The 55,048-nt window shown below is 59.9% G+C and carries 54 protein-coding genes, 1 tRNA gene and 2 pseudogenes (1 of these 57 cut by a window edge); 30 read left to right on the top strand and 27 right to left on the bottom strand.

The features are described from left to right. The 3 genes in view from G9X64_RS21905 to G9X64_RS21895 are tightly spaced (at most 24 nt apart) and all read left to right on the top strand, a layout consistent with a single transcriptional unit that may run on beyond the window. Positions 1-1,583, top strand: partial view of a GMC family oxidoreductase gene (locus tag G9X64_RS21905; protein ID WP_168310116.1) — the 3' portion only. 73 nt of this gene lie to the left of the window's left edge; only the last 1,583 of its 1,656 coding nucleotides appear in the window; its start codon lies beyond the left edge, outside the window; its stop codon occupies positions 1,581-1,583. Between the two features lie 24 nt (positions 1,584-1,607). Continuing rightward, positions 1,608-2,786 (top strand): Gfo/Idh/MocA family protein, encoded by a 1,179-nt coding sequence (locus G9X64_RS21900; protein ID WP_168310117.1) that lies wholly within the window; start codon positions 1,608-1,610, stop codon positions 2,784-2,786. Then, a complete protein-coding gene (locus G9X64_RS21895) occupies positions 2,783-4,867 on the top strand; it encodes an FAD-dependent oxidoreductase (protein ID WP_168310118.1) in 2,085 nt (694 codons plus the stop codon). The genes G9X64_RS21900 and G9X64_RS21895 overlap by 4 nt, the downstream gene beginning before the upstream one ends. Positions 4,868-4,898: 31 nt before the next feature. Here G9X64_RS21895 and G9X64_RS21890 read toward each other — a convergent pair whose 3' ends face one another. The 4 genes from G9X64_RS21890 to G9X64_RS21875 all read right to left on the bottom strand — a co-directional run bounded on the left by G9X64_RS21890 (position 4,899) and on the right by G9X64_RS21875 (position 6,905). Next, entirely contained in the window at positions 4,899-5,081 is a 183-nt protein-coding gene (locus G9X64_RS21890; protein WP_017963940.1) for a hypothetical protein, read from the bottom strand. Between the two features lie 83 nt (positions 5,082-5,164). After that, positions 5,165-5,959, bottom strand: a complete 795-nt coding sequence (xth, locus tag G9X64_RS21885; RefSeq protein ID WP_168310119.1) for an exodeoxyribonuclease III — start codon at positions 5,957-5,959, stop codon at positions 5,165-5,167. Positions 5,960-5,995: 36 nt separating this feature from the next. After that, positions 5,996-6,397 carry a GFA family protein gene (locus G9X64_RS21880; protein ID WP_168310120.1) on the bottom strand — a complete coding sequence of 134 codons (402 nt, stop codon included), beginning with the start codon at positions 6,395-6,397 and terminating at the stop codon, positions 5,996-5,998. Positions 6,398-6,407: 10 nt separating this feature from the next. Next, positions 6,408-6,905 (bottom strand): hypothetical protein, encoded by a 498-nt coding sequence (locus G9X64_RS21875; RefSeq protein WP_168310214.1) that lies wholly within the window; start codon positions 6,903-6,905, stop codon positions 6,408-6,410. Positions 6,906-7,196: 291 nt separating this feature from the next. Here G9X64_RS21875 and G9X64_RS21870 point away from each other — a divergent pair, with 291 nt between their 5' ends. Next, the gene (locus tag G9X64_RS21870; RefSeq protein WP_168310121.1) at positions 7,197-7,697 is read left to right on the top strand and encodes a hypothetical protein; all 501 of its coding nucleotides are present in this window, start codon (positions 7,197-7,199) and stop codon (positions 7,695-7,697) included. Between the two features lie 23 nt (positions 7,698-7,720). On the opposite strand, the gene G9X64_RS21865 is transcribed toward G9X64_RS21870, so the two are convergent. The 3 genes from G9X64_RS21865 to G9X64_RS21855 form a co-directional block, all read right to left on the bottom strand. Then, positions 7,721-8,344, bottom strand: a complete 624-nt coding sequence (locus G9X64_RS21865) for a response regulator (RefSeq protein ID WP_168310122.1) — start codon at positions 8,342-8,344, stop codon at positions 7,721-7,723. A gap of 2 nt (positions 8,345-8,346) precedes the next feature. Next, positions 8,347-9,735: a sensor histidine kinase gene (locus G9X64_RS21860; RefSeq protein ID WP_168310123.1), complete on the bottom strand. Its 1,389-nt coding sequence runs from the start codon at positions 9,733-9,735 to the stop codon at positions 8,347-8,349. A 62-nt stretch (positions 9,736-9,797) separates the two neighbouring features. After that, a complete protein-coding gene (locus G9X64_RS21855; RefSeq protein WP_168310124.1) occupies positions 9,798-9,974 on the bottom strand; it encodes a hypothetical protein in 177 nt (58 codons plus the stop codon). 162 nt (positions 9,975-10,136) lie between these two features. On the opposite strand from G9X64_RS21855, the gene G9X64_RS21850 reads away from it, so the two are divergent. After that, positions 10,137-10,976, top strand: a complete 840-nt coding sequence (locus tag G9X64_RS21850) for a class I SAM-dependent methyltransferase (protein WP_168310125.1) — start codon at positions 10,137-10,139, stop codon at positions 10,974-10,976. Between the two features lie 63 nt (positions 10,977-11,039). Here G9X64_RS21850 and G9X64_RS21845 read toward each other — a convergent pair whose 3' ends face one another. Then, positions 11,040-11,333 (bottom strand): hypothetical protein, encoded by a 294-nt coding sequence (locus tag G9X64_RS21845; protein WP_168310126.1) that lies wholly within the window; start codon positions 11,331-11,333, stop codon positions 11,040-11,042. A 198-nt stretch (positions 11,334-11,531) separates the two neighbouring features. On the opposite strand from G9X64_RS21845, the gene G9X64_RS21840 reads away from it, so the two are divergent. The 4 genes from G9X64_RS21840 (at position 11,532) to G9X64_RS21825 (ending at position 13,262) form a co-directional block, all read left to right on the top strand. Further along, complete coding sequence (locus G9X64_RS21840; protein WP_168310127.1) at positions 11,532-11,930, top strand: DUF1236 domain-containing protein; 399 nt, start codon at positions 11,532-11,534, stop codon at positions 11,928-11,930. Positions 11,931-12,091: 161 nt separating this feature from the next. Beyond that, positions 12,092-12,259 carry a hypothetical protein gene (locus tag G9X64_RS21835; protein WP_168310128.1) on the top strand — a complete coding sequence of 56 codons (168 nt, stop codon included), beginning with the start codon at positions 12,092-12,094 and terminating at the stop codon, positions 12,257-12,259. Further along, positions 12,256-12,837 carry a BA14K family protein gene (locus G9X64_RS21830; RefSeq protein WP_168310129.1) on the top strand — a complete coding sequence of 194 codons (582 nt, stop codon included), beginning with the start codon at positions 12,256-12,258 and terminating at the stop codon, positions 12,835-12,837. Before G9X64_RS21835 ends, G9X64_RS21830 begins: the two co-directional genes overlap by 4 nt. A 110-nt stretch (positions 12,838-12,947) precedes the next feature. Continuing rightward, entirely contained in the window at positions 12,948-13,262 is a 315-nt protein-coding gene (locus G9X64_RS21825) for a hypothetical protein (protein WP_168310130.1), read from the top strand. Positions 13,263-13,395: 133 nt separating this feature from the next. Here the strand turns inward: G9X64_RS21825 and G9X64_RS21820 are convergent, their stop codons facing one another. Then, positions 13,396-14,289: a LysR family transcriptional regulator gene (locus tag G9X64_RS21820; RefSeq protein WP_168310131.1), complete on the bottom strand. Its 894-nt coding sequence runs from the start codon at positions 14,287-14,289 to the stop codon at positions 13,396-13,398. A gap of 119 nt (positions 14,290-14,408) precedes the next feature. Here G9X64_RS21820 and G9X64_RS21815 point away from each other — a divergent pair, with 119 nt between their 5' ends. Next, entirely contained in the window at positions 14,409-15,410 is a 1,002-nt protein-coding gene (locus tag G9X64_RS21815; protein WP_171377375.1) for a L,D-transpeptidase family protein, read from the top strand. An 87-nt stretch (positions 15,411-15,497) separates the two neighbouring features. Here G9X64_RS21815 and G9X64_RS21810 read toward each other — a convergent pair whose 3' ends face one another. Together G9X64_RS21810 and G9X64_RS21805 are read right to left on the bottom strand one after the other, a co-directional pair. Continuing rightward, positions 15,498-15,728: a hypothetical protein gene (locus G9X64_RS21810; protein WP_168310133.1), complete on the bottom strand. Its 231-nt coding sequence runs from the start codon at positions 15,726-15,728 to the stop codon at positions 15,498-15,500. Next, a complete protein-coding gene (locus G9X64_RS21805) occupies positions 15,725-17,080 on the bottom strand; it encodes a S8 family peptidase (RefSeq protein WP_168310134.1) in 1,356 nt (451 codons plus the stop codon). Before G9X64_RS21805 ends, G9X64_RS21810 begins: the two co-directional genes overlap by 4 nt. A gap of 683 nt (positions 17,081-17,763) precedes the next feature. On the opposite strand from G9X64_RS21805, the gene G9X64_RS21800 reads away from it, so the two are divergent. After that, a complete protein-coding gene (locus G9X64_RS21800; protein WP_168310135.1) occupies positions 17,764-19,545 on the top strand; it encodes a peroxidase family protein in 1,782 nt (593 codons plus the stop codon). A gap of 110 nt (positions 19,546-19,655) precedes the next feature. Here the strand turns inward: G9X64_RS21800 and G9X64_RS21795 are convergent, their stop codons facing one another. Further along, a complete protein-coding gene (locus tag G9X64_RS21795; protein ID WP_168310136.1) occupies positions 19,656-20,447 on the bottom strand; it encodes a phenylalanine 4-monooxygenase in 792 nt (263 codons plus the stop codon). A 123-nt stretch (positions 20,448-20,570) separates the two neighbouring features. Here G9X64_RS21795 and G9X64_RS21790 point away from each other — a divergent pair, with 123 nt between their 5' ends. Next, complete coding sequence (locus tag G9X64_RS21790) at positions 20,571-21,032, top strand: Lrp/AsnC family transcriptional regulator (protein ID WP_168310137.1); 462 nt, start codon at positions 20,571-20,573, stop codon at positions 21,030-21,032. A 45-nt stretch (positions 21,033-21,077) separates the two neighbouring features. Here G9X64_RS21790 and G9X64_RS21785 read toward each other — a convergent pair whose 3' ends face one another. Continuing rightward, positions 21,078-21,557 carry an Lrp/AsnC family transcriptional regulator gene (locus G9X64_RS21785; RefSeq protein WP_168257898.1) on the bottom strand — a complete coding sequence of 160 codons (480 nt, stop codon included), beginning with the start codon at positions 21,555-21,557 and terminating at the stop codon, positions 21,078-21,080. A gap of 129 nt (positions 21,558-21,686) precedes the next feature. Here G9X64_RS21785 and hppD point away from each other — a divergent pair, with 129 nt between their 5' ends. From hppD to G9X64_RS21755, 6 genes and pseudogenes are all read left to right on the top strand, one after another. Further along, positions 21,687-22,796: a 4-hydroxyphenylpyruvate dioxygenase gene (hppD, locus tag G9X64_RS21780; protein ID WP_168310139.1), complete on the top strand. Its 1,110-nt coding sequence runs from the start codon at positions 21,687-21,689 to the stop codon at positions 22,794-22,796. 61 nt (positions 22,797-22,857) lie between these two features. Further along, a complete protein-coding gene (gene hmgA / locus G9X64_RS21775; protein ID WP_168310140.1) occupies positions 22,858-24,219 on the top strand; it encodes a homogentisate 1,2-dioxygenase in 1,362 nt (453 codons plus the stop codon). Positions 24,220-24,259: 40 nt separating this feature from the next. After that, entirely contained in the window at positions 24,260-25,285 is a 1,026-nt protein-coding gene (locus tag G9X64_RS21770) for a fumarylacetoacetate hydrolase family protein (protein WP_168310141.1), read from the top strand. Then, positions 25,282-25,914 (top strand): maleylacetoacetate isomerase, encoded by a 633-nt coding sequence (gene maiA / locus G9X64_RS21765; RefSeq protein WP_168310142.1) that lies wholly within the window; start codon positions 25,282-25,284, stop codon positions 25,912-25,914. Before G9X64_RS21770 ends, maiA begins: the two co-directional genes overlap by 4 nt. Before the next feature lie 369 nt (positions 25,915-26,283). Further along, positions 26,284-27,614 (top strand): annotated as a pseudogene (locus tag G9X64_RS21760) (COG3904 family protein). 83 nt (positions 27,615-27,697) lie between these two features. Then, positions 27,698-28,966, top strand: coding sequence for a patatin-like phospholipase family protein (locus G9X64_RS21755; RefSeq protein ID WP_168310144.1), 1,269 nt, complete (start codon positions 27,698-27,700; stop codon positions 28,964-28,966). A 205-nt stretch (positions 28,967-29,171) separates the two neighbouring features. Here the strand turns inward: G9X64_RS21755 and G9X64_RS21750 are convergent, their stop codons facing one another. Continuing rightward, positions 29,172-30,050, bottom strand: coding sequence for an NAD(P)-dependent oxidoreductase (locus tag G9X64_RS21750; protein WP_168310145.1), 879 nt, complete (start codon positions 30,048-30,050; stop codon positions 29,172-29,174). Between the two features lie 106 nt (positions 30,051-30,156). On the opposite strand from G9X64_RS21750, the gene G9X64_RS21745 reads away from it, so the two are divergent. Further along, positions 30,157-30,525: a winged helix-turn-helix transcriptional regulator gene (locus tag G9X64_RS21745; protein ID WP_171377374.1), complete on the top strand. Its 369-nt coding sequence runs from the start codon at positions 30,157-30,159 to the stop codon at positions 30,523-30,525. Here G9X64_RS21745 and G9X64_RS37305 read toward each other — a convergent pair. After that, positions 30,508-30,709 (bottom strand): annotated as a pseudogene (locus tag G9X64_RS37305) (hypothetical protein); the annotation flags it as partial. The gene G9X64_RS21745 and the pseudogene G9X64_RS37305 sit on opposite strands and share 18 nt — an antisense overlap. Before the next feature lie 16 nt (positions 30,710-30,725). Here G9X64_RS37305 and G9X64_RS37135 point away from each other — a divergent pair. Then, positions 30,726-31,364 (top strand): DUF2314 domain-containing protein, encoded by a 639-nt coding sequence (locus G9X64_RS37135; RefSeq protein ID WP_376766407.1) that lies wholly within the window; start codon positions 30,726-30,728, stop codon positions 31,362-31,364. Positions 31,365-31,662: 298 nt separating this feature from the next. Here G9X64_RS37135 and G9X64_RS21735 read toward each other — a convergent pair whose 3' ends face one another. The 5 genes from G9X64_RS21735 to G9X64_RS21715 form a co-directional block, all read right to left on the bottom strand. Next, complete coding sequence (locus G9X64_RS21735) at positions 31,663-35,478, bottom strand: vitamin B12-dependent ribonucleotide reductase (RefSeq protein WP_168310147.1); 3,816 nt, start codon at positions 35,476-35,478, stop codon at positions 31,663-31,665. 589 nt (positions 35,479-36,067) lie between these two features. Next, a complete protein-coding gene (locus G9X64_RS21730; RefSeq protein WP_168310148.1) occupies positions 36,068-36,658 on the bottom strand; it encodes a hypothetical protein in 591 nt (196 codons plus the stop codon). A 192-nt stretch (positions 36,659-36,850) separates the two neighbouring features. After that, the gene (gene gpt / locus G9X64_RS21725; RefSeq protein ID WP_168310149.1) at positions 36,851-37,345 is read right to left on the bottom strand and encodes a xanthine phosphoribosyltransferase; all 495 of its coding nucleotides are present in this window, start codon (positions 37,343-37,345) and stop codon (positions 36,851-36,853) included. A 181-nt stretch (positions 37,346-37,526) separates the two neighbouring features. Next, positions 37,527-38,369: a putative universal stress family protein gene (locus G9X64_RS21720; protein ID WP_168310150.1), complete on the bottom strand. Its 843-nt coding sequence runs from the start codon at positions 38,367-38,369 to the stop codon at positions 37,527-37,529. Positions 38,370-38,477: 108 nt separating this feature from the next. Then, the gene (locus G9X64_RS21715; protein WP_168310151.1) at positions 38,478-39,254 is read right to left on the bottom strand and encodes a competence/damage-inducible protein A; all 777 of its coding nucleotides are present in this window, start codon (positions 39,252-39,254) and stop codon (positions 38,478-38,480) included. Between the two features lie 285 nt (positions 39,255-39,539). On the opposite strand from G9X64_RS21715, the gene wrbA reads away from it, so the two are divergent. Continuing rightward, positions 39,540-40,136, top strand: a complete 597-nt coding sequence (gene wrbA, locus G9X64_RS21710; protein WP_003538774.1) for an NAD(P)H:quinone oxidoreductase type IV — start codon at positions 39,540-39,542, stop codon at positions 40,134-40,136. 211 nt (positions 40,137-40,347) lie between these two features. Continuing rightward, positions 40,348-40,432: transfer RNA gene (locus G9X64_RS21705), tRNA-Leu, on the top strand. Between the two features lie 386 nt (positions 40,433-40,818). Here the strand turns inward: G9X64_RS21705 and G9X64_RS21700 are convergent. Next, entirely contained in the window at positions 40,819-41,193 is a 375-nt protein-coding gene (locus G9X64_RS21700) for a VanZ family protein (protein ID WP_168310152.1), read from the bottom strand. Positions 41,194-41,376: 183 nt separating this feature from the next. Here G9X64_RS21700 and ilvA point away from each other — a divergent pair, with 183 nt between their 5' ends. The 3 genes from ilvA (at position 41,377) to G9X64_RS21685 (ending at position 44,497) form a co-directional block, all read left to right on the top strand. Then, entirely contained in the window at positions 41,377-42,627 is a 1,251-nt protein-coding gene (gene ilvA, locus G9X64_RS21695; RefSeq protein ID WP_168310153.1) for a threonine ammonia-lyase, read from the top strand. A gap of 37 nt (positions 42,628-42,664) precedes the next feature. Further along, positions 42,665-42,991 (top strand): HlyU family transcriptional regulator, encoded by a 327-nt coding sequence (locus G9X64_RS21690; RefSeq protein WP_003538786.1) that lies wholly within the window; start codon positions 42,665-42,667, stop codon positions 42,989-42,991. A gap of 234 nt (positions 42,992-43,225) precedes the next feature. Then, positions 43,226-44,497 (top strand): GGDEF domain-containing protein, encoded by a 1,272-nt coding sequence (locus G9X64_RS21685; RefSeq protein WP_168310154.1) that lies wholly within the window; start codon positions 43,226-43,228, stop codon positions 44,495-44,497. Between the two features lie 7 nt (positions 44,498-44,504). Here the strand turns inward: G9X64_RS21685 and G9X64_RS21680 are convergent, their stop codons facing one another. After that, complete coding sequence (locus G9X64_RS21680; protein ID WP_168310155.1) at positions 44,505-45,281, bottom strand: SDR family oxidoreductase; 777 nt, start codon at positions 45,279-45,281, stop codon at positions 44,505-44,507. 107 nt (positions 45,282-45,388) lie between these two features. On the opposite strand from G9X64_RS21680, the gene G9X64_RS21675 reads away from it, so the two are divergent. Beyond that, entirely contained in the window at positions 45,389-45,964 is a 576-nt protein-coding gene (locus tag G9X64_RS21675) for a TetR/AcrR family transcriptional regulator (protein ID WP_168310156.1), read from the top strand. Positions 45,965-46,013: 49 nt separating this feature from the next. On the opposite strand, the gene G9X64_RS21670 is transcribed toward G9X64_RS21675, so the two are convergent. Next, on the bottom strand, positions 46,014-46,628 hold the full coding sequence (locus tag G9X64_RS21670; protein WP_168310157.1) for an FMN-dependent NADH-azoreductase: 615 nt from the start codon (positions 46,626-46,628) through the stop codon (positions 46,014-46,016). Positions 46,629-46,766: 138 nt separating this feature from the next. Here G9X64_RS21670 and G9X64_RS21665 point away from each other — a divergent pair, with 138 nt between their 5' ends. Beyond that, positions 46,767-47,735 (top strand): LysR family transcriptional regulator, encoded by a 969-nt coding sequence (locus G9X64_RS21665; RefSeq protein ID WP_171377373.1) that lies wholly within the window; start codon positions 46,767-46,769, stop codon positions 47,733-47,735. A 39-nt stretch (positions 47,736-47,774) separates the two neighbouring features. On the opposite strand, the gene G9X64_RS21660 is transcribed toward G9X64_RS21665, so the two are convergent. After that, a complete protein-coding gene (locus tag G9X64_RS21660; RefSeq protein ID WP_168310159.1) occupies positions 47,775-49,763 on the bottom strand; it encodes a bifunctional 2',3'-cyclic-nucleotide 2'-phosphodiesterase/3'-nucleotidase in 1,989 nt (662 codons plus the stop codon). Positions 49,764-49,941: 178 nt separating this feature from the next. Here G9X64_RS21660 and G9X64_RS21655 point away from each other — a divergent pair, with 178 nt between their 5' ends. After that, entirely contained in the window at positions 49,942-50,664 is a 723-nt protein-coding gene (locus tag G9X64_RS21655) for a hypothetical protein (RefSeq protein WP_168310160.1), read from the top strand. Here G9X64_RS21655 and G9X64_RS21650 read toward each other — a convergent pair. The 3 genes from G9X64_RS21650 to G9X64_RS21640 form a co-directional block, all read right to left on the bottom strand. Then, positions 50,634-51,038: a PilZ domain-containing protein gene (locus tag G9X64_RS21650; protein ID WP_168310161.1), complete on the bottom strand. Its 405-nt coding sequence runs from the start codon at positions 51,036-51,038 to the stop codon at positions 50,634-50,636. The genes G9X64_RS21655 and G9X64_RS21650 overlap by 31 nt on opposite strands. A gap of 84 nt (positions 51,039-51,122) precedes the next feature. Then, positions 51,123-52,004 (bottom strand): DMT family transporter, encoded by an 882-nt coding sequence (locus G9X64_RS21645; RefSeq protein WP_168310162.1) that lies wholly within the window; start codon positions 52,002-52,004, stop codon positions 51,123-51,125. A gap of 73 nt (positions 52,005-52,077) precedes the next feature. Next, on the bottom strand, positions 52,078-52,539 hold the full coding sequence (locus tag G9X64_RS21640; RefSeq protein ID WP_003538804.1) for an Lrp/AsnC family transcriptional regulator: 462 nt from the start codon (positions 52,537-52,539) through the stop codon (positions 52,078-52,080). 155 nt (positions 52,540-52,694) lie between these two features. Between G9X64_RS21640 and ald the strand changes: the two genes are divergently transcribed. Then, entirely contained in the window at positions 52,695-53,813 is a 1,119-nt protein-coding gene (gene ald / locus G9X64_RS21635; protein WP_168310215.1) for an alanine dehydrogenase, read from the top strand. A 218-nt stretch (positions 53,814-54,031) separates the two neighbouring features. Continuing rightward, positions 54,032-54,961: a helix-turn-helix domain-containing protein gene (locus G9X64_RS21630; RefSeq protein WP_244956144.1), complete on the top strand. Its 930-nt coding sequence runs from the start codon at positions 54,032-54,034 to the stop codon at positions 54,959-54,961. Positions 54,962-55,048: the final 87 nt, after the last annotated feature.

The following is a 55,048-nucleotide window of genomic DNA, read 5'->3' as shown; positions in this document are numbered from 1 at the left end:
CCGATGTCAACGTGCTCCTGCTCGAGGCGGGTGGCGGTGATTGGAATCCGCTTTTTCATATGCCGGCCGGCTTCGCCAAGATGACCAAAGGTGTCGCCAGCTGGGGATGGGAAACCGTTCCCCAGAAGCACATGAAAGGCCGGGTGCTTCGTTATACGCAGGCAAAGGTCATCGGCGGCGGCTCGTCGATCAACGCTCAGCTCTATACCCGCGGAAACGCCGCGGATTATGACCTCTGGGCGCGAGAAGACGGTTGCGAGGGCTGGGACTACCGTTCGATCCTACCCTATTTCAAACGCGCCGAGGACAATCAACGCTTCGCCGATGACTACCATTCCTATGGCGGTCCGCTAGGTGTCTCGATGCCGGCGGCAGCGCTGCCGATCTGCGACGCCTATATCCGTGCAGGGCAAGAGCTCGGCATTCCCTATAATCACGACTTCAACGGACGCCAGCAGGCCGGAGTGGGATTTTATCAGCTGACGCAGCGCAATCGCCGCCGGTCGTCGGCTTCGCTCGCCTATCTCTCGCCGATCAAGGACCGCAAGAACCTGACGGTCCGGACGGGCGCGCGCGTCGCACGCATCATCGTGGAAGGAGGCCGTGCGACAGGCGTCGAGATCGTGACCTGGCGCGGCCAGGAGATCGTCCGCGCCGATCGCGAAGTACTGGTCTCATCGGGCGCCATCGGATCGCCGAAGCTGCTTCTGCAGTCCGGCATCGGACCGGCCGACCATCTGCGCTCGGTGGGCGTCAAAGTGCTGCACGATCTGCCGGGTGTCGGCGGCAACCTCCAGGATCACTTGGATCTATTCGTCATCGCCGAATGCACGGGCGATCACACGTATGACGGAGTCGCAAAATTCCACCGCACACTTTGGGCAGGGCTTCAATATGTCCTGTTCCGGACCGGACCGGTCGCCTCGTCGCTCTTCGAGACCGGTGGCTTCTGGTATGCCGATCCGCAGGCACGGTCTCCCGATATCCAGTTCCACCTGGGTCTGGGGTCGGGCATCGAGGCAGGCGTCGAGCGGCTCAAGAATGCGGGAGTGACGCTCAACTCCGCCTATCTGCATCCCCGCTCGCGGGGGACCGTGCGTCTGTCATCCTCGGACCCGGCTGCCGCGCCCTTGATTGACCCCAACTACTGGTCCGATCCTCATGACAGGACGATGTCGCTGGAGGGGCTCAAGCTCGCGCGCGAGATCATGCAGCAGGCGGCGCTGAAGCCCTATGTCATGGCCGAAAGGCTTCCCGGACCGAAGGTGATGACCGACGAGCAGCTTTTCGATTATGGCTGCGCCAACGCCAAGACCGACCATCATCCGGTCGGCACCTGCAAGATGGGGAGGGGACCGGACGCGGTTGTCGGGCTCGATCTCAAGGTCCATGGCGTGGAAGGCCTGAGGGTCTGCGATTCATCCGTCATGCCGCGCGTGCCGTCCTGCAATACCAATGCGCCGACGATCATGGTCGGCGAAAAGGGATCGGATCTTATTCGCGGTTTGCCGGCACTTGCCCCCACCATCTTCGCCTATGAACGCAACGATGCGAGGCCAAGGGCCCGCGCCGAAATCCGGTAAGTCCTGTCGAGAGGAGAGACGACAATGTCTGAAGTCAGAGTTGCAGTGCTTGGCGCCTCGGGCTGGATGGGAAAGGTCCACACGATGGCCTATCAGACCTTTCCGCATTTCTTCGGAGTGTCGGACGGAACGGCACGGATCGTCGCTCTCGTCGAAGGCCCCTCGACGGCAGCCGGGGATCTTGCCCACAGGGCGCCGGGCGCAAGGATTCTTCAGGATTGGAAACTGGCCGTCGCTGATCCCGAGGTCGATCTGATCGATATTTGCCTGCCTGACTATCTTCACTACGAGGTGGCCAAGGCGGCTTTGCTGGCCGGCAAACATGTCTATTGCGAGAAGCCATTGGCAAACACCGCTGCCGAAGCGCGGGAACTGGCTGACATCGCCAGGGAAAAGGGTGTCATCACCCGCGTCGGACACGCCTTTCCCCGAAATCCCGTCCACGATCTGGCCAAAGAGATGATAGAATCCGGCGAAATCGGCGAGATCAAGCTGTTCCGTGGCTGCCAGCATGTCGACATGTATGGCGATCCCTACGCACCCTTCATGTGGCGCGCTGACGGAAAGCTGGCGCCGACCGGTATCGTCGGTGATACCGGTTCGCATATCTTCAGCTTCATGGATTTCCTGATCGGCCGCGTCAGTTCTTTGATCGCCGACAATCTGATCGTGACGCCGCGCCGGCCCGTCGTCGAGGGTCTTGCCTATGGGGAGCAGGTGAAGCTGACAGGGAACGAGGCCTGGGCTGACATCACCAACCCCGACGCAACGAACCTGCTCTGCCGCTTCGAGAACGGCGCCGGCGGGATCGTCGATTTCAGCCGCGTCGCCACCGGCCGCAAGTTCATGCAGACCTACGAAATCTATGGAACGAAAGGCAGCATCGCCTATAGCTATGACGAAATAAACCGGCTGCGCTTCTACTCCAACGACGACCGGACGGGGCGGCGCGGCTTCCGGGAGATCGATGTAGGGCCCGAGAACCCGACCTTCCGGGCTTTCCTTCCGCTGCCGAATTTCGGCTTGGGTTATAATGAAAGCAAGATCATCGAAGCCGCCGAGGTGATCCGCTCGATCGTTACCAACAGACCGATGTGGCCGACATTCGAGACCGGCCACCACATCTGCCAGATCGTCGACGCATGCATGGAGTCTTCCCGGCAGAGGCGCTGGGTCGACATCCCGCTGGCTGAACGTCAATGACCATGGACGTTCCGCAGGAAATTCTCGACGCACTGACCGACGTCGACATGCCGCGGCTGCCGCCCGAGGCTGCCCCGTCAGAAACGGTCCGGCTCGCCGGCATCGAGGTGCCGATCTATCGAGGCGGTTGCGTCGTCGTCGGATCCGGTGCTGCAGGCCTGCGGGCGGCGGTGGAAATGAAGCGGCGCGGCGATGACGTCGTCATCATCAGCCAAAGCGCCTGGGGTGGAACCTCGGCCTGCTCGGGATCCGACAAGCAGACCCTGCACACTGCAAACACGGCGGATCAGGGCGACAATTACAAGGCGATGGCCAGGGCCATCCGCAGCGGCGGTGCGATGGACGAGGACACGGCTTACGTCGAGGCCGTCGGCTCCTCCCGGATGATGGCGTCGCTGCAGTTTCTCGGCCTGCCGCTGCCTCAGGATCCGCTTGGTGGGACGCTGAGATACCAGACCGATCATGATGAGGTCGGCCGCGCCACCAGCTGCGGTCCGCGCACCTCGCGCCTGATGGTCAAGGTGCTGGCCGAGGAGGCGATCCGGCTCGGCGTGCCGTTCTATAACCAGACCACGGCGGTAAAGATCCTCACCGAGGGCGATGGCGCTGACCGTCATGTCGTTGGCATGCTCGTCATGCGCGCCAGCGACCGCACGGAGGAGAACCCGCTGGGCATCGCGCTGTTCGTGAGTGGCGTGATCGTGCTCGCCGTCGGCGGGCCGGGCGAACTCTATCGCGACAGCGTTTATCCCAACGGCTGCTTCGGTTCTCTCGGATTGGCGCTGGAGGCCGGCGCCGAACTTGTCAACTTGACCGAAAGCCAGTTTGGCATAGGAACACGCAGGGAAGGCTTCCCGTGGAACCTGTCGGGCACCTACGTCCAGGCGATCCCGCATATCTACTCGCTCGATTCCGAAGGCACCGAACACCATTTCCTGGCAGAATACTATCGCAGCACGCAGGAGCTGGCGTCGAACGTCTTCCGCAAGGGCTATCAGTGGCCGTTTCACGCGACGCGCATGCTCGATTTCGGCTCGAGCCTGGTAGACCTTGCCATCTCCAACGAAACCGCCGCAGGTCGGCGCGTCTTCATGGACTTCAATCGCAATCCCCTATCGGTGCCGGGCGACCTGCCGTTCAGTCTGGAGAGACTGGATGAAGACGTCCGCGAATATCTCGGCAAGGCCGGAGCCGCCCAAAACATGCCGATTGATCGATTGAAGCATATGAACCCGCTCGCGATCGAACTCTACCGCCGCTACAAGATCGATATCGCCGAGGAGCCGCTGGAATTCGCCGTCAACAACCAGCACATGAACGGCGGCATCATGGTCGACACCTGGGGCCGCAGCAGTCTCGGCGGCTGCTACGCGGTCGGAGAAGCAGCGGGCACGCACGGCGTGACGCGGCCGGGTGGAGCAGCGCTCAATGCCGGGCAAGTCTTCGGCACCCGGGCAGCCGAGCACATCAGTGCGAGTGGCCGGGCGAAGCGTGCCGCCACGAAGGATATAGCCGCCATGGCAGAGGCAGGCATTGCCTACATCCTTGCTGGCCTGCGGACGGAGAGCCTGCTCACCGTCAAATCGATCCGCTCGCAAGTGCAGGCGCGAATGAGCGACAAGGCCGGCATCCTCTGCGATCAGAAAAGTGTCAGCGGTGCCCTGATTGAAGCACGCAAGCTGAATGCTGAAATTCGCGAGAACGGCGTCGCCTACGGTCGAGCAGCGCAGGCGGTTCGCGGCGTGCAATGGCGGCATATGGCGCTTGCTTCGGAAGCCGTGCTCAGCGCGCTTGATTTCTTCATTCGCAACGGAGGCGGCAGCCGTGGGGCGCGGGCGATATGCGATACGGAAGGCGAATCTCTCCCGCTGGCGCGCTCAGGACCGTTGCAGGATTATCGCTTCCGGAAAGAACGCGAAGCGCATCGCAAAGAGCAGATTGTTGTTCGTGTTGATGGAGATGACATAAGGCTTTCCACACGTCCGAACCGCAGCTTCGACGAGAGTGCCAGATCCTTCTTCGAGCGGGACTGGCCGGCCTGGTTGACCGGCCGCATCTACGACCGCGGCACGGATGGATAAGGCTGCGCATCGCCCTCGCTGGGTGTGTTGATCAATCGGGATTCGGCACCGGCGGCGGAACACGGATCCGTTCGGTGTCGTCAGAACCTTCGGCAACGGCTTCCTCGCTTTTGCGCACGTGCCGCGGCGGATCCTTTCCTTCGACCGGCTTCGGCGACAACTGGTCGTCGGCCTGGATTTCGTCGGTGTTCAGGTAGTTCTTGCTCTCGTTCATTGCGGTCACCTCCCTTTGCAAGAAAACTCGTGGCGATATGGCGAGGTTCCCTCGCTCCTCTGCTCGCCGCGCCGGAGCGCGGCTTATAGATCGGCCCCAGCTTCGGAAACGTCGAGCTCGATCATGACGGGCGCGTGGTCGCTTGTATGCTCCCAGCTGCGCGGCTTTCTCCTGACCGTTGCCGATCGAAGCAACGGGGCGACTGCCGGACTGAGCAGGAAGTGGTCGATCCGAAGCCCGGCATCACGTTCGAAGCTGTTCCGCCAGTATTTCCAGAAGGTGTAGATACGCTCTCCCGGGTGCAGATGTCTGACGGCGTCGGTCCAGCCCTGAGCGACGAGATGAGCGTAAGCCTTGCGCACTTCCGGCCTGAAGAGGGCATCGTCCAGCCAGCGTTCCGGCTTGTAGACGTCGATCTCCGTCGGCATGACGTTGAAGTCGCCGGCCAGGATCGAAGGCACTTCGAGCTCGAGGAGTTCGGCGGCGTACGCCTGCAGACGGCCGAACCAGCGCAGCTTGTAATCGAACTTTGCTCCTGGAAACGGATTGCCGTTGGGAAGATACAGGCATCCGACCAAGATGCCATCGACGGCAGCTTCGATATACCGGCTGTGGGTATCATCAGGATCACCGGGAAGACCGCGACGCGTCAGTATCGGTGTCTCGCCCTTCGCCAGGATGGCCACCCCGTTCCAGGATCTCTGTCCGTGCCAGATGGCGCCGTAGCCGGCTTGCTCGATCTCCTCTCGCGGAAACTTGGCATCGTCTGTCTTCAGTTCCTGGAGGCAGACGACATCTGGGGCGTCTTCCTTGAGCCAGCGCAACAGGATGTCTAGCCGCCCATTGATACCGTTAACATTGTAGGTTGCGATTTTCATAAGATCCCCGGAAGCTGCGGCGGTGCCGGGCAACATCTAAAAGCGCTCCTGAGTTTCCTCCTCAGGAAGTCCCCGTCCGCAATTGGCCCATTTTAGGCGGCTCTCCACACCGTAGTGTCCCGACGGGTTGATTTTCTCCGGGTGGTCGAGCGAGCCGACGGTCACCCGGATCAGATCATCGCCGTCGTACTGGAGATAGAGTGGTGTTCCGCACTTGCCGCAGAAGCCGCGCGTCGCGATCGGCGACGATCGGTACGATGTGGGCGTACCGGCCGTCCAGGCAAAATCGTCGATCCTCGCCTGGACCAGGACCGCGAAAGGGCCTCCGGTCGCCTTCTTGCACATGTCACAGTGGCAGTAACCCGAAAGCGGCGGATCACCGGCGAATTCGTACCGGCAGGATCCGCAAAGACAGCCGCCAGTCCATCGCGCTGCCATGGCTGGCTCCTCAACGCGTCGCGCCGAAGACAAAAGCGAGACCGGCGACGATCGCTGCGGCCGTCAGCGGCTGCCGGCGTATGCGATCCTCGAGATCATGGACGAATGTGCGGGCTTCGGCCTTCGCCAGGCGAGCCGATCCGGATGCCAGTTCCGATGCAGACTCGGCCACGCGGCTTGCTTCTCTCTGAAGAGATCGCATTCCTTGGCGATCGACATCGGAGGCTTCCGAGGAGCGGGCGGTGTCGCCGGTCGAGCGTAGAGCTTGATCGACAAACGGATACTGCTCGTCAAGCCTGGTGGGATCCGGCTCCCGCTTGACACGCTCAGCCGCCTCGACGTCGCTGCGGCCGGCCGGAATAGAAGTGTGAGTGGCAGACACGGGGTCGGACGCAGGGAAAGTATCCTCGATTGCTTTGTCGAGTTCGCCTGTTCGCGGCTGCTGCCGTTGCTCTGCCTGTTCTTTTCGCATGGACTGGACTGCTGGGGATTCGTTTGGATTTGCCATGGAAGTTTCCTCTGTTGCACCTTGAACAAACAAAGCGGCGAAAAGCGGAGAAGTTCCATAGAATGCTTCCGTGTTTAACAGCGATGCACGAACAGTCCCTCGCAGAGGTGCGCTTGAGGTGCCACCACGCGACATCTTTCCGATGAAAAGCATTGCATTCCGCGTAAGGCGGACCAAAGTCTTGCCGCGCCTACTACCTAGGTCGGTTGCATTATTTAATCGGAACAGCGAAAAGTCTCATACGTCGTATTGCATGGGAAGCGGCAACGAACGGACGAACGAGGCTATGGCATGAGTATCCGGAAACGCGATTTTCTGAGATTGGGCGGCAGCGCGGCCGTCACCCTCATCGCTGCTGCATCACCGGTCAGTTTGTATTTCGGCGGTTCCCTTCCTGTTCTGGCGGTGGACTCTGCGCAAGCAAAGGACGGCAACAACGGTAATGGTGGAGGGAATGGCAACGGCGGCGGTAATGGCAACGGCGGCGGTAATGGCAACGGGGGAGGGAATGGGAACGGTGGCGGCAGTGGCAATAGCGGTTCCGGGAACGGCAATGGTGGAAATTCCGCCGGTGATGGAGGATCGTCTTCCTCTAGCACAGGATCGTCAGCAAGATCGGGCGCGAGAGCGACAGCGGCGTCCGATGGCTCCATCGACGTCCGTCATTCGAACGGCATCACTGAAACCCTGCAACGCGGTCGCTACATTATGAAGGACTCCAAGGGCCGGACGATCATAAGTCGACAAGCAACGGCAAACGACGCCCGCCGGATGAGCCGCTTTCTTCGCTGACGCATGATAGGCGATAATCCGTCTCAGCGCCGTTCGCGCCACTGTAGAGCCGCTTCGGTTCGGTTTGAGGCGCCGAGTTTGCTCAGGATTTGGGTCATATGGTGCTTCACAGTCTTTTCCTGCAGGTTGAGACGCAAGCCGATATGCTTGTTTGACAGGCCCTGAGCGACAAGATCCATCACCTCGCGTTCCCGTGGCGTCAGGCTGCTTTTGTCGGAGGTTCCGCCATTCAAGGAATTTTCCATGACTTTCGCCGACATGGTCGGCGAGATATATCGCGAGCCGCGCAAAACGGTTTGGATCGCTTCGGCCAGGCCACGTGAACCAACACCTTTCAGAACATAGCCCATCGCACCCCGTTGCAGAGCCCCCAGTAAATTGTCTACCTCCTCGGATACCGTCAACATCAGCACTTTCGTTGTGGGGCTCCGCGCCAGGACGTCACTGATCGCCGACAGTCCGCCGCCGGGCATCGAGACGTCAAGGAGCATGATGTCGGGGTGGTTGTCCGAGGCGATCATCGCGGCGTCATCGCTGCTGGCCCCCTCGCCAACGACGATAAAGCCGCTAATTTCGGATAAGCTGCGCGTTACACCCTCGCGAAAAAGCGGATGATCATCCACGACGCCGATGGTGATTGATGTCATTCTTACTCTCCCACTTCCATTGGCTCGAAGATCATAGTCACTGTCGTTCCTCCTTCGCCTGTCTTGATGTCGAAGGAGCCTCCCAGGCTGTCGACGCGCTCGCGCAACCCCACGAGGCCAAGGCTCGTTGGCCTCACCTCGGTTGGATCGAAGCCGTCGCCGTGATCGCTGACCTCGACACGGACATGACCCTTGTGCGAGACAGCCCTGACAGTCTGCTGAACGCCGCCGCCGTGGCGATAGGCGTTGTTCAAGGCTTCCTGAACGAAGCGATAGATACAGATCTTCACGGCGGGGGGAAGTTCCGGTCCATCCTCGTCGATAACAGTTTCGACAGGTGTTTCGGTCTTATGTTGATGCGCTTCGACGACCCGCGTGACAATCTCGGTGATCGAGGATTTTTCGATGTGTGGAAGCACCAGTCCTCTGCAGATATTGCGGATCTCCGTCATCGCTTCGGCAAGGCTCGAGCGTATCCAGGCAAGCTCCTTCTCACGCGCTTCGGGCTGGGTGGACGCATTGATCAACACGTCGCTGTCCAGGCGCAATGAGGCATAGGCGATGTGCTGGGCCGGACCGTCATGCAGATCGGCACCGATGCTGCGCAGATATGTTTCGTTCAGCGCTGCCGCACGCTGGGAGGCGCGCTGCAGGCGCCGCTGAAGTCCGCGGTTTTCCGCAAGCAGCGCAGAGAGTTCGGTGACCCGTTCTTTGAGATCCTTGCGCTGCGCCTCGATCGTGCGGCTACCCCGGAACACCAGAATGGAGAGAACAAGGAAAAAGGTCGCCGTGAGGGCGGCGACGGCGCCCCAGCTCCGGAGCCTGGCATGCGCCAGACTATCGCCCAGTCCTTCCGCTGTCTCGTAGAACTCAAGGACGGCGACCGCCTGTCCGGACCATGGCTGGAGCACCGGGTTATAGATCTCCATCAGCGGCTTGCCGAGCGCCCGCTCCCTGTCGCTTTCCGGATCGCTGGCAATTTCATAGCGCGCGACGAGAGACCCTGCGAATGCCCTCAGTAGCTTATCGCTGATCGCAAACTTCCTGCCCACCAGCTCCTTCTCGTTCGAATAGAGGATGGTGCCGTCGCTTCGCCACAGCTTGAAGGAAACAAGGCGTTTGCCGAGTGCGCCCTGACCGAGCGTCTCGTCCAGAGCCAGAGCACTCGCTTCATCAAGCAGTGATTCTGTTTGCATATCGGGAAGGAGCGGCGCGATCACGCTGTCCACATAAAGCGCCGTCGCCGCGCCTGAGTTGTGGATAACGGTCTCCTCTATGAGATGGCTCACAAAAAAGCCCACCACGAACATGGCGGCAATCGAAATGAGCCCACCCGCGATGAAAAACTGGGAGGCGAGAGAGCGGGCATTCCAGCGGCGAAGCCAATTCATTTTGATACCGGCAAGAGACTTGTCGACTAACCTACCGCGTCTTTAGAGTTTTCCAAACAGCGTCAGGGTAGATTCCTGGTATCGAAGACCTCAGCGCCTGTTACGGTCTGGGTCAACGCGACGGTGTCGCCGGACATGGCTGCGCCGAAGATGTAGAGAAGGGCGGCCAGAACGATAACAAGTGCGAAGACGGACGCGTTACAGGCGTCATTCACTCGGGATCTGTGACTCTGGGACATGTTCGGATCTCCTTCGGTATCGTTCGAAACGGCGCGGAACCGGTGCCCGTTCCGCACTGGGGACTTCGGTCGGAGGAGGGTGGGACCAAGGTCTGATCCCGTGGGCATTCACAGATTCAGGCATATTTCAGGATCGATGGGCTCGGGTCTGGAGGTTAGCGGGTGACAGCTTCTGTCGATATCGAAGGCGGCGCCGGGTCTCTCGCGCTTTTCCAGGAAGGCGTTGCCGACCTTTACGAGACCCTTCTCGTGCCGATCCTCTTCGAACCCTATGCATCGGAAATGGCGATCGTCGCCGAACGATCGAAACCAGGCAGTGTTCTCGAGGTCGCTGCGGGGACGGGCGCTTTGACACGGGCTCTGCGGACGAGGCTTGATCCGGCAACGGAGATCGTTGCCACCGACCTCAGCCAGGCGATGATCGACGTGGGCGCATCTTCGCTGACGCTGTCGCGGACCCACTGGATGCACGCCGATGCGCAAGATCTCCCATTCGCGCCCTCGATGTTCGATCTCGTCGTCTGCCAGTTCGGCATAATGTTCTTTCCTGATAAGCTGAGGGCTTATGGCGAGGCCAAAAGAGTGTTGCGCAGCGGCGGTCGTTTTCTGTTCTCGACCTGGGATTCAATCGAGGCCAACGACTTCGCAAGATGTGTGGACGAATGCCTGGGAAGCCTCTTCCCATCGGATCCGCCGGATTTTTTCAGGCGCTTGCCATATTCCTACTTCGACCCCGATCCGATCAAGGCGCAGCTGACTTCGGCGGGGTTTGACGCGGTATCCTGCGATCGGGTCGCATTGACGTCAGTCGCGGCCACCGCGCGCGACGTGGCTGCGGCGTTCTGCCAAGGCACTCCGCTCAAGGGAGAGATCGAACGGCGGGCGCCGGAGGAGCGTATGTCGGAAATCGTCGTTCAGGTGGCCGAGCGCGTGGAATCGCGCTACGGAGCCCGTCCTTGCGGCGGCATGAGCGCGCTCATCGTCGCCGGCCGCGCACCATAAGATTCCGTGGCGCAGGCTGTCGTCTCAATCAGGCTATTCCGTCGGCCGGAAGGTCCAAGAAATCTATCCGCCCGGGTATGACGGCTCGTCGGACTTCAACGGGTGCGCGTAGGAGGCTTCCTCTATCGCGCGGATGACGTGCCGCTCGATCACCAAACAGGTTTCGTCGTACTCTAGCTCCAGGTTCGGATTGAACCGTCGCCTTCGAACGGAGTCGCGGGCTTCGACTGCCATCTGATAGGCTTCGAAGAGCTCGAGCTGCCACGCGTCGCGCGCTTCCATGATCAACTTCCGCATATGCGGCAGGCGCATCGCCAGGCGCCTGCGTCCGGCTTCCCGGCGGTTGGATCGCGCCATCTCCTTCGATCTCCTGCTTTTGCCCGCGATTATCCGGCTTCTCGATCTTGAAATAGCGTCGGCAACAGGCCTTGGAATGGGTTTGGGACCAAAGGCCGGGGTCGATCAGACTGAGGTCCGAGGCGTGGAACGACCCTGCCTCCAGCTAGTTGGTTGGCAGCGGTCGCGAAGGCCGCTCTCAAACAGAAGGAGGAAAAAATGCTCTCCAAGCTTATCGTCGGTGCGGCAACTGCCGCGACCCTCATGTCGGGCGTCGCATTCGCCCAGTCCTCGACCGTCAACGGTGCCGCCGGTGGCGCGATCACTGGCGCGATCGTCGGCGGTCCCGTTGGTGCTGCGGTTGGCGGCGTTGCCGGCGCAGTTGTTGGTACGGCCATCGATCCGCCGCCGCAAAAGGTCATCACCTATGTCCGCGAGGCTCCGGCACCATCGGCGCGCGTGGTCGTGAAGGAGAAGGTTGTCGTCGGCCAGCCTCTGCCGGAGACGGTTGTCGTGACGCCTATTCCGGATGACCCGACCTATGCCTATGCGGTGGTCAATGATGAACGTGTCATCGTCGAACCGTCGTCCCGCAAGGTGATCCAGGTTATCAAGTGATCTGATCCTACACGCGGCCTCCGCCGCGTCCTCCATCCGGAAATCATCGCTCAAAGTCCGGGAACCGCCGCGCGACCGACGGCAGCGTTGTCGTGCGGTCAAATACAGCCGATGCCCCCGGCGGCGACCTCCGCCGCCGGAGCGCCAGCGAGGAGAGGAACATGATCTATTCCGAAGAGAAATCCGGTGGTCTGGCCGTGCCGCTGATCGCCATCGTGCTGGCAATCGCCGGCATTCTCGCCGTGCTTGTCGCCACCGGCGGCCGACATAACAGCGCCGCCGGCCGCGTCTGGGTTCCGCAGGCTCAACAGCAGGGGTCGGGACAATGAAAGCCATCGCATCCGTCGCTTTTGGAATCTTAAGCTCGGTCGGGGCCTGTATGGCTGCCGCTTCTGTCGCCTCCTATGTCGTGGCAGAGTCTGAACCTCATGCCTTCGGGGACCTTGAAGCGCGCGATCTATGGACGACGACGCCGGTGAAAGTCGATCCTCGGCAACAGCACTATGAACGAATTCCGCCTCTCTATTCCAGCTATGTGACCGAGGCGTCGGCCAGCATGGCGTCATCGGTGAGGCCTGATTCGGCTCGCCCATCAGCCGAACTTCAGACTCCGCAGCCCAGACTTTCGGCCGCGCATCTTGCCTGGTGTGGGGATCGCTACCGTTCTTTCGATTCCGCGACCAACAGCTATCGATCTTATAGCGGCGAGACCCGAGAGTGCATTTCGCCGTTCAAGCGGATTGTCGCCGGGGCCGATGAAGAGGTTGGCACGAAAGTGAATGCACAGGCAGCAGCCCGGTGCGCCGCTCGCTACAGATCGTATCGGCCGCAAGACAATACGTATCAACCGTGGGACGGACCGCGGCGTAGCTGCGAGATGTCGGACCTCGTTGCGGCGAGTAACTGATGTGGTCGCACGGTGCGGACCCGATTGCGCCACTTGGTCAGTCGGACTAAAGTCCGTGTTGCAAACGCTACGGTTGTGATACCTGGTTGCACGAGGGTTGGAGATCGGGGATGGCGACGACGCTGATAACGGAAATCCAGCAGGCACAGACAAGGCTTCCGCTCTTGAGCCGGGCGGACCGGGGAGCCCTTATCGTTCGCATCCTCCGCGAGCTGAAGACGCATCGGCGGGAGGTTCTCGGACATGTGCCGGCCGAGCGCTGCGTTTGGATCGACAAGCTGATCGCGTCCGTGTCCTCGACGATATCCGAAATCGCCAACATGCAGGACGCCGAGTTCAATCGCGTCTTGAACGAGTTCGAAAAGCTTATGGCGACGCTCGATGATATTTCGCATGCTGAGAAGCGATCGAAGACAATTCATTGAGAGGGTCACCAGCAGGCGACCAAATTAGCGCCTCACCGAAAGTGATCCCGCGCGTCAGCGTTTTCCGTCCATGATGCGTTCAATCGAATATGCAGCCGTTCAAAGGGCGCCGTAGAAAAGAGGATGACTATCGTCAGGCTCGATGGCGCAAGGCGTCCACGAACGCCACGAAAGCCGGAGAGGACTGCCTTCTGCTCGGGTAGTAGAGATGGTAGCCATCCCAGTGTGGCGAAAAGGCTTCCAGTACGCGTCTCAGACGACCCTCCGCGATATGAGGAAGAGCGATGTCTTCCGGGACGTATGCCAGGCCAAGGCCTTCCAGCGCCGCTTCCACACTCTGATAGGCGTTGTTGAAGGCAAGCTGTCCCTCCACCCTGATCCTGATCTCTTTCCCGTTGTCTTCGAACTCCCATGCCCAGAAGCCGCCATATGTGGGCAGGCGCTCGTTGATGCAGTTGTGGCGGACGAGATCCTGCGGATGCTCCGGAACCCCCTTGCCGTCGAAATATGAGGGTGCCCCGACGACGGCAAACGGGAAATCAGGCCCGATGCGTGTCGAGATCATGTCTTTCGCCACCTGCTCTCCCATCCGGACGCCGCCGTCGAAGCGCTCGGTCACGATATCCGACAGCCCGTTCTCGCGCATCAACTCCACCTTGATATCAGGGTTGTTAGGCAGGAAACGCTGGAGCTTCGGCCAGATGATCCAGTTGATCGCATGGTCGGATGCGGTGATGCGGATGTTCCCGGCCGGCTTTTCCCTGAACTCGGTGAGAACGTCGAGTTGAGCCTCGATCTCGTCGAAATGAGGTCCCACGCCTCGAAACAATCGCTCTCCAGCGTCGGTGAGCGAAACTGCCCGCGTGGTACGGGTCAGAAGCCGGATTCCCAGCCGCGTCTCGAGTTGGCGGACAATGTGGCTGAGCGCCGATTGAGACACGCCCAGCTTCGCAGCCGCCCGCGTAAAGTTCTTCTCTCGGGCGACCGCCAGAAAGGCCATCAGGTCATTGACGCTCTCGCGCGGCATTCACGAGCTCCTTCGGATCGAATGGCGGTTTTACTGAATTTGCAGAGACTGGACATTGAAATCATCGTGAACGCCTGCCTCGCTCGATTCGCACTGGAACAAGTTGCGGCGCCGGCCATTTGTCGTCCATGAAAACAGCCCTGCCGATGTCGCTGCTCGCTCTGGCCTTCTCCGTTGGCGGTGCCGCCGCGCGGGAGCTCCGACCTGAAGAAATCAATACCGCGTCGATTGCGTCCATTGGGACTGAGAAGCCGGCGCCGGGAGATCCAGACCCGGCGATCGTCCGCCTTCAGGTCCTGCTCGACCGTGCAGGCTCATCTCCCGGCGTGATCGATGGGCTCTCCGGCGAAAACGTCGACAAGGCCGTGGCCGGCTTCGAGGCGATGAACCATCTGCATGTCGATGGGAGACCGGATCGAGACGTCGCCTCCCGCCTGGAAGGCAATGCCCCCATCGTTGAGAGCTATGTCGTCTCGGCAGAGGATGCCGCGGGTCTCGTTGATAAGATCCCCGACGACTATGGCGAGAAGGCAAAGATGCAGAGCTTGGGATATACGAGCGTTGCCGAGAAGTTATCCGAGCGGTTCCACATGGGTATCGATCTCGTGCATGCGCTCAACCCGGCTTCGCAGTTTGCTCCTGGCGATACGGTGTGGGTCGTGAACCCCGGTCCTCCAAGGGAAGGAAAGGTCAAGAGGATCGAGGCTGACAGGAAGACGGGGCAGGTGCTCGCCTATGCGGCGGATGGATCGCTGCTTGCCGCATATCCCGCAACGATCGGAAGCGAAGACAATCCGGCGCCGTCAGGCAAGCATAAGGTCAAGGGCGTCGCGAGGATGCCGGTCTACCGGTATGACCCGAAGCGCAATTTCAAGCAGGGAAAGAACGACAAGGTCCTGACGATCCCGAAAGGGCCGAACGGCCCGGTCGGCACGGTCTGGATCGACCTGACCGAGCCGACCTATGGAATACATGGGACACCCGAGCCGAAGCTCATCGACAAGGTGGGATCGCATGGCTGCGTGCGGCTGACGAACTGGGACGCCGAAGAGTTGGCGGCTATGGTCAAGCCAGGGGTCGTAGTGGACTTCGTCAATCGAAGTCCGGCCATGCCGAAGTGAGGGGAGTATATTGAAAATCCCACTCTCTCAGCTTGTCACTGAGACTTCCTGCTCAGCGCCTGGGCAGAGGTCGTGCCGCCTGCATAATCAGTTCGCTTGAGTCTTGTATGCGGTATCTTGCCGAACTGAAGCGACGCCCTTTACCGCGCGAAGCGCATCGAGCGCGTCAGGATTGACACTACCGTTGACAATCATGAAGCGCTCGTGGCTTTGCACCTGTTCGAGGCCTTGCGATTTCAGGTCGCCGACGACCTCGCCCAAACTGCGGGCCTCGTTTTTGTCGATCCGAATGGTAACTTCTATCTTATCGGTCGTCATACCTCGCCGCTTCCTCTTGCCTGGAGCAGGCCCTTGCCAACATCCCTAGCAGGGGAAGATAGAGGCTTTGTAAGCTGAATCAAGCGCGCCCATAGCGCCCATCCGCGAAACTTCGGATCAGACTGAGCAATAAGAGCTGCAACGCCAGCAACATGTGGGGTCGCCATGCTGGTGCCATTCCACCGGTCATACTTGTCATCAGGCAAGCTCGAAAATATGTCGACGCCAGGAGCGGCAATATCCACTTCCTGACCGGGATTCAAACCGCCGCATGAGAAAGACGCCGGTGCGAAGGAGCGATCCACGGCACCAACTCCCACGATCGTGGACGCGTTCGCCGGAGAACCAACTGGCTCAATCTGTTGGGGACGAGAACTTTCGTTCCCGGCAGCGGCAATAACTAAAGTTCCCGCGTCTAAACATACCTGCCCAATTTGCTCGTAGTCGTCACTCGGTGCATCTCCAATTTGCGTTGCAGCGCCTAGCGACATCGAAATAACATGGCAACCTTCATCCAGCGCCCATTCCATGCCGGCAATGATCGACCGGTCGGTGCCGAAGCCGTCGTCGCCCAGCACCTTTCCAGCGTAGATTTCCGCCTCATAGGCGATGCCGTAGCGTGGGCCGCTGGTCGGTCGTAATGGACCGCATGCCGTACCGATGCAATGCGTTCCGTGACCGTGAACGTCCCCTTCGGAACTACGTGTTGCAAAGAGCTTCTTGGTGACTGAACGGCCGACAAAATCCTGATGAGTTTCGTCAAATCCGGTATCCAGTACTGCTACCTTGATGCCGGCCCCGCTCAGTTCACCTTCGATAGCCCTGACAGCCTGCAGTCCCCAGGTGTTGCTGGTCTCGTCAAAGGCGGCCTGGGCGACAAGTCCCTCTGCCCCCTTTTTACCCAATAAGCGATCGACCAGTTCGTTCACAGCGTCACGATAGCCGAGCAGGTAGTCACGGTCCAAAGGGGGTGCAACGCCGCCCACCGTTCCCTGTGCGAGGTCTATCCGCTTCGTCAGCGGGCCGCCGAGGGCACGATAGGATCGCTCCGGCCGAGCCGCGCTGATGACCTTCTGCTGCATGGCATTTTGCAGCATGGGCTTCAGTTTCTCGCCGTCACGGCGCACAATTGCGATTCCGAAACGTTCGAAGTACTGAACATCAGCGCCATCGAAGTCATTTGGCACCGCCGCGGCGCTGCGAAAATCTTTGGACGACGCGACACGGAAGCCGCCTTTTTCGAGTTGCTGTACACCCTCGCTCCTTGTTTTGGGTGTAAATCTCACCACCATGCCAAGACCCGATGTGCCGTCGCCTTGTGCGTTGACCCTGCCTCGCGTTGATTTCGCCATGACACCAACTCTCCCCCATTTTTCACGGTTTCAAAGCAATACAAAAGCCGCAAGCTTGACGCGGCATACCCGTTAATCGAGCCGAACCTCGCGTTCGGGACAGCGGCGGCCCTAAAGGCAGATCGATGCGGCTTGATGTTTTTTCCGCTGACTTGCCGCGAGAACACAAGCTTCGCCAACCGAAAATTGGAGCGTTCGGCAAAGAAGCTTAGTAAATTTTACCTTGTAGGTCGATTTCGGGATGTACTTCCCCTGGCCGAAATCTCGGCGGCAAATATACATCTTATTGTTGAGTTAGCAAATGAAAATTCTAGCGGTCGTTTGCCGGCGTTTCATTGCTTTTCAGGTAGTCTATACTTATGCATCTCTTCGCCATTGGATTTCCTCGTTATTTTGGTGCCAGAGGGAGGTTCTGTCCGACTATCAATACTGCAGTGCAATAACGGACTTGCCGCGAAAAGCACCAGCGATGCCGGCTGTGGCCACCGCTTGCGACGGGGCGCCAACAGCGGGGCAGGGGGTGTGATGCGTACAAACGAGTGCACTGAATCCGCACAGATATCGACTGGGTTTACGGGTAATTTACCAACTTAAAGGTGAATAATAGCCCAATATGATTAGTTGACTTCGCGTTCTAGGTGTATGAATTATCCCGCGGGCTGGAAAAACGGAGGGTGTTGCCAATGGCAATCGTTTTTCAATCGCACGGGGGTGCAGAGAAAGAGCGCGCAGTTCCAGGCCCGAGCGTTCGGGCCGGGCGGCCAGCGACGGGTGACGTCGCGGTCGATGAAGAAGCTGACTTCGGTTATTTCGTACCGCCATTAGATGCGCCAGAGAATTACCTTCCCAACACGGCGGAGACGCTTGGGGAGCTCGATGAGCTCGGCGACATGATGATCGATGTTGTCGCGACGCCGACGAGCGAGGATCCGACGGAAGATTCCACGCTCCCGCCTGTGTTCACATATTGGGGACAATTCCTGGATCACGAGCTGACGGCCCGAACTGATCGCGAAGGGGCAATCTCGAGCATGGTCAACGCTCACCCGCCTGTCGCCTCGTCGACAGTGGAGAGCCAGTTCAGGAATGCTCGCTCGCCCCGTTTCGATCTGGATAGTGTCTACGGCGGATCTGCTGTCGGCGAGGGGATCGATGCGGATGTTGTCAAAGTGATCTCCGGCCTTCGTCACCCCACGCTGAAAGACAAAATGCGTGTCGGGACAGCCGTCGATCCGGGGCCGCTTCCAGACAACCTCGACGAACACCGTGACCTTCCTCGTTATGGCCAGGTCCAGTCGTCTGTCCGGGAGGCGGCTTTACGTCTGGCTCAGGCCGCGATGACTCCCGAGGCGTTTCAGAAATTCTCCGATAGCTTGCCTCAACGCGCGATAATCGGGGATAATCGCAACGACGAAAATCTCGTCGTCGCGCAGTTCCATCTGAGCTTTCTCCGGTTTCACAACAAGGCCGTCGACTATCTTGCATCGCATGACACGGGCTGGATCGCCGATTTCAGCTCAGCGCAGGCTCTGACAAGACTTCATTACCAATGGTTGATTGTCGAAGGATATCTCAAGGGCGTTTGCGATCCGGTTGTGGTGGACCGTGTCGTCAAGGATCGGGCATCTCACTTCTTCAAGTTCAGAGCCGAGTTCGATGCCCGGAGGCAGAATACCCGGCTCGGCAATGCTCTGCCGTTGGAGTTCTCTACAGCGGCTTATCGGTTCGGTCATTCCATGGTCAGAGCCTTCTATGACTACAACAAGAACTTTGGGCGGCCGGGCACAGGTTTTCTACCGCGCGCCACCTTGCAGTTGCTTTTCGAGTTCACCGGCGGCGGCGGCAGGCTGGATGACGACAAGAAGCTGCCCAAGAACTGGATAATCGACTGGACGCGCTTTACCGGAGCCGATCCCCATGATGCGGGCGATGGAGAGCCGGCCCGTCTTGCCAGGAGGATCGATACGGAGCTTGCTCCGCCATTGCATACGCTGTTCAAGGAGGGTGAAGACCAGACCAACCAACAGCTTAAGGCGTTGTTCAAGAACCTGGCAAGGCGGAACCTTCGTCGGGGCTACAATCTCAGGCTCCCGACGGGTCAGGCTTTGCACAAGCATCTCAACCAGATTGGCGCGGTGCAGTCCTCGCCGATCCAAGACGTCTCGGCATTGTTCGCCGCGAAGCCCGATCTGAAGAACTTCCTCGCCGGCACCGCATCGCGTTTCCACGAGCGTACGCCGCTCTGGTTCTACATTCTGGCCGAAGCCGAGGCTGCAGGCGGAAATCGATTGGGCGAAGTCGGGAGCTGTCTCGTGGCGTCGACCTTCGTGGGCGTGCTGCTTGCGGATCCAGACTCTGCTCTTTCGCGTGGGTTCACGCCCAATCAGAGCCCTCTCAAGATGCCGGACAACTCACCGATCGACTCGATCGCCAAGTGGATGCGGTTTGCGGCGGTCATGCAGTAGTGCTCCTAGGACTGTTGCCTCGCCGCACCGCGGCGAGGCAATATTGATAAGCGTTGACGTTCCGTGATTAGGCAAGGCTCGATTGCCGCCGGCGCCATATCATCCGCGATTCACGAAGCTTTTGCTTCGAAAGCGGGGGCGAAATCACCCAGTGATTTTGCCTTCAGGATCGTGCCCTCGATATCCTGCTCCACGATCGCTTCAAGATCGGCGAAGCTGTCGATGACATAGTAGATCGGCTGGAGGATATCGATCCGGTAGGGCGTTCTCAGCACGCTCAGCAGATCGAACGGCCGGAATTCGCACGCCTTGCCTTCCATTGCCGCCTTCGCTTCGCTGGGCGATGAGACGATGCCCGCGCCGAAGCAGCGGCGTCCCTGCGGCGTATTGATCAGGCCGAATTCGACAGTGAACCAGAAGATCCGGAACAGGTGCCATGAATAGCCCTTGCCGAGGCGGACGGCCGTTTCGCCGAAATGCCGGACGAAATTGGCATAGCTCTGGTTGGTGAGCATGGGGCAATGGCCGAAAACCTCGTGGAACAGGTCCGGTTCCTCGATATAGTCGATATGCTCGCGACGGCGCAGGAAGGTTGCGAGCGGGAATTTGCCTTGCGACAGAAGCTCATAAAAGCGCGAGGGCGGAATGAGGGCCGGCACGCCTTCGACGCCGAAGCCGGTGGTCTCGTTCAGGCGTCTGTTGACGTCGAGAAGCTGAGGGACCTTATCGGGCTTCAGCCCCAGCATTTTGACGCCGTCCAGATATTCGCGGCAGGCCGTATCGGCGAGCAGCTTCATCTGACGCCGGTAGAGTTCACCCCATATCGCATCTTCATCCGGAGTGTAGTCATATAGGCCCTCCGGGCCCGGCAGTTTGGCGGTGTAGTTGCTTTCCTTGGTCATAGGCTGATCCTCCCAGGCACGGCGCTATTCCTGCCATTATGATCCGGATTCGGAGGATTTTCTTTTCTTTCGTGCTGGCTATCGCCATACTCTTGGCAAATCTTCCCCAATATGATGCGGAAAATGAAAGAACCTGGGAATTTTCGCCGCAAGCTTCTGCAACTCGTCCAGGCCGACGGCAGCCTTTCGCTGGCAGACCTGGCGGAAAAGGCCGGCATGTCGCAGAGTTCGGCCTGGCGGAAGATCCAGGAGCTGGAAGCCGACGGCGTCATCCGCAAGCGTGTGACACTGCTCGATCCTGGAAAACTCGATCTCAAGCTCTGTGTCATCGCGCATGTGACGCTGGAGGATCACCACGAAGAGGCGGTCGCGTCGTTCGCTGCGGTGGTGCTGGAGCGGCCTGAGATCATGGAGTGTTACGCCCTGTCGGGCGCCTTCGACTACATGCTGAAGATCAGGGCGAGGGACGTGGAAAGCTACGAAGCCTTCATGACCCGCTATCTCATGCGCAATCCGCATGTGCGCACCGTCGTCTCCAGCTTCGTACTGCGTGAGCTGAAATTCTCGACCGAACTGCCGCTCTGACTGCGCAGAGCGATGCCGTCGACATCATGGTGTGCTGCCGCCATGTCAGTGCCCCGGCATGAGCACCGGAAAACCTTCGAATGTCTTCAGCGTGTCGAGCACGATCGACGTCTTCACGTGCTGCACCGACTCGTGGGGCAACAGAACGTCGTTGACGAATTTCGAGAGGTCGGCGAGCCCGCGGGTCGCCACCGTCAGGTGATAGTCCATTTCACCGGTCAGGGCATAGGCTTCGAGAACTTCCGGCAGTCCGTTGATCAGTTGCGAAAATCGGCGGGCATTGTCTCTGTTGTGGGTCGCCAGCGTCACGGAAATGACCACCAGCATATCCAGGCCCAGCTTCTGCCGATCGAGGTAAGCGCGGTAGCTGCGGATATATCCCTCAGCCTCCAGCCTCGTGCGCCGGCGCGAACATTGCGACGGTGAAAGCGCGATCCGCTCCCCCAGCTCGTTGTTCGTCAGCCTGCCGTCCTTTTGCAGTTCCTGGAGCAGGCGCAAATCCAATTTGTCGAGCGGTTCATTCATTGCATGAAATCTCCAATACACTCACGGATCGTGCATAATTTCTTCCTGGAGCATGAAGAATGCAAGAACTTTGCACGTGTTTTGGGCCACACTTTGCATAGAAATGCAATCTCCTCTGGAGGAAAGAAAATGGGTCCCTTCCCACATGACGCGCCGCCCTCGGAAATCACCGCCGACAATCCGGCTGGCACCGACGGCTTCGAATTCGTCGAGTTCGCCCATCCTGAGCCCGAGACGCTACGCGAGCTCTTCACACGCATGGGCTATGTCGCAGTCGCCAAACACAAGACGAAAGACATCACCGTCTGGCGACAGGGTGACATCAACTACGTCCTGAACGCCGAACCCGGCAGCCATGCCGCGCGTTTCGTCGCAAATCATGGTCCCTGCGCCCCGTCGATGGCCTGGCGCGTCGTCGACGCCAGGCACGCTTTCGACCACGCGGTGTCGAAAGGCGCCGTTCCCTATGAAGGGGACGACAAGGCACTCGACGTCCCGGCGATTGTCGGCATCGGCGGATCGCTGCTCTATTTCGTCGAGATCTATGGTGCAAAGGGATCGGCCTACGAAGCCGAGTTCGACTGGCTTGGCGAGCGCGACCCGCAGCCCCAGGGGATCGGCTTCTATTATCTCGACCATCTGACGCACAACGTCTTTCGCGGCAACATGGACAAATGGTGGGATTTTTACCGCAACCTGTTCAATTTCAAGCAGATCCACTTCTTCGATATCGATGGGCGCATCACCGGTCTGGTGAGCCGCGCCATCACCTCGCCCTGCGGCAAGATCCGCATACCGCTGAATGAATCGAAGGACGACACCAGCCAGATCGAGGAATATCTGAAGAAGTACAAGGGCGAGGGCATCCAGCATATCGCCGTTGGAACAGAAGACATCTACGACGCCACCGACAGGCTTGCCGACAACGGCCTGCGCTTCATGCCGGGTCCACCGGAGACCTATTACGATATGTCCTATGAGCGCGTGAACGGTCACAGCGAACCGATCGAACGCATGAAGAAGCACGGCATCCTCATCGATGGCGAAGGTGTGATGAATGGCGGCATGACGAAAATCCTGCTGCAGATCTTCTCCAAGACCGTCATCGGCCCGATCTTCTTCGAATTCATCCAGCGCAAGGGTGACGAAGGCTTCGGCGAAGGCAACTTCCGTGCTCTGTTCGAGTCGATCGAGGCCGATCAGATCAAGCGTGGTGTCATCGGGACTGCAGCGGAGTAAACTCTAGAGCGCCGCGCATCCTTCAGACGCGCGGCGCTCGAGTTTTCGGGGAGGAGTGAGCATGGACCAGACATCGATCCAGACGTCGAACGGTGAAGCCGCGACGACAAACAAACTGAAATATATGCCGGGATTCGGCAATGACTTCGAAACCGAGTCGCTGCCCGGCGCCTTGCCGCAAGGCCAGAACAGCCCGCAGAAATGCAATTACGGTCTCTATGCGGAGCAGCTTTCCGGCTCGCCGTTCACAGCACCCCGCGGGACGAACGAAAGGTCCTGGCTTTATCGCATTCGCCCGAGCGTGCGCCACACCCGCCGCTTCTCCAACGCTTCCTATCCGCTCTGGAAAACCGCGCCTTGCCTCGACGAACATTCGCTTCCTCTCGGCCAGCTCCGCTGGGATCCCATCCCCGCACCCTCGGAGAGACTGACGTTTCTGGAAGGGGTGCGGACCATCACGACGGCAGGCGATGCCACCACTCAGGTCGGCATGTCGGCCCATGCCTACCTTTTCAATGAAGACATGGTCGACGACTACTTCTTCAACGCCGACGGCGAACTGCTGATCGTGCCGCAGCTCGGCGCCATCAGAGTGTTCACCGAAATGGGCATCATGGATGTCGAGCCCCTGGAAATATGCCTCATCCCGCGCGGCATGATGTTCAAGATTTTGAGGGGCGGCGAGCAGACGGTGTGGCGTGGCTATATATGCGAGAACTACGGCGCGAAATTCACGCTGCCAGACCGCGGGCCGATCGGCGCCAACTGCCTGGCAAACCCGCGCGACTTCAAGACACCTGCCGCCGCTTTCGAGGACAAGGAAACGCCGTGCCGCGTGCATGTGAAGTGGTGCGGAAAATTCTATGTCACGGACATCGGCCACTCGCCGCTCGATGTGGTGGCCTGGCACGGCAATTACGCGCCTTACAAATACGATTTGCGGACGTTTTCTCCGGTCGGCGCCATCAGCTTCGACCATCCCGATCCGTCGATTTTTTCGGTGCTGACCGCACCCACCGAAGATGCCGGTACCGCCAATGTCGACTTCGTGATCTTTCCGCCGCGCTGGCTGGTCGCCGAGCACACCTTCCGTCCGCCCTGGTACCACCGCAACATCATGAGCGAATTCATGGGTCTGATCCACGGCCAGTACGACGCCAAGGAGGAGGGCTTCGTGCCGGGCGGCATGAGCCTGCACAACATGATGCTTCCCCACGGGCCGGACGCGGTCGCCTTCGAAAAGGCATCCAACACCGAGCTCAAGCCGGTGAAGCTCGATCACACCATGGCCTTCATGTTCGAGACCCGGTACCCGCAGCAACTGACGAAATACGCAGCCGAGCTCGAAACGCTGCAGGATGATTACCTCGAATGCTGGGACGGCCTGGAACGCAAGTTCGACGGGACCCCCGGTATCAAGTGATGCATCAGGTGAAGCCATCCTCCGGCACGGAATTTCGGACATGAAACTTGCGACGTTAAAAGACTCCACGCGGGACGGCCGGCTCGTCGTCGTTTCCCGCGACCTGACCCGCTGTTCGGAGGTCGGTCACATCGCCCGGACCCTGCAGGCAGCACTCGATGACTGGGCGCATGTGGCTCCGAGGCTCGCGCTCATTGCCGAAGGCGTCGAGACCGGAGCCCAGCCGACGATCCGGTTTCACGAACATGACGCAACGTCACCTTTGCCGCGAGCCTACCAATGGGCCGACGGCTCCGCCTACGTCAACCATGTCGAACTGGTGCGCAAGGCGCGCGGTGCCGAGATGCCGGCAAGCTTCTGGACCGATCCGCTGATCTATCAAGGCGGGTCAGACGCGTTCCTCGCGCCGCGCGATCCCATCCTGGCGGCTGACGAGGCCTATGGCATCGACATGGAGGGCGAGGTCGCCGTCATAACCGGCGACGTTGCAATGGGGTCCAGCCCGGAGGCCGCCCGCAGCGCCATCCGTCTGCTGATGCTCGTCAACGACGTGTCGCTGCGCGGTCTGATCCCGGACGAACTGGCGAAGGGATTTGGTTTCTTTCAGTCGAAGCCAGCATCGGCTTTTTCTCCAGTCGCGGTGACGCCGGATGAACTCGGAGATGCCTGGGATGGCGGCAAGCTGCATCTGCCGCTACTGGTGAGCTTGAACGGCAAGCCATTCGGCAAGGCGAATGCCGGCATCGACATGACCTTTGATTTCGGCCAGCTGATCGCCCATGCCGCCAAAACCCGCAATCTCGCGGCCGGAACGATCATCGGCTCCGGCACCGTTTCCAACAAGCTCGACGGGGGCCCGGGAAAACCGGTGGAAGAGGGGGGGAACGGCTACTCCTGCATCGCCGAAATCAGGATGATCGAGGTCATCGAGACTGGATCGCCGAAGACCCCCTTCATGAAGTTCGGCGATCAGGTGCGCATCGAGATGAAGGATAAGGCCGGCCATTCGATCTTCGGGGCGATCGAGCAGACAGTCGAAAAATACAGCGGGGCCGGGCCGCAATGAACGAGGTCGTTCTCTACGACTATTGGAGATCATCGGCGAGCTATCGCGTCCGTATCGCGCTCAACCTCTTGGGCATCGATTACAAAACCGTGCCCATCAATCTGTTGGAGGCCGCGCATCGGACCCCGGAATATCTGGCGCTCAACCCGCAGGGGCTGGTGCCGACCTTGGTGATCGACGGAAGAACCCTGACGCAATCGCTGGCGATCATCGAATATCTGGCCGAGCTTCAGCCGGAAAGCGGACTACTGCCGCTTGATATCGCCGATCGCCAGAAAGTCCGCGCCCTCGCATATGCGGTTGCCATGGATATCCATCCGATATGCAACTTGCATGTCGTGTCACATCTCATGAGCATGACTGAGAAGGCCGATGCCCGCGAGGAATGGATGAAACATTTCATCACCGACGGACTGCGCAAACTGGAGGCCATGATCGGCAAAGCCGATGGCGCGTTCAGCTTTGGAGATACGCCGACGATGGCGGACCTCTGTCTTGTTCCCCAAGTCTACAATGCCCGCCGCTGGGAAGTGGATCTGACCGCTTTCAAACGCATCGTCTATATCGACGCCAGATGCGCCGAACTGCCCGCCTTCCAGGCGGCGCATCCCGACCGTGTGAGACCGTAACGGCAGAGCGGAACCCGCGACGAAATCCGAAGAAGCGTTCTCTTCTTTTCTGCAGCTCCAGCATCAATTGCCGGCACCGTGTTGGATCGCGTGGACCGCGATCTCACGATCGCGGCGAGGAACCGGCGTTTACCTTGTATCATCACTTCTGATTGTGCCGCTTGCCAGAAGATTGCCCCTTGTGCATTGATCAGATGCTGCTGGGGTAGGTCTGAAATGTTCTCGTCAAAGCTGTTGATCTTCAAACTCGTGATTGCCACGGGCTTGGTCGCATTGAAAGCTTACGGTCTCGTCGCAAGGGTTCGATGATCGCTCCCGCAATACATTGATGAGCAAGATATGCTGCGAGTGACGACAGGAGAGATACACGTGCTCGAAGGCTGGAGTGGAATGTGGAAATCCGTCTCATTCATATCGATGCTGCTGGCGTTCGTCGCCCTGGCCGGAGAGGGGCATGCGGCAATTTCCTACGAACGTCTGGACGGCGCGCCGGGAGAGCGTGGCCTTGCGATAAAGGGCGCGTTCGAAATCTCCGACGATCCGAAGACGCTTGTCGACGAGTACAAGCAGTTCCAGCCGGCCTATATTACGTTTGACTCGCCCGGCGGAAACGTGATCGTCGCGATCGAGTTCGGCCGCATCATTCGCGCCCTGAATGCAAGAACGATCCAGATCAGAGCCATGGAATGCGCATCGGCTTGCGCCTTCGCCTTCGTCGGTGGCGTTCATAGGTTTGCCGAGCCGGGGTCCATCGGCGTGCATCGGGTTTCTCTTTCCGACGATGCCGCCATGGACAGCAATTTAGCAGTCTCGTCGGTTCAATCGCTGACCGGCGAGATCATCGGATATCTGACCGACATGGGGGTGAGCCCCAATCTGCTGCAGCTCAGCCTGTCGATCGACAGCACCGACATAAGGTATCTTACCTCCGCGGAAATGCGAGACTGGAATATCATAACGCCCGAGGACATGTCCTCGCCATCGGCGGGCGCGCCGCCATCGCCGGACGCCGCGCCACAGGTGAGCGCAACACCCGCCGTCACGCCATCGGACCCAAGCGATTCCGAGGAGGCCGCCGCATCCGAACCCGGCGACCTGACCACGGAGGCGGTTGATTTCGTCAACCGATACAATGACGAATGGTCGAAATACAGCGCCTCGGCGCTTGATTTCATGAAGCGCGTCTATGCCGATGAGGTCTCCTTCTTCGGAACCTCGACAAAGACGCTGTCCTGAAGGAAAAGGCAGCCTTCGCCCAACGCTGGCCGGAGCGCATCTACAGCGTCAAGCCGGGCTCCGTGACTGCCAGCTGTGCCGGAAAATGCGAAATGTCGGGAATTGTCGAGTGGTTTGCCGGAAACAGGGGCACGGGTAGGACGTCCTCTGGGATGGCGGAATTCTCTTTCGTGTGGAACACGGCCTCTCAGCAGATCGAGTCCGAGACCGGAAAGGTGCTCGCCACCGACAAGGGGGCAAAGGCACCGGATCGGTTGATCCATCAGTGGACAGGACTGGACGACATCTGCCGCACGAGTGTCGATCGCGAGAGGCCCGAGACTCTACGGGCATGCAAACGGCGCGACGAACTCGGTCCGCTGCTCAATCGCGCGGACTGGTGTTATGGCCATAAGGACGAAGCCGGAATAAACTGGGAGTGGCACAAATGCGATGCGAACTCCCGTCGATATACGAGTAAGTAGCGCCCAGGCCCAAAGACGAGCGACCGTTGGTTTGCCCGGAGGAAGAAATGTTGGGAAAATCAGATTCCTGAGTGAGGCCGAGCATGTCAGAAGACGAGCATGCCCCATCGAATGCCGTCCTCCCGGGATCCGACGAACCAGAGAAGCCCGCTGAGCGTTATAAACTCGGCCTCTGCCTTTCGGGCGGCGGCTATCGGGCCATGCTTTTCCATGCGGGATCGCTTGTGAGGCTAAACGAGGCCGGTCTTCTGATGAAACTCGATATGATCTCGTCGGTGTCGGGCGGATCTATCGCGTCCGGCCTGCTGGCCTATGTGTGGCCACGGCTGGTCTTTGAGAACGGGGTCGCCGTCAACTTCAAGACCGAATACCTCGATCGCATTCTGGCCTTCAGTCAGCTATTCGCGGATGGGCCGAGCTTCCTGAAGGGCGTGTTCAACCCCTTCTCGAGCGCGGCCGAGGAAGCCGCTAAACTCTACGAGCGGCATCTCTTCGACGGAAAATCACCAAGCCTGAGCGATCTTCCCAGATCGCCCTGGTTCGTATTTTGCTCCAGCAATCTCAGCACTGGTTCACTCTTTCGGATGTCGAACCGCTATATCGCGGACTACAGGATCGGGGTGTCGTTTCATCCGACACTTTCGCTCGCGACCGCGGTTGCCGCTTCGGCGGCATTCCCGCCCGTGCTATCGCCGCTGCGATTGGACCTGTCGCAGTTTTCCTGGAAGAGGGAAAAGCTCGACGACACCGTTGGCGAACCGGTTGCTCCGGGCAGGGCAATATTGAGCGACGGCGGCGCCTATGACAATCACGGCATCGAGCCGGCGCTAAAACGCTGCGATTGCCTGCTTGTCAGCGATGCCGGAGCGCCTTGGCAATCCTCGACCCGCGGATATTGGAACTATCTCTCCCAGCTCAAGCGCGTTCTCGATACGACCGACAATCAGGTCAGGTCGTTGAGGCGCCGAGACCTGATCGGTGGCTTCAAGGCCGCAAAACAGGCTGATAGGCTTGGCCTCGACGATCTCGCGAAATCGGCTCTGCGCGCAAGAACCCGCGGCATCTATTGGTCGATCGACAGCAAGGACGTCGAGCTCAAGCCCTACGCGTCCTACACGCTGCCGCCATCATCGGTCGTTCCCTCGGAGGTCGGCACCTATCTCCATTTTCTGGGCGCGAAGGAGACGGAGCATCTAACGAACTGGGGGCACTACGTGTGCGACGCGATGCTCAACCGGTTCTATCAATCGCCGTTGGCTCCATCGTCCGGCCCGCCATTGGTTGCCGGAACCGTGAAGCCGGCTTGGGCGGCGAGGGCCAGCAAGCGCCTGTTCGACTTCCTTCCTTTTTGAACGGAAGCCAAAGTCGGCTAGACCGGGACAGCGGGAGCAGGCGTTTCCCTACTCCTCGGCGCTTGCCTTCATGAAGCGCGCCTATGCCGACCGAGTGTCTTTCTTCGGGACCTTGGTCGAGAAAGACGTCACGGAATGAAAGCCGCAGGCCCGCCGCAAGAGCTGTTTGCGGCGGATGGAAGGATCGGCTGGATCCGATCATTGCTCACGCCGCAGCCATGAAACGCGCCAGCATCGCAAAATCGTCGTCCTGGTGGCCTTTGGCGATCGCGCTCTCCAAGAGGCTCCCGAAAGCATCGGAGATTGCGGAATTGATGCCGCGCTCCCTCACGATCTCGCGCAGATGGTGGAAGGCAGCACTATGGGCGGCGATGCTTGCCAGGGTATCGTCGTCGCCGCGGTCGCGTCCGTCACGCACACGCTGCATGAGGTCCTGTTCGGCCGCGTCGATAACCGGCTGAACCAGCGGGAGAAAGCCTGCATAGGTCTCGGCGTCGATGCTCTCGGCGCGAATGATCGCGAGCGCTTGAAGCGTGCCGAAGAGCGTGCCCCACATCTGCGCAAGTAGGGCGCTGTCGAGCGCTGAAGCCTTGCCGAAATCCTCGCCCACGAAGGCGGATTTTCCCCCGAGCTCTGCAAACAGAGTTGCGTGTTTTTCGTAGTGCGGGCGCGAACCGCTATAGAGGATCAGCGTTTCCGAGCTTCCGATCACATTCGGCGTCGCCATGATCGCCCCGTCGAGATAGGCCATGCCGTTGTCGGTTGCCCATGTGCCGGTGTCGCGAGCGGTTTTTGGCGAACCGGAAGTGAGCTGGACCAGCAGTTTGCCTTTGAGTGCCTGCATCACGGCAGGCTTGCGCAATTGCGCATCGGAAGCGGCATAGTCGAGAAGATTGACGATGGCGATATCCGCTCCGGCGATCGCTGCCTCCGGTCCAGACGCCGGAACCGCGCCGAAAGCCGCCAGTGCTTCGGCCTTTGCCGCCGTCCTGTTCCAGACATGCACGTTATGGCCGTTTTTCAACAGTGTCCGGACAAGCGCTGTGCCCATCCGGCCGGCGCCGAGAAAGCCTATTGTAGTCATCGGGTCTAGCTCCAATATTTGAGACGCCCTCTGATATGGCTGTCGGCTGGCTGCCGGTAAATTACGCACCTTTGGGTAAGCGGTTACGTTGAGGTAAGGATCGAAGATGAAACGGCTACCGGATGATGATTGCGGCTTCGCCAGCGCGCTCAATGCGATCGGCGGAAAATGGAAGACCAACATCCTCTGGGAGATCAATCTGGCGCCACGGCGCTTTGGCGAACTCAGGCGCATTCTCAAGGGCGTCAGTGAGAAGGTGTTGACCCAGCAGCTACGCGAGATGGAGGCGGACGACCTCATCCGCCGCGAGGTATTTCCAGGAAAGGTGCAGCGGGTCGAATATTCCGCAACAGAATTCGGCCGCAGTCTCAACCAAGCGGTCACCGTGATGGCGGACTGGGGCAAGGCCTATGAGATTCGCATGGCCCTAAAGGCAGAGAAGCAGATTGCAAGGCCGGTCGCGCTTAGCGCCTGATGCTGCAGAGAGGGTGGCGTCGCTGGTGATTTCCTCGGACACCTCTTCGACAATTTCCTCCGCCACTTCCTTGAGCGTCCCTTGTAGTCGCGCTTGAAGGCGACGACTTCGCAGGTGGAGATGGCAACCGTCGGCTCCAGCTTGCGGGCGGCATTGCCGGAAAAGCAGTCACAGTGCCGGTGGATTTACTGGCCGATACTATGTTCGGCGAAACCAGCACTGCATCCAATTCCAAACCAGATATTGAAAATCAGCCCCAGGTAGCTATGCAGCCTCGGTATAGTGACAACAATTTTGGGTCTATCGAATGTTGCGCAGCGTCATTTCACGCTTCTCAATGCTTCGACTATCCATCCTGGTCATTCCCACCGAACTCGCTCTGGCCAACGACAATCCAAACGTCAAGTCGATCGCGCGCGGCGATCCGGCCATGGCGAAAGCCCATGAGAAGTCCGGAAGTCTTGCATGGCTTCCTCGAGAAACTGCGCAATCCACCGCCGGGAACCGAAAATTACAGCATCAAGCTGGGTTTCACGGACAAGGGCAAGGACGTGGCACTGACCACTGACGAGATGGAGCCGAATGTGAAATACATGTGGGTTTATCAGATCAAGGCATCAGGTGATCATTTCACCGCTCTTCTTGGTGATACGCCGGAATACATCCACAACATCAAGGCCGATGATCGCGTCCAGTTCGAAAAGTCGGATATCTTCGACTGGGTGTATATCGAGAACGGGAAAGTGAAGGGGAACTATACCGCTTGCCCGCTGCTGTTGGCCGGTCCGAAAGAACAGTTGGAACAATATCTCGAAATCTACAGCATTGTCTGCGACTGATCGCAAAGTCGCTCCTATGCTAAAAATATCGGCCCAATTATGAAGCCCGTACCCGTGCCGCGCGGCCCGGTCAAATCGCGTGGCCGCCAACAAGGTGGCTGATTTCACTCGGTTCGGAAGCCTCGACCAACCTGCCTACGATCAGGAAAACTCCCGCGTCCGCTATTCCAAACATTTGGATCGGTTAGAACCGGTGAGCCCTCGGCTGGGAAAGTTCCGCTTATAACAGCATGAGAGGCCCGGTTGCCCGGACCTCCCACGATCTTTTTCAGAAGCGAAGAAGAGTAGGCAAGCCTTCTCAACTGCACCCGCTCGTAGCACCACATGTGTCGCACTTCTCGCAGGTACCATTCCGCACCATCGTGAAGTTCTGGCACTCCGAGCACATGTTGCCGGTATAGCCCTGCATGATCGAGCGCTGGCGGCGTTCGGCTTCCCGCTTCTTGGCTTCGGATTTCGCCGTTGCCGCGTCTGCCGCCGCCTTGTCGGAGAACAAGGCCGTTGCGTCGCTGGTGATTTCCTCGGTCACTTCTTCGGCGATCTCTTCCGCCAAATCCTTGGCGCGCTCTTCGTAATCGCGTTTGAAGGCGACGATTTCGGAGGTGGAGATGGCAATTGTCGGCTCCAGCTTGCGGGCAGCGCTGCCGGCAAAGGCGGTCACGGTGCCGGTGGAAGCGGCGCGGGCAGGGGCGGCGGTCGCCGCACCCTTGGGTTCGCCCGCCTGGCGTTCGCCGCCGGTGCCGGACACCAGCGTCGGCTTGTAGCCGCGGGTCCAGCCGGTGGAGAGCAGGTTGGTCTTGCCTTCCTGGATGCCCTTGCCGAGTGCGGTGTTCGAGAAGTCCGACGTATCGACATGCGCCAGGTCATGGCGGCCGAGATAGGAGACAGCAAGCTCGCGGAAGACATAGTCGAGGATCGAGGTGGCGTTCTTGATCGCATCATTGCCGATGACCATGCCGGCCGGCTCGAACTTGGTGAAGGTGAAGGCCTCGACATATTCCTCGAGCGGCACGCCATATTGCAGGCCGAGCGAGATGGCGATGGCGAAATTGTTCATCATCGCGCGGAAGGCAGCGCCTTCCTTGTGCATGTCGATGAAGATCTCGCCGAGGCGGCCGTCGCCGAATTCGCCGGTTCTGAGATAGACCTTGTGTCCGCCGACGGCGGCCTTCTGGGTATAGCCCTGGCGGCGGTTCGGCAGCTTCTCGCGTTCGCGCGAAACTCGTTCGATCACCCGCTCGATGATCTTCTCGGTGATGGTGACGGCCTGGGCGGCCAGCGGCGCCTGCAGCAGTTCCTCCAGCGCATCCTCGTCGTCCTCGTCCTCGATCAGCGAGGAATTAAGCGGCTGCGACAGCTTCGAGCCATCGCGATAGAGCGCGTTGGCCTTGAGGCCAAGCTTCCACGAGAGCATGTAGGCGTTCTTGCAATCCTCGACGGTCGCCTCGTTCGGCATGTTGATCGTCTTGGAAATCGCACCCGAGATGAAGGGCTGGGCCGCCGCCATCATGCGGATATGGCTTTCGACCGAGAGGTAGCGCTTGCCGATCTTGCCGCAGGGATTGGCGCAATCAAAGACCGGCAGATGTTCGTTCTTGAGGAAGGGCGCGCCTTCCAGCGTCATCGCGCCGCAGACATGGATGTTGGCGGCTTCGATGTCTTTCTTGGAGAAGCCGATATGATCGAGCAGGCTGAAGCTCATGTCGGCGAGCTGTTCGTCGGAAACCTTCAGCGTGTCCTTGAGGAAGTCGGCGCCGAGCGTCCATTGATTGAAGACGAACTTGATGTCGAAGGCGCTCTTCAGCGCGGCGTTGACGGCTTCCACCTTCTCGTCGGTGAAGCCCTTGGTCTTTAGCGTCGACGGATTGACAGCCGGCGCCTGGTTCAGATTGCCGTGGCCGACGGCATAGGCCTCGATCTCGGCGATCTGGCTTTCCGAATAGCCGAGTGTGCGCAGCGCGTCGGGCACGGCGCGGTTGATGATCTTGAAGTAGCCGCCGCCGGCAAGCTTCTTGAACTTGACGAGGGCAAAGTCGGGCTCAATGCCGGTGGTGTCGCAATCCATGACGAGACCGATCGTGCCCGTGGGCGCAATGACCGAGACCTGGGCATTACGGTAGCCATGCTGCTCACCGAGCTCGAGCGCCTTGTCCCAGGCCGATTTAGCGTGGGCGACGAGATCCTGGTCGGGGTTTTCCGAATGGATCAGTGCGACCGGGTTGATCGACAGCGCTTCATAGCCGGAGCTCTCGCCATGCGCCGCACGACGATGGTTGCGAATGACCTTGAGCATGCTCTCGCGGTTCGGCGCGAAATTCGGGAACGGGCCGAGCTCGGCAGCCATTTCGGCCGAGGTCGCATAGCAGATGCCGGTCATGATCGCGGTCAGCGAGCCTGCAATGGCGCGTGCCTCCGCGGAGTCGTAGGGAATGCCCGACGACATCAACAGGCCGCCGATATTGGCGTAGCCGAGGCCGAGCGTGCGGTATTCGTAGGAGAGTTCGGCAATGCGCTTCGACGGGAACTGCGCCATCATCACCGAGACTTCCAGCACGACGGTCCACAGGCGAACCGCATGTTCGTAATCGGCGATGTTGATGCGCTTAGTGGCCTTGTCCTTGAACTGCAAGAGGTTCAGCGAGGCAAGGTTGCAGGCCGTGTCGTCGAGGAACATATATTCCGAGCACGGGTTCGAGCCACGGATCGGGCCGCCGGCCGGCGAGGTGTGCCAGTCGTTCATCGTCGTGTTGAAGTGAATGCCGGGATCGGCCGAGGCCCAGGCGGCATAGGAAATGGTTTCCCAGAGATCGCGCGCCTTCAGCGTCTTCATCACCCTGCCGTCCTTGCGGGCGGTCAGGTTCCATTCGCCATCATTTTCGACGGCGCGCAGGAAGTCGTCCTTAATCGAGACGGAGTTGTTGGAGTTCTGGCCGGATACCGTGAGGTAGGCTTCCGAATCCCAATCCGTGTCGTAGGTCTTGAATTGCAGATCCTTATAGCCCTGGCGGGCGAACTGGATGACGCGCTGGACGTAGTTCTCCGGAACCTGGTCCTTCTTGGCGGCACGGATTTCGCGCTTCAGGGCAGGGTTCTTGTTGGGGTCGAAGCAATCGCCGTTATCGCCGCCTTCGCAGTTGAAGCAGGCCTTCATGATCGCCTTCAGATGCTTGGCGACGACCTTCGAGCCGGTGACGAGAGCCGCGACCTTCTGCTCTTCCTTGACCTTCCAGTTGATGTATTCCTCGATATCGGGATGGTCGATATCGACGACCACCATCTTGGCGGCGCGGCGCGTCGTGCCGCCCGATTTGATGGCGCCGGCAGCACGGTCGCCGATCTTCAGGAAGCTCATCAGGCCGGAGGAGCGGCCGCCGCCGGAAAGCTTTTCGCCTTCGCCGCGCAGCATTGAGAAGTTGGAGCCGGTGCCGGAGCCGTATTTGAACAGACGTGCCTCACGCACCCAGAGGTCCATGATGCCGCCTTCATTGACGAGATCGTCCTCGACAGACTGGATGAAGCAGGCATGCGGCTGTGGATGTTCGTAGGCCGACTTGGACTTGGTCAGCTTGCCGGTGAAGGGATCGACGTAGAAATGGCCCTGGCCGGGACCGTCGATGCCGTAGGCCCAGTGCAGACCGGTATTGAACCACTGCGGCGAGTTCGGGGCGACGCGCTGGGTGGCGAGCATATAGGCAAGCTCGTCCTTGAAGGCGGCCGCATCTTCTTCGGAGGAAAAATAGCCGCCCTTCCAGCCCCAATAGGTCCAGGTGCCGGCAAGACGGTCGAAGACCTGTCGCGCATCGATTTCCGAGCCGGTCTGCTCGTCCTTGGACAGGGTCTTCAGCGCGGCATCGTCGGGAACGGAGCGCCACAGGAAGGAGGGAACGTCGTTTTCCTCGACCTTCTTCAGCCGGGTGGGAACGCCGGCCTTGCGGAAATACTTCTGCGCCAGAACGTCGGTCGCGACCTGGGAGAACTGCGCGGGAACATCGATGTTCTCGAGGCGGAACACGACCGAACCATCGGGGTTCTTGATCTCGCTCGTCGCCTTGCGGAATTCGATATCCGCATAGGCGCCTTGGCCGGCCTTCGTGAAACGACGTTCGATGCGCATGGTCTTGACCTCGTGTTGGCGCCCGGTCCCCGCGACCGGGGCGCAAAATTCCTATCCGGCGGCACTTTATCGTCGTGCAGCCAGCCGCGTTTCCGTATCGTGACAGGGGTGTCATCCGGAGATGTCCTTCCTGTATCTTGTGGTGATGGTGGCTGCAAACGCTAAATATAGTATTAACAGCTTATTATCGCCAGTCCCAATGTCACTTTTTTTGGAGGCTGAAAATCGCACAGAGATCCTGTAAGGCCTGAACCGCTCCCGGCCCATCACCCTGATTCTGCGTCCTGATTTTCAAAAGGGAACCGGGCTCGTTACCTCCGGTCCTGTCGCCGCCGCAACATCAGAGACAGTAAAGTTTGAAACAGCTGATTCCGTCAAGGGCTGGCTTTTAATTGATTGCTAACCACAACATCTTGTGGATGCGCCTGTGAAGATTGGGGAAAGCCGGGGAGCGCTGAAATTACAATGGCTTGCAGGTATTGCCGGCTAAGGAAAAGGTCGGAACGAGAAAAAAGCGCCCTGCGGCAAATCTTGTGATGGCATTTCCGGTGCAAATGGGCATGCCGATTCGCCTGCATGCAAGCGCCTATCAGAGCGCATCTATGGCGATGGTGACGGTCGCCACGCCGATCGGCCTGTTCTCTTCGTCCATGACGACGAAGCTCGCCTGCGTTTCGAGTATCTGGGTGGATTCGTTGCGCTCTGCCCGGTCGATGAAGACCTCGCGGGAGCCGTTGGCGAAGGTTCTGAGGTATTTCTCCTCGTCGCCCTGCCAGTAATCGGCGGTAATGATGCTCTGCCCGACATTCAGCCCATGACTGTCGGTGACGAAAAATTCGACGATCGCTCCCTGCGAGGCGTCCTGCCTGGCTTTCAGGTAATGCGACACGGATCTGTCGAGCAGCAGCTTGACCATATGCAGGTGATGCTGATCGACCTCCGATCGGTAGGTGTCGTCGAGCACCCGCATATCCATTTCGCTGACATTGCCGAACTCCGCGTTCTGTTCGGCAATGGCTTTCAGCACCAAGGGCGTTTCCACGATCGGCCGGATCTGCTTCTCGACATAGTCGCGCACGAGGGGAATATAAGCAGGCTCGGCGCGGACAGGCGTGAGGGGAAACAGTGATGCCGCCAGCCCGACGGTCACAACCGCTCCTCTATGCCCCCACCGCGCCATCTTGCTTCCTTATATCGCATCGTTTCTTGCACGCTTTAAGCGCAATTTGATGTGATTCGCAGCTGTCGAGTTTATGCGGACAAGATAAAATAGATGTGCAGATCCCGATAGCGGATTCGGGAAACCGCGCCGACAAAAATTGGAACAATTTCAAGTGGTAAATGCGATGGTCGCGCGCCGCGATCGGTGGTGTCAGCGTGCGCCCTTGGCGATCGGCTCCTGATAGGTGAAGCCCATGTCCCAGGGGAAGTAGATCCAGGTGTCCTGGCTCACCTCGGTGATGAAGGTGTCGACGGTCGGCACGCCCTTCGGCTTGGCGTAGACGCAGGCAAAATGGGCCCTCGGCAGCATGGTGCGCACCTGTGCGGCCGTCTTGCCGGTATCCGTCAGGTCGTCGACGACAAGCACGCCTTCGCCGCCATTTTCCTGAAGTTCGGGCGCGATCCCCTTGAGCAGCACCATGTCGCCCTGGTTCACATAGTCATGATAGGAAGCGACGCAGACGGTCTCGATTAGCCGGATGTTCAGCTCGCGTGAGATGATAGCCGCCGGAACGAGGCCGCCGCGGGTGATGCAGACGATTGCCTTGAACGCCTGATTGAGGCCGGCAAGCCGCCAGGCAAGGGCGCGCGCATCGCGGTGGAACTGATCCCAGGATACGGGAAAGGCTTTATCGGGAAGGGACATCGGGCTGCTCCGCGGCATGAAAAAACGACACGCCGTTTGCCGGCGACCGGACAGGCTTGAGGCGGCGATTGGCAAAACGCAAATCGCGCAGCCGGAACTGCGCGAGATGGGGCCGAGGCTCGAAGCTGTCATCGGTCGCCGCAATTAGCGGGATTTGCCGGCAAAAGGCAAGAGCAGCCAATCAACGCGACAACAGGGTCAGCGCCGTCATCGATTGCAGCAGGGTCTTCGTCGTGCCGCCGAAGATCATCTGCCAGAGCCAGGAATGCGTATAGGCGCCCATGACGAGAAGATCGATGCTGCTGTCCGAAAGCCGGTTCTCGATGATATGCGATGCGCTCTTATCCACACTTTGGGCCGTCGAAAGCGTCGTCTTGACGCCATGACGAGCAAGCGTCGCGGCGATGTCGGCGCCGGCGGTCAGCGGCGATTGCAGCGCCGTGTCGGCCGGATCGACCGAAAAGATCTCCACCTCGTCGGCGGCTTTGAGGATCGGCAGCGCGTCGAAGGTCGCGCGCGCCGCCTCCTTCGAGCCGTTCCAGGCGATCAGCACGCGCTTGATCGGCTTCGGCTGGCGGATGATATAGGGGATCATCAGCACCGGCCGGCCGGTTTCGAAAAGGAAACTGTCGACGTCGACGTGGCTGTCGGAAGGTTTGGCCGGGTCGGCCTGCGAGGCGATCAGGAGGTCGGCGCTGCGCGCACTTTCGATCAGCGGGGCGGAGCCGTATCCGGTTGATGTGGCAAAGCTGCGCCATTCGAAGGAGGCGCCAGCCGCCTCCGCTTTCGCCCTGAAGATGCGCTCCACGGCAATCGTTTCGCTATGCGCCATATCCTGCAGCGCCTGCACGGCAACGGGATCGGGGATTTCCATCGGCGCGACCAACGGCACGGCGGAAATGATTTCGGCATGAAGGCCGATCACATGGGCGCCGCTTTCAGCGGCGATGGCAAAGGCGAAATCGGCAACCGCAGAACTATTGTCGGATGTATCGAGAATGGCGAGAATGGTTTTGTAGGACATATCAATTCTCCTTGCGCTGAAAGGGCTTGCGCGAGGGAAGGAATGCGCCGGACCGTTTTCCTGTTCCTTGATCGGGATCAAGGATGGCCTTGAGTTCCGGCGTTGCCCTCAAGCCTCGGCGGAATGGTTTTCGGCGATGTCCTTCCTTCGGCGGATGGCGTCGATCATCTCCCGCACCTCGGCGCCGGCCGCGTCGATCACCGCCTGCGAGCGGCCGCGCACGACGATCTCGGTCGAAAATTTCTGGCCGATATAGCGCGGGTAGGAGCCGATGCTTGTTTCCGGATGCGCTTTCTGGATCGCGGTCAGCGGCGTGCCGATCTCGCCTTCGCCGTAAGGGCAGGCGATGGCCAGCGACAACACCGGCGTGCCGGTCCGAAGCGTCGGCAGCACATTGTCGACCATCGCCTGGAAGACCTGGGGCACACCGGCCATGACATAGACATTGCCGATGATGAAGCCCGGCGCAGTCGAGACCGGGTTGGCGATATGCACAGCGCCCCGCGGCATGCGCGCCATGCGCTGCCGCGCCTCGGTGAATTCCATCTCGCGGCGGCGGTACATCTCCGCAAGCAGCGTCATTGCTGTTTCGTCGTATTCGCAGGGCACGCCGAAAGCCTTGGAGATAGCATCGGCGGTGATGTCGTCATGCGTCGGCCCGATGCCGCCCGAGGTGAAGACGTAATCATATTTGCCGCGAAGCGCGTTCAACGCCTCGACGATCGCGTCCTCGTCGTCGGCGACTATGCGCACCTCCTTGAGGTCGATGCCGGAAAGCGTCAGCAGATCGGCGAGATGGCCGATATTTTTATCCTTGGTGCGGCCGGAGAGAAGTTCGTCGCCGATGGCGAGCATGGCGGCGGTGACGACGATGTCTTGGCTCATGGGATGTTCCGTGATGTGAGGCTGGGAAATAGGTAGCGCCGTTCGGTCGCTTTGCAAACACCAGAGGCATGATGCCGAAAAGTACAGGGGGTTCGGGCGACATGATGCTCCAACTTTTCAATTCGGGCGATGCGTCATTTTTGCCGAAGTGAAAACCGCAAGCGAATTTTCGTCTCCAAGTGGTGAACACTGAGTTCTTCGGCACGGGGCTTTGTTCAGCCAGGCGCGCTGATAGAAATCGCGTCGGGCACGAAATTCAACCCGATGTTTCAAGGAAGATAAAAGATGGCGAAGGTTCTCGTCCTTTATTATTCGGCTTACGGCCATATCGAAACTATGGCCTACGCCGTCGCAGAAGGCGCGAAGTCGGCCGGTGCCGAAGTCACCGTCAAGCGCGTTCCGGAACTGGTTCCGGAAGACGTCGCCAAGGCTTCCTATTACAAGGTCGACCAGGCGGCTCCGATCGCCACCGTCGACGAACTGGCGGATTATGACGCGATCATCGTCGGCGCGGGCACCCGCTTCGGCACGGTCGCCTCGCAGATGCGCAATTTCTGGGACCAGACGGGCGGCCTCTGGTTCGCCGGCAAGCTCGTCGGCAAGCTCGGTTCGGTCTTCACCTCCTCGGCAACCCAGCACGGCGGCCAGGAATCAACCATCCTCGGCTTCATCCCGACTTTCCTGCATCAGGGCATGGTCGTTGCCGGCCTGCCTTATGCCTTCCAGGGCCAGATGGGCACCGAGGAAGTCAAGGGCGGCTCGCCCTACGGCGCCTCCACCATCACCAACGGCGACGGCTCTCGCCAGCCTTCCGAGATCGAGCTGGAAGGCGCGAAATACCAAGGCGCCCATGTCGCCAAGCTTGCTGCCAAGCTCGCCTGATCTTTGACGCTGAAATAATGAAGGCGCGGCGGGCGTGAGGCTCGCCGCGTCTTTTCTGTTTTCTCCCACGACAGACTGCGCAGCCTTCATCGCTTTCGGGAGGGAAATGCCTGGCCGATCATTCGTCGGTGCTGCCGGCAAAACAGGCATGATTTTTACGCCTTGCGGCTCTTCCCATCGCCCATGACGCAAGATATTGAAAATGCCGCAAGCGGGCGTGGCGAAACTGGTAGACGCAAGGGACTTAAAATCCCTCGGCCTTGGCTGTACGGGTTCGACCCCCGTCGCCCGCACCACCTTCATAATCCTGTGTGAATATGCCTGTATTGAATCTGCTTGTATATTGTGCATAAAAGCAAGTTATCGCTTGACAAAGGAATTTCCGGCGTAACGATTGCGCCGCGACAGTTGAGTAAGGGTTGTCTTGTGGGAGTAAGACGATGGTTTACGATTGGAATGGGACTAAGGTTCGGCGCATCCGCATCTTCAAGACCAGTGTCGCACTTGTTCTGGGGACTGCGATAGCCGCGATACCGCTATTCTTCTGGGCAATGCATTTGCGCGGGTTCTAGAGCGTCCTTAGCGCGTCTAAGAAGACGCTCTAAGGACGCTCTATCACTTTCGATCTGGACAGATGCCGTATTCGATTTTCGGGATTATGTGCGGTCTGTTCTGATCGTGATCATCGCTCTGTGAGCGGAACCGCGTTTGGCGCTTTGGTCTCGCGCCACCTGTTGATCAGCCAGCCAGCCAGCAGCCCGAGGGCTGCGCCCGCGGCCTTGATGCCGGCATCGTGCAGGCGTGGATGGCGTGTTGGTGTGAGATACTGCAGATATTCGATGGCGACTGCACCGGCAATCAGCAGCACCGCCACCATCTTCCATTGTCTCGGATAGGCGAGCGCGAAGGCGAGGCCGACGAGAACAAAGGCGCCCCCGCGGTCGGTATCGACCGTCGTGACCGTTTCCGGCCTCAGCCCGATCGGCGAAACCGTGACGAAGAGGATGAGGGCGAGCAGCAGCCAGGCGAGCGGCCTTGAAAATTTGAAGATCATCATGGTTTCATATTAGTGGCTTGGCTTTTCATTGACAGTTAAAATCAGTTCATCTGCCGCCGATTTCGCGATTGGCTTAAGAAAGGCTTGCCCGGGAGCGAACCGGAAATGGCCGAAACGGGCTTTCTTTTGCCGGTCGGCCTATGCCATAGCGGCAGTGGCTACTCATGAGAATGGACCACGCCCGTGACGAGACTTGATGTCGAAAGCGCCGAAGAGGCAATGCGCAGCCTGTTTCCGGCAACGCCGCTGCAGCTCAACGATCACCTGTCGGCCCGCTACGGAGCCGATATCTGGCTGAAGCGCGAGGATCTGTCGCCGGTGCGCTCCTACAAGATCCGCGGCGCCTTCAATTTCTTCCGCAAGGCGATCGGGCAGGGTGCTGCCGGCAAGACCTTCGTCTGCGCCTCGGCCGGCAATCACGCTCAGGGTTTTGCCTTCGTCTGCCGCCATTTCGGCGTGCCGGGCGTCGTCTTCATGCCGGTGACGACACCGCAGCAAAAGATCGACAAGACCCGCATGTTCGGCGCCGAATTCATCACCATCCGGCTGTTCGGCGACTTCTTCGACCAGTGCTACCAGGCCGCCCGCGAACATGTGGAGGCGGTGGGCGGCGTCATGGTGCCGCCCTTCGACCATGCCGACATCATTGAAGGCCAGGCGACCGTCGCCGCCGAAATCATGCAGCAGCTGCCGGAAGGAACGGTGCCCGACATGGTTGTCCTGCCGGTTGGCGGCGGTGGACTGGCTGCCGGCATCACCGGTTATCTCGACGGCACGGTGCCGAAATCGGCTTTCGTCTTCACCGAGCCCGCCGGCGCGCCGAGCCTTAGGCGCAGCATCGAGGCGGGCAAGGTGACGACGCTTGCCAAGGTCGACAATTTCGTCGATGGCGCAGCCGTCGCCCGGATCGGCGACCTGAATTTCGCCGCTCTTCGTGAGTTCCCGGCAAGCCAAGTGCAATTGATGCCGGAGAACGCCATCTGCGTCACCATTCAGGAGATGCTGAATGTCGAGGGCGTCGTTCTGGAGCCGGCAGGCGCGCTGTCGCTGACGGCGATCGCCGTGATGGACGGCCAAGCGATCCGCGGCAAGACCATCGTGGCTGTCGTCTCCGGCGGCAATTTCGATTTCGAGCGTCTGCCTGACGTAAAGGAAAGAGCCATGCGTTACGCAGGGCTGAAGAAATACTTCATCCTGCGGCTCGCCCAGCGCCCCGGTGCGCTCCGGGATTTCCTCAATCTGCTCGGCCCTGACGACGATATCGCCCGCTTCGAATATCTGAAAAAATCGGCGCGCAACTTCGGCTCGATCCTGATTGGCATCGAAACCAAGGCGCCGGAGAATTTCGCCCGGCTAATCGAAAATTTCGAAGCAGCCGGCATGGGTTACGAGGATATCACCGAAAACGAGATCCTCGCCAATCTGATCATTTGACTTGGCGATAGCGATGTCGTCGTGCTAAAGGCGGAGCATGGCTTCGTTCATTTCAAATATCTTTTCGATGTTCTCCGGCGGCGGCAAACCGGCTTCGGAGGCGGCAGGCCCTTCCGGCGAGCCGCAGCTTTACGGTGATTGCACGATCTATGCCGAGCCGCGCAAGGAAGGCGGCCAGTATCGCCTTGCCGGCCGCATCGAAAAGAAGGTCGGCGACGAGGTGCTGGTGCGCAATTTCATCCGCGCCGATCTGTTTTCCTCCTCCGATGACGCGCTCGAATGCACGGTGCGCAAGGCGCAGCAGATCATCGATCAGCATGGTTCGTCGCTCTTTGGCGACGGCGAGAAGCTTCGTCAGGTCTGAATCGGGATCCGGGCATAGGTCCCTGATACCCGGCTGCAACTATTCCTGTGTGTGACCGGCTGCCCTCCAGCGAGCGCGTTTCGCTCACGCAATCTTAAAGGATTGCGGTGAAAGGTATCGCCTGCAGGATTTGCAGGACACCCCCGTGTTTGACTGTTTCGGACGATTGACCAATGGATTCGCTGTCGCGATCACCGCGCCAGGACGAGGCCGAACGTCCGGAGCCGCGGTCTGATGATGGAGACACTCAACCTCCTTCTCTTCGTCGTCGAAGCCGTCGCCTATTTCGCGCTGATGGTGACGCTCCTGCACTTTCGCCATCGGCTCGGTCTCGGGGTTTTCCTGACGGCGCTCGGCGTCATGCATTTCATGGAGACCTATCTGGCGGCGGTTTTCTATGTCTCGCTGCCGTTCGGGGACGTGTCACCGGGCTCATCCGTCTTCTTCTCCGGCAAGCTGATGATGATCCTGATGCTTTACCTGCAGGAGGATGCCGCGACGGTGCGCCAGCCGATCTACGGCCTCTTCCTCGGCAACCTGCTCACCGTCGGTATTGCCTGGGTGCTGCAGCTGCACCAGCCGCTGCAGATATCGACCAACCACACGCCGGACGTCGATTTCCTCAAGGAGATGGGCTGGCTGATGGTCTGGGGCACGGCGCTGCTTTATGTCGATTCGCTCGGCATCATCCTGCTTTATGAAAAACTCGGCGATTTCTTCCGCCGCCGCGTCGTCCTGCGTTTCCTGATTTCGGGCTTCGTGCTGCTGACCTTCGACCAGATCGGCTTCTTCGCCGCGCTGCATTACTTCCTGGATGTGCCGATCGCCGCATTCTGGGGTGGATGGAAGGCGAAAATGCTTGCCGTCTGCCTCTACGCGGCGATGTTCGCATTCTATGAATATCGTGTTCGCCGTATCGGCGCAGCTGGGTCCGCACGCTCGATTAGCGACGTATTCGGCGACCTGACGTTTCGCGAGCGCTACAACGATCTGCTGGAGCGCACCGGCCGCGACATGCTCACCGGTGTCTACGATCGGACGCGCATGGAAATGGAAGCGCCGCTGATGCTGCTCGAGGCACTGAAGCAGGGGTCATTCGCCACCGTCCTCATTATCGACGCCGATCACTTCAAGGATGTCAATGACGGCTACGGTCATCTACAGGGCGACGAGGTGCTGAAAGCGATCGCCGCTCGGCTCGGTACAACACTGCGTTCCAGCGACCGCGTCTTCCGCTTCGGCGGCGAGGAATTCGTTGCCGTCTGTCCGGGCACCGACCACGAGGAAGGTCTGCTGCTTGCCGAGCGCCTGCGCTGGACGATCGCGACCAGCGTCAAGACGCCGGATGACAGGCCGATCACGGTCAGCATCGGCGTTGCGACCGCCGACGAGGACGGCGTCGATTTCACCGCCGTGCTGACAGCAGCCGACGGCAGGCTCTACGCAGCCAAGAAGAGCGGCCGCAACTGTGTCGTCGGCCGCCCCGGCGTGGTGAAACTCAGCTGAAACTCATTCAGGCAGCGCGGAAGATCTTGGCGCCGGATGGCGCGCTCGTCATGCCGCCGTCGACGGTGATCTCGATGCCGGTGACGTTGGCCGAATCATCCGAAGCCAGATAGAGCGCCGCCTTGGCGATTTCGTCGGCTTCGCTCATGCGGCCGAGCGGGCTCATGCCGCCGATGCGCGCCTCGAGCGCCGACATGGCATCTTCCGTCTGAGCCATCGGCGACCAGATCGGCGTTTTGGTGCCGCCGGGCGTTACCTGATTCACCCGAATGCCGCGCGGCGCGAGCTCGGATGCCATGTTACGCGTCATTGCCCGGACAGCCGCCTTGGTCGCCGCATAGGCCGACCAGCCGGGAGCGCCGAGCACGGCATGCACGGACCCGTTGAGAATCACCGAAGCGCCGTCGTTGAGATGCGGCAGGGCTGATTGCACGGTGAAGAAAACCGCCGTGAGATTGGTGCTGATGATCTGGTTAAACTGCGCCGGTGATGTCTCGCCGAGCGGCGTCGCGCCGCCGATGCCGGCATTCGCGAAGACGATGTCGAGCTTGCCGACCTTTGCGGCGGCTTCCGCAAAGGCCTTCTCCGTGGCAGCGGCATCGGTGACATCGACCTTCAGCGCCAGCACGCCGGCGCCCAGCGCCTTTTCGGCAGCCGCGAGCGTTTCCGGATTGCGGCCGGTGATCACCACCTTGGCACCCTCGTCGATGAAGACCCGGGCGGTCGCAAGACCGATGCCACTGTTTCCGCCGGTGATCAGGGCGACTTTGTTTTGTAGACGCATGATTCATGCTCCTCTTGGAATTGGCAACGATCTGGATTATGATCGTTATCCATGAGGATTATGGTAATAATCTATATGAGTCAAGAGGCAGTGCCGGGGAGATTCCGATGGGCCGTTCGCAGTTGGAAAAACAGAAGACGCACGAGAAGATTGTCGAGACCGCATCGAAGCGGCTGCGCGAGGAGGGGCTCGAAGGTGTTGGCGTCGCCGACCTGATGAAGGAGGCCGGATTGACCGTCGGCGGTTTCTACAAGCATTTCGCCTCCCGCGACGATCTGGTCGCCGAGGCGATCCAGTCCGCTTTCGATTCATGGCGACGCAAGCTGGAGGCCGAGGGGATAAACCCGGCGGAGATGACGGCTGCCGATGTCGCCGATCGTTATGTCAGCGCCTATCATCGCGACAATCCGGGTGAGGGCTGCCCTTTTGCCGCGCTGACCTCCGATATATCACGCAGCGGCGAGAAGGCACGGGGGATTGCGACGGACGGGCTCAGGCGCAATTTCGCGTCGCTGGCGAGCAAGGCAGCGGGAGCGGACGAAGGAGAAAGGCGGCGCAAGGCGATCACGGCCTTCGCGATGATGGCCGGCGGCGTCGGCCTTGCCAGGATTTCCTCCGACGAGGAACTCTCGGCCGAAATCCTGGCGACGGTGCGGGATTTTGTCGCCGATATCGACAAATGAAAAACGGCCGGCGAAGGGCCGGCCGTTGCGTGAAGCGTTTAGGAGCCGATCAGGCGGCCAGCGCGATTTCCTGGACGCGCGACTTGGCGGCGTCGATCGCCTTTTCGGCAGCTTCCGGACCAAAGGCCAGGCCTTCGACATAGATGGTCTCGATGTCGCTGATGCCGAGGAAACCGAGAACCGACTTCAGGTACGGCACGGCATGGTTCAAGGCGGCGGCCGGGCCCTGCGAGTAGACGCCACCCGAGGCCAGCACCACATAGACCTTCTTGCCGGTTGCCAGCCCAACCGGGCCGCTTTCCGTGTACTTGAAGGTCAGGCCGGCGCGGGCGACGTTGTCGATCCATGTCTTCAGCGACGAATAGATGTTGAAATTGATGAGGCCGGTGCTGATGACGATCGTGTCGGCGGCGAGCAGCTCGTTGACAAGCTCGTCGGAGGTTTTGACGGCTGCCGTTTCCTCAGCGGTGCGGGCGTCGGCCGGCTTGCGAATAGCGCCGGTGAAGAGGTCATCGATATGCGGCAGCGGATTGGCGGCAAGGTCGCGGCGAACGACGACGCTGCCCGGATTCTGGCTCTTCAGCTTTTCAGCGAGATCGACGGCGATCGGCGTCGAGAGCGATTCGGCACGCGGGCTGGACGTCAGAAGAAGGATGGACGACATGGTGCATTTCCTTTCGAATGGGATTTGACGGCCCGTTACTGGGAGGTGAGCCGCAGTTCGATGAGGAAAATAGGTCTGGCCTGCTATCGAAAAAACGGTGATAATGTCGATCGAAACTATCGATGGAATGGATAGAGGATGCTGCCAAACCCCACTCTGGACCAATTGCAGGTATTTCTGACCGTTGCCGAGACCGGCAGCTTCTCGGCCGCTTCGCGGGCGCTGAACCGTGCACAATCGGTCGTGAGCTATACGATCGCCAATCTAGAGGCGCAGCTCGAAGTGCCGCTTTTCGAGCGTTCCGGCGCGCGTCAGCCGAAGCTGACGGAGGCGGGCAAGGCGATGCTTGAGGATGCGCGACGCATTCTGGGCGACCTGCAAGTCATGCGGGCGCGCGTTAAAAGCCTGAGGGAAGGACTCGAAGCGGAGGTTTCCGTCGCCATCAGTGTCATGGTGCCTTCGCGAGCCCTGGTGGACGTCCTCCGCGAATTCCGCGAGATGTTTCCATCCGTTTCATTAAGCCTCAATGTCGGTGAGCTTGGAATGGTCATGGATCTTGTCCTCAGCGGCAAGGCGACGATCGGGATCGGTGGCGCAGTTCTAAAGCAGGACGATTCGATCGTCACGGACCGGATCGGTCATTCCTTCATGTTGCCGGTTGCCGCGCATAACCACCCGCTTGCCGGAATCGGCCGGCCGCTGACGCTCGGCGACGTGCGCGAGGAAGTGCAGCTCGTCGTCACCGATGCGTCGGGACGGACGAAGGGGCGCGATTTCAACGTACTCTCCTACAAGACGTGGCGCGTCAGCGATATTGCGACGAAGCACCAGCTCATCACGGCCGGCCTTGGCTGGGGCGGCCTCCCGGCTTCCGTGATTCATGACGATCTGACGAGCGGCAGGCTCGTTCATCTCGATCTGGATGCCTACGAACAGGGGGAGTATCCCATATATTCGGTCCGTCAGCTCGCCAACCCGCCCGGACCTGCCGCCACCTGGATGATCGACGCGTTCCGCACGCGGCTTTCCGCCTGCCCGAGCCAAGCCGATTTCCATGCTCAGATAGCGGAACTCCAGGAAGCTGGTACGCCGCTCGCAGCCGAATGATGAAGGCGCGGGTGCCGCGCCTTCGCTGATACTGTCTTCCTAAAGAACCAGCCTGAACTTCGAGAAACCGTCGGCGCCTTCGCCCGCATCCTCGATCTTGACGCTCTTGACCTCGGCGAGGAACTGCTTCGCCTTCGGGCCGCTTTCGAAGGTCGCGGTCGTGCCCGGGAGCGGCTTGAAGGTCCAATTTGCGTCGGCCGACGGATTGATCGTGCCTTGATCATGGACATAGCGGACGATGACGTCGCGGTTGGTATCCGGCGCCTGGAAGATCACCTTGTCCGCGGTGATCTCGGGGAAATTGCCGCCGCCGCCGGCGCGATAGTTGTTCGAGACGACGACGAACTTTTGAGCCGGATCGATCGGCTTGCCATTGAAGGCGAGGTTCTGGATGCGGTTGGCGTCCGGATTGATCGGCTTACCAGACGAATCATATTTCGGCGGCTGCGACAGGTCGATCTGGTAGGTGACGCCATCGATCACGTCGAAGTTGTAGGACGGGAAGTCGTTGTTGAGCAGCGCCGCATCCTTTGAGCCCGCCTCGATGTGATTGAACATGCCGGCCGACATTTCGAGCCAGTTCTTCACCTGGGCGCCGGTAATAGCGACAGCCTGCACCGTATTCGGGTAGAGATAGAGGTCGGCGACGTTCTTGATGGCGATATCGCCGGCCGGAACATCGGTATAATAGTCGGCGCCGCCGCGGCCGCCGGCCTTGAAGGGTGCTGCTGCCGAGAGAACCGGCAGGTCCTTGAATGCGGTGTCGGCCAGCATCTGCTTGATGTACCAGGTCTGCGCTTGGCTGACGACCTGCACCGAGGGGTCGTCGGCGACCAGCGCGAAGTAGGAGTAAAGCGGCGCAGACGTCTTGCCGACGGGGGTGCGGACATAGGCAAGCGTTGCCTCGTGTTCAGCCTTGGCGGCCTCGACCACTTCCTTTTTGTCGGCGTAATCGGCGACCACTTTCTTCTTGTCGTCGCGGTGATAGATCGGCCGTGCTTCCGACGTGAAATCGACGATCTTCCAGCTGTTGCCATCCTTTTCCAGCAGCAGGTCGATCAGGCCGAGATGCGAGCCCCAGAAGCCGGCCATCACGGCAGGCTTGCCGTGCAGCGTGCCCTTGACCGGATCGGCATTGGCCACACCGTCCCAGCTCTTCGGGCCGGGGAAGACGAGATGCTGGTGGCCGGTGAAGATCGCGTCGATCCCGTCGACGGCGGCGAGATGCAGCGAGGCGTTCTCCATCTTTTCGGACGGTGCGCTGCCATCGATGCCGGAATGCGAGAGCGCAATGACGATATCGGCGCCGGCTTCCTTCATGGCGGGAACCCAGGCCTTGGCGGCCTCGACGATGTCGCGCGTCTGCGCCTTGCCTTCGAGGTTCTTGATGTCCCAGAGCATGATCTGCGGCGGTACGAAGCCGATGAAGCCGATCTTGACGGGGCTCTCATTGCCGGCGCCATCCTTGATCTGCTTTTCGACGATGATGTAGGGCTTGAAGAAGAGATCGTCCTGCCTCGGGTCCGAGGCGAGCTGGCCCTTGGTCAGGTTGGCGCAGACGAAGGGGAAGTTTGCGCCTGATAGAACCTTGAACATGAAGTCGAGGCCGTAGTTGAACTCGTGATTGCCGAGCGTGCCGACCGTATAGCCGAGCGTGTTCATCGCCTTGATCACCGGATGGACGTCGCCGTCCTTCATGCCGTGCTGATAGGCCATATAGTCGCCCATCGGATTGCCCTGCAGCACGTCGCCATTGTCGATCAGCAGCGAGTTGACGGCCTCTGCGCGGATCGCGTCGATGATCGTCCCGGTGCGCGACAGGCCCATCGTGTCGTTCGGCTTGTCGGCATAATAGTCATAGGGGAAGACGTTGACGTGAATGTCGGTCGTTTCCATCAGCCTCAGATGGGCCTGGTTGGCACTGGCGCGCGCGCTGAAAGGGTGCAGCAGCACCAGGGCGGAAGTGGCGGCAAGGCCGCCGAGCAGGGAACGGCGGCTCATCGCGCCAACATCGAAAATGGAAGACATGGAAATTCTCCTAATAGGGATCATGCATCGTCCGGCCCGTCAGAATTAGGACGATTTGCCGAGGAGTACACCGTGAAAATGACAGAACGGCAAAACAATCCAGCGGGAAAGCGGCATGGTCGTGAAATGCAATTTATGGTACAGTGGCAACAGCTGGAACCATTGGGGAGATGGCATTATGAACAAGGTCGTTATCGCTTTGGTCGGAGGTTTCGGAGGCATCGCACCCAGTCTGGTCGACAAGGCGCAGGCGCTCTACAGCGGCGATGTGGAGAAATGGCTGACGACGACGGCAAACCCTTGGATCTCCGTTGCCTGCGCGCTTGCCGCCATCGTCGTCTTCTTCATTATCGGCGGCGCGATCGCCCTGATCTATCGCGAACAGCAGTTGCAGAAGGCGCTTCTTCTTGGCATCGGCGCACCGGCCCTCATCATGGCCGCCGCACAGGGTAGTGCAGCCAACCCGAGGCCGATCGAAGTCAGTCCGGCCGCCAGCCTGTTCGGCATCGTCGGCGTCGCTTATGCTCAGGATGGCACTCGCTCGCTGCCGCCGCGGGTCGAGTTGAAAGTCAATCCTGGCTGGACGCAGGGCGAATGCCAGACCTGCGATATCAAGTTCCTCGGTGGAGACGGCCAGATCATATCAAGCGAGCCGCTCCCCAACGGCCAGGCGCCCGGCGCAGTCAACGTGCCGCTCGGCACGGAAACGATCCTGCTGTCTGGCGCCAACGCCAATACCGCCACTGTCGACGTCAGGGACCTCGGCGCCAGGCTGCCGCAGACGCAAGGCCCGGTCACCCTCGACGTCAACGTTAATCGCAGCTACTGGAACGATCTCAGCCGCTCATTCGGCGCCAAGGCCGTGCAGCCTTACGATTTCAGTGTCGACGTTGCCAAATGAGGCATCCGGTCGCTATTGGCGCCGGCTTTGGCCAGTTGGCGTATCGCCAGCACCGGTCGCATCTCCTTATGGAAAAAGCGGAAATAGGACGAAATCTGCGCTCGCGCATTCGAATTCACATCGAACTGGATGCCGACGCGGCCATTATGCTTCCAGCGGATGATGCCTTCGAGCAGCCCGAGGTTTTCGGCCTCGATGCGCACCTTGCTGCCGGAAGCGGCATGGAGCGGCCCCTTCATCTCCAGGGCGGCACCGGTCAGCGATAGGTCGAGGATGCGGGCATCCACCTGGCTGTTCAGGTATTTGACATGGCCGAAAACGCGGCAGTTTTTCCGATCAGTCTTCCGGGCCGTGATTTTCAAGTTGCGGGTCATACTGTCTCCCTTGGTATAGCGAGGGAGCATAGCGCCGGAAAATTGAAATGGTTTTAGGGGCTTGGCTAAAATTGCAGTGAAACATCAATTGGCGGCAGTGGCCCTGCTTCCGACCACATGCTCGCGCCAGACCGTGAAAATGCCGGCGGCAACCACGATGATCGAGCCGATGATCGTGTTGAGACTGAGCGTTTCGTCATAGACCGCCATGCCGATGACCGAGGCGTAGACAAGTGACAGATAGGTCAGCGGCTGGACGGCGGCGGCATCGAGAACATCATAGGCGCGGATTAGGAAATAATGGCTGGAAATGCTGGTGATGCAGACGAGCGCCATCCAGCCCCAGTCACCCGGCGACATCCAGCTCCAGTAGAACGGTCCGATGAGCGTCATCGTGACGCCGCCGACGACGCCTGTATAGAAGAAGCTGGTCATCGACGAATCGTCGCGGCTGACCAGACGGGTGGCGATGACGTAGAAGGCGAAGTTGAAGCAGGAAATGACGGCGAGAAGCAGCTTCACGTCGAAAAGTTCGCCTTCCGGCTTCAGGATCAGCAGCACCCCGAAAAGTCCGGCGCCGATCGCCGCCCACCGCCGCCAGCCGACCCGCTCGCCGAGGATCGGCATCGCCAGCAGCGCGATCAGGATCGGCGTCGCGGAAAAGATCGCCTGTGAACGGGCAAGGCCGATCATCGCAAAGCAGGTGATGGCCAGAACCACCTGGACGGCAAGCAGCACGCCGCGGGTCACCTGCAGGAGAGGGCGTTTGGTGCGGGCCGTCGCCTTGATGCCGCCGCGCATCTTCGAAGCGAGGATGATCGTGAAAAGCGCGAAGGCCCAGTAGCGGATCATCGTCACGAAGATTGGCGGATAGGCCGTCGCCAGATGTTTCGAGATGGCATCCTGCAGGGAGAAAATGGTGATCGCCAGCAGCGCGAAAATATAGCCTTGGGTCTTCGATGTCATGATTTGCCATTGGGTGGGGAAGCGCTTGCGCGCATCGAAAGTCTGGGCAGGCTTTCGGCAAAGATGCAAGGCCTCAAAGGCCGACATTCGGCTTGTCGATGATCTCTCTGAGCGCGAAGCTCGAATTGATCTTGACGACGTGGGGCAGGGCCGACAGCCAGTCGCGGTGGATGCGCTCATAGTCCTCGAGGTCGCGGGCGGCGACCCTGAGGATATAGTCGTATTCGCCCGACATCAGGTAACAGACGAGCACGTTCGGGCAGAGCTTCACCGCTGCCTCGAATTCCGCCAGCGTCTTGGCGAACTGGCCGGAGAGCGAGATATGCACGATGGCGATCATCTTGTAGTCGAGCGCCTTGTGTGAAAGCCGCGCATGATAGCCGCCGATGACGCCGCTTCTTTCCAGGATATCGAGCCGGCGCGAACATGCCGAAGGCGACAATCCGATCCTTTCGGCAAGCTCGGCATTGGTGATGCGGGCGTTTGCCTGCAATGCCCGAAGAATCGCAAGATCGATGGTGTCGAGATCGGCCATTCGAAGAACCTTCGAAGAAAGATAGAGGAAACGCAATAATCGCCGAAAAATCGCGTCTTCGCAAATCGTCTTTGCAAGGACATTTCACTGCCTTGATGGTTGGATTCCTCATCTGAAAAAATCCGCGACGCGGAGATAAAATGAGAGGAACGCGCATGCGTGTCGGTTGCCCGAAGGAAATCAAGAATCATGAATATCGCGTCGGCCTGACGCCGGCTTCGGTGCGCGAATATGTTGCCCACGGCCACGAGGTCTGGGTGGAGACCAAGGCGGGCGTCGGTATCGGCGCTGATGATGCTGCCTATGCGGCGGCCGGTGCCAAGATCGCCGCCTCCGCCAAGGATATCTTCGAAAAGTGCGACATGATCGTCAAGGTGAAGGAGCCGCAGCCCGCCGAATGGGCGCAGCTCCGTGACGGCCAGCTTCTCTATACCTATCTGCATCTGGCGCCGGATCCCGAACAGACCAAGGGTCTCATCGCCTCCGGCGTCACTGCGATCGCCTATGAGACGGTGACCGACGAGCGCGGTGGCCTGCCGTTGCTGGCGCCGATGTCGGAGGTTGCTGGCCGCCTGTCGATCCAGGCAGGAGCGACCGCGCTACAGAAGGCCAATGGTGGCCTCGGCGTCCTGCTCGGCGGTGTGCCCGGCGTGCTGCCCGCCAAGGTCGCGGTCATCGGCGGCGGCGTCGTTGGCATGCATGCGGCCAGGATGGCCGCCGGCCTAGGCGCCGATGTCAGCATCCTCGACAAGTCGCTGCCGCGCCTGCGCCAGCTCGACGATATCTTCGCAGGCCGCATCCATACGCGTTATTCCAGCATCCAGGCGCTGGAGGAGGAAGTCTTCTCGGCCGATCTCATTATCGGCGCCGTGCTGATCCCGGGCGCTGCCGCTCCGAAGCTCGTTACCCGCGAGATGCTGTCCGGCATGAAGAAGGGCTCCGTCATCGTCGACGTCGCCATCGACCAGGGCGGCTGCTTCGAGACCTCGCACGCGACGACCCATTCCGATCCGACCTATGAAGTCGACGGCGTCGTGCATTATTGCGTTGCCAACATGCCGGGCGCCGTGCCGGTCACCTCGGCGCACGCGCTGAACAATGCCACATTGGTTCATGGCCTGGCGCTTGCCGATCGCGGCCTGCGCGCCATCGCCGAAGATAAGCATCTGAGGAACGGCCTCAACGTCCACAAGGGCCGCATCACCAGCAAGCCGGTCGCCGGCGCACTGGGTTACGAGGCTTTCGCGCCGGAAAGCGTGCTGAACGTTGCGTAAGCCAGCTTACTCTAGGTGATGCAGCGCTATTTTTTGGCCGGGAGGGCGGTATCCGAGGGGATGCCGCCTTCTTTGTATGACGGCGTAGCTGTAATCGAACCGCGACCGTCGGCGGCGTTGGGGGTATGCTTTTCCTTGTCGCGCAGCGCGACGAGTTGTGTCCTACCGATCAATGTCTATCGCATGCTGATGGGCAGTCGCCTCTAAACGGAGCAGCAATGACGGTTGATAGTCGAGAGGAAATATCGCCGGTCCCGCTTCGAACGTCACCTGCCGGCCTCGAAACATATATTTCTGGCAGAACACTCGTTAGCGGGGATGGACCGGCCTGGACGGATATATTCGTTCAGGTGTTTTCCCGCCTGACGGTGCAACACCCCTTTCTTGTTCCGGCGGTCGCCGAGCCTCTCGTTGTTTGGGTGATCTCAGGTCAGGCATGCGTGGAAGAACGCGATCTGGGTGGGGAGTGGGAGGCCAACACAGTCAGAGTCGGAGACTTTTTTCTGACGCGGTCGCCCACGCCATATGAAATGCGCTGGCGTGCCGAGGGAGACGAACCTTTCCAGGTGATGCATCTCTATCTCTCCGTTCCGTTGTTTGAGCGGGTGGCGGAAGCGGTTCTCGGCAAAGCTGCCAGCGCCATGCGCCTGCGCGACATATCGGGCGGCCGCGACCAACCTCTTTCCAGCATGCTGGAGCTGATCCATGCTGAACTGACGGCCGAGGGGCAGGGAAGTCGGCTCTTTGTGCAGGGATTGGCACAGGCGCTCGCCGTTCATCTTATCCGGCAATACGCAACATTTGATGCGGAGGCACGGCGGTCAAATGCCCTCCCGGGCGCAAAGCTACGGCGGGCCATCGCATTCATGGAAGCCAACCTTCAGGAGCCGTTTGATCTCGCACGTCTGGCGCAAACGGCCGGCATGAGTGCTTTTCACTTCAGCCGCCTCTTCAAGAAGGCCACCGGCCTTTCTCCATCCCATTATTTCATTCGTCAACGCATAGCCAAAGCCCAGCAACTTCTGCAGGAAACCAGTGCCAGTATCATCGAGATCGGCATGTCCGTGGGGTATTCGAGCCCCAGCCATTTTGCTCAGATTTTTCGCCGGGAGGCTGGGGTCTCCCCCAGCGACTATCGTCGCAGCTAAGGCGCGTCGCAATCTTTCAGATTTGCTGCTCGCGCTTTAGGTCTTTGTTTTGCGCATGTCGTTATCGCAAAACATGGGGTAATCGCG

Origin of the sequence: Rhizobium sophorae, assembly GCF_013087515.1 — a bacterium.
GTDB lineage: Bacteria > Pseudomonadota > Alphaproteobacteria > Rhizobiales > Rhizobiaceae > Rhizobium > Rhizobium sophorae.
Note: the sequence above shows the minus strand (reverse complement) of the source record. Positions and strands in the feature narration are given on the sequence as shown.

What these genes read in the sequence shown, in the direction of transcription:
- G9X64_RS21640 (WP_003538804.1), bottom strand. Translation starts at nt 52,539, where the DNA reads ATGGCCGATCTCGACACCATCGATCTTGCGATTCTTCGGGCATTGCAG.
- G9X64_RS21685 (WP_168310154.1), top strand. Translation starts at nt 43,226, where the DNA reads ATGATGGAGACACTCAACCTCCTTCTCTTCGTCGTCGAAGCCGTCGCC.
- G9X64_RS21790 (WP_168310137.1), top strand. Translation starts at nt 20,571, where the DNA reads ATGAAAGAACCTGGGAATTTTCGCCGCAAGCTTCTGCAACTCGTCCAG.
- G9X64_RS21845 (WP_168310126.1), bottom strand. Translation starts at nt 11,333, where the DNA reads ATGGCGCGATCCAACCGCCGGGAAGCCGGACGCAGGCGCCTGGCGATG.
- G9X64_RS21650 (WP_168310161.1), bottom strand. Translation starts at nt 51,038, where the DNA reads ATGACCCGCAACTTGAAAATCACGGCCCGGAAGACTGATCGGAAAAAC.
- G9X64_RS21735 (WP_168310147.1), bottom strand. Translation starts at nt 35,478, where the DNA reads ATGCGCATCGAACGTCGTTTCACGAAGGCCGGCCAAGGCGCCTATGCG.
- G9X64_RS21820 (WP_168310131.1), bottom strand. Translation starts at nt 14,289, where the DNA reads ATGCCGCGCGAGAGCGTCAATGACCTGATGGCCTTTCTGGCGGTCGCC.
- G9X64_RS21895 (WP_168310118.1), top strand. Translation starts at nt 2,783, where the DNA reads ATGACCATGGACGTTCCGCAGGAAATTCTCGACGCACTGACCGACGTC.
- G9X64_RS21750 (WP_168310145.1), bottom strand. Translation starts at nt 30,050, where the DNA reads ATGACTACAATAGGCTTTCTCGGCGCCGGCCGGATGGGCACAGCGCTT.
- hppD (WP_168310139.1), top strand. Translation starts at nt 21,687, where the DNA reads ATGGGTCCCTTCCCACATGACGCGCCGCCCTCGGAAATCACCGCCGAC.
- G9X64_RS21655 (WP_168310160.1), top strand. Translation starts at nt 49,942, where the DNA reads ATGAACAAGGTCGTTATCGCTTTGGTCGGAGGTTTCGGAGGCATCGCA.
- G9X64_RS21810 (WP_168310133.1), bottom strand. Translation starts at nt 15,728, where the DNA reads ATGACGACCGATAAGATAGAAGTTACCATTCGGATCGACAAAAACGAG.
- G9X64_RS21880 (WP_168310120.1), bottom strand. Translation starts at nt 6,397, where the DNA reads ATGGCAGCGCGATGGACTGGCGGCTGTCTTTGCGGATCCTGCCGGTAC.
- G9X64_RS21795 (WP_168310136.1), bottom strand. Translation starts at nt 20,447, where the DNA reads ATGACCAAGGAAAGCAACTACACCGCCAAACTGCCGGGCCCGGAGGGC.
- G9X64_RS21770 (WP_168310141.1), top strand. Translation starts at nt 24,260, where the DNA reads ATGAAACTTGCGACGTTAAAAGACTCCACGCGGGACGGCCGGCTCGTC.
- G9X64_RS21855 (WP_168310124.1), bottom strand. Translation starts at nt 9,974, where the DNA reads ATGTCCCAGAGTCACAGATCCCGAGTGAATGACGCCTGTAACGCGTCC.
- G9X64_RS21865 (WP_168310122.1), bottom strand. Translation starts at nt 8,344, where the DNA reads ATGACATCAATCACCATCGGCGTCGTGGATGATCATCCGCTTTTTCGC.
- G9X64_RS21785 (WP_168257898.1), bottom strand. Translation starts at nt 21,557, where the DNA reads ATGAATGAACCGCTCGACAAATTGGATTTGCGCCTGCTCCAGGAACTG.
- G9X64_RS21755 (WP_168310144.1), top strand. Translation starts at nt 27,698, where the DNA reads ATGTCAGAAGACGAGCATGCCCCATCGAATGCCGTCCTCCCGGGATCC.
- G9X64_RS21860 (WP_168310123.1), bottom strand. Translation starts at nt 9,735, where the DNA reads ATGAATTGGCTTCGCCGCTGGAATGCCCGCTCTCTCGCCTCCCAGTTT.
- G9X64_RS21805 (WP_168310134.1), bottom strand. Translation starts at nt 17,080, where the DNA reads ATGGCGAAATCAACGCGAGGCAGGGTCAACGCACAAGGCGACGGCACA.
- G9X64_RS21800 (WP_168310135.1), top strand. Translation starts at nt 17,764, where the DNA reads ATGGCAATCGTTTTTCAATCGCACGGGGGTGCAGAGAAAGAGCGCGCA.
- G9X64_RS21675 (WP_168310156.1), top strand. Translation starts at nt 45,389, where the DNA reads ATGGGCCGTTCGCAGTTGGAAAAACAGAAGACGCACGAGAAGATTGTC.
- gpt (WP_168310149.1), bottom strand. Translation starts at nt 37,345, where the DNA reads ATGTCCCTTCCCGATAAAGCCTTTCCCGTATCCTGGGATCAGTTCCAC.
- G9X64_RS21630 (WP_244956144.1), top strand. Translation starts at nt 54,032, where the DNA reads ATGACGGTTGATAGTCGAGAGGAAATATCGCCGGTCCCGCTTCGAACG.
- G9X64_RS21700 (WP_168310152.1), bottom strand. Translation starts at nt 41,193, where the DNA reads ATGATGATCTTCAAATTTTCAAGGCCGCTCGCCTGGCTGCTGCTCGCC.
- G9X64_RS21730 (WP_168310148.1), bottom strand. Translation starts at nt 36,658, where the DNA reads ATGGCGCGGTGGGGGCATAGAGGAGCGGTTGTGACCGTCGGGCTGGCG.
- wrbA (WP_003538774.1), top strand. Translation starts at nt 39,540, where the DNA reads ATGGCGAAGGTTCTCGTCCTTTATTATTCGGCTTACGGCCATATCGAA.
- G9X64_RS21715 (WP_168310151.1), bottom strand. Translation starts at nt 39,254, where the DNA reads ATGAGCCAAGACATCGTCGTCACCGCCGCCATGCTCGCCATCGGCGAC.
- G9X64_RS21825 (WP_168310130.1), top strand. Translation starts at nt 12,948, where the DNA reads ATGGCGACGACGCTGATAACGGAAATCCAGCAGGCACAGACAAGGCTT.
- G9X64_RS21875 (WP_168310214.1), bottom strand. Translation starts at nt 6,905, where the DNA reads ATGGCAAATCCAAACGAATCCCCAGCAGTCCAGTCCATGCGAAAAGAA.
- G9X64_RS21665 (WP_171377373.1), top strand. Translation starts at nt 46,767, where the DNA reads ATGCTGCCAAACCCCACTCTGGACCAATTGCAGGTATTTCTGACCGTT.
- ald (WP_168310215.1), top strand. Translation starts at nt 52,695, where the DNA reads ATGCGTGTCGGTTGCCCGAAGGAAATCAAGAATCATGAATATCGCGTC.
- xth (WP_168310119.1), bottom strand. Translation starts at nt 5,959, where the DNA reads ATGAAAATCGCAACCTACAATGTTAACGGTATCAATGGGCGGCTAGAC.
- G9X64_RS21890 (WP_017963940.1), bottom strand. Translation starts at nt 5,081, where the DNA reads ATGAACGAGAGCAAGAACTACCTGAACACCGACGAAATCCAGGCCGAC.
- G9X64_RS21835 (WP_168310128.1), top strand. Translation starts at nt 12,092, where the DNA reads ATGATCTATTCCGAAGAGAAATCCGGTGGTCTGGCCGTGCCGCTGATC.
- G9X64_RS21690 (WP_003538786.1), top strand. Translation starts at nt 42,665, where the DNA reads ATGGCTTCGTTCATTTCAAATATCTTTTCGATGTTCTCCGGCGGCGGC.
- G9X64_RS21870 (WP_168310121.1), top strand. Translation starts at nt 7,197, where the DNA reads ATGAGTATCCGGAAACGCGATTTTCTGAGATTGGGCGGCAGCGCGGCC.
- G9X64_RS21670 (WP_168310157.1), bottom strand. Translation starts at nt 46,628, where the DNA reads ATGTCGTCCATCCTTCTTCTGACGTCCAGCCCGCGTGCCGAATCGCTC.
- G9X64_RS21840 (WP_168310127.1), top strand. Translation starts at nt 11,532, where the DNA reads ATGCTCTCCAAGCTTATCGTCGGTGCGGCAACTGCCGCGACCCTCATG.
- G9X64_RS21660 (WP_168310159.1), bottom strand. Translation starts at nt 49,763, where the DNA reads ATGTCTTCCATTTTCGATGTTGGCGCGATGAGCCGCCGTTCCCTGCTC.
- G9X64_RS21745 (WP_171377374.1), top strand. Translation starts at nt 30,157, where the DNA reads ATGAAACGGCTACCGGATGATGATTGCGGCTTCGCCAGCGCGCTCAAT.
- G9X64_RS37135 (WP_376766407.1), top strand. Translation starts at nt 30,726, where the DNA reads ATGTTCGGCGAAACCAGCACTGCATCCAATTCCAAACCAGATATTGAA.
- G9X64_RS21900 (WP_168310117.1), top strand. Translation starts at nt 1,608, where the DNA reads ATGTCTGAAGTCAGAGTTGCAGTGCTTGGCGCCTCGGGCTGGATGGGA.
- G9X64_RS21720 (WP_168310150.1), bottom strand. Translation starts at nt 38,369, where the DNA reads ATGTCCTACAAAACCATTCTCGCCATTCTCGATACATCCGACAATAGT.
- G9X64_RS21680 (WP_168310155.1), bottom strand. Translation starts at nt 45,281, where the DNA reads ATGCGTCTACAAAACAAAGTCGCCCTGATCACCGGCGGAAACAGTGGC.
- G9X64_RS21830 (WP_168310129.1), top strand. Translation starts at nt 12,256, where the DNA reads ATGAAAGCCATCGCATCCGTCGCTTTTGGAATCTTAAGCTCGGTCGGG.
- G9X64_RS21645 (WP_168310162.1), bottom strand. Translation starts at nt 52,004, where the DNA reads ATGACATCGAAGACCCAAGGCTATATTTTCGCGCTGCTGGCGATCACC.
- hmgA (WP_168310140.1), top strand. Translation starts at nt 22,858, where the DNA reads ATGGACCAGACATCGATCCAGACGTCGAACGGTGAAGCCGCGACGACA.
- maiA (WP_168310142.1), top strand. Translation starts at nt 25,282, where the DNA reads ATGAACGAGGTCGTTCTCTACGACTATTGGAGATCATCGGCGAGCTAT.